Here is a 53,929-nt window from a genome sequence, read left to right as displayed (position 1 = left end):
CGCGCATCCCGACGGCGGTGGCGGCCACCAACCGCCTCAGCAAGGGGCTGGAGCCCATCGCCCCCGATGCCTCGCTGCCCTTCTGCGAGAACTTCTTCCACATGGTCTTCGGCAAGGTGCCGGCGAAGGAGGTCATCAAGGCCTTCGACGTCAGCATGATCCTCTACGCCGAGCACACCTTCAACGCCTCCACCTTCGCCGCCCGGGTGGTCACCTCCACCATGGCCGACATGCATGGCGCCATCACGGCGGGCATCGCGGCCCTCAAGGGCCCGCTGCATGGCGGCGCCAATGAGGCGGTGATGCACATGCTGAAGGAAATCCCCTCGCCCGAGGCCGCCGAGGCCTGGCTGCGCGAGCGCTTCGACCACAAGGCGCTGGTGATGGGCTTCGGCCACCGCGTCTACAAGAACGGCGACAGCCGCGTGCCCACCATGAAGAAATACGCCGAGATCATGGCGGAGGTGGTGGGCGACAAGCGCTGGATGAACACCTCGGCCGTGCTCGCGAAGGTGATGCTGGAGGAGAAGCGCATCCACCCCAACCTCGATTTCCCGGCCGGCCCCGCCTACTACCTGATGGGCTTCGACATCCCGATGTTCACGCCCATCTTCGTGTGCAGCCGCATCACCGGCTGGGCCGCGCATGTGCTGGAACAGGCGGCCGACAACCGCCTCATCCGCCCGCTGTCGCTCTACAACGGCCTGGAGCAGCGGGCGGTCGTGCCGCTCGCGCAGCGCGGTTAGCGCTGCGCGGACGCGGCGCGCCAGGGAAGTTTTGCCGATGGCGCAGCGCGGCTGACGGCATGGCGGCGCGATGGTCACGTCGCGCCGCGCATCATCCTCGCGCTGGGTTGCACGCGCGCGGCGAAGGATTTTGCGCGCGAAAAAGCAGATAGTGTTTGACACGCATCATGCGCGTTCCGATAGCGTTCCACACGCACGCATTGACGCGCGATTCGTCCCTTCCAACGCTCATCCGCGCGTGGCGCGAGAGCAAGGATCGGATGCCTGGAATCGCTGGACAGCGCGGGCGTCGTGCAGAGGAATCATTCGTGATTCGTGGTTCGGACTCCCCCGCGGGACATCTCCCGAAGGAAGAGGCGCAAGGGCAGGCGGCATGGTGCCGAGGCTCTCCGCGCGGCGCATCCGCAGCGCCGTCTCCGCACCGCCCTGCCTGCGTGCCGGGCCTGGCCTCTCGCGGCGTGCGCCGCGCGGGCCATGCCCATCCCGGTTGATTTGCCCTCAAAGGAAAACGCGCGCCCCGCGCGAAGGAGATGCCACAGTGACCGACAGCAACGAGACCAGCGACAGCAACCCACGCGCCATGGCGATGGCCGTGGCGCCCGGCGGCCGCCGCAGCGCCAAGCCCGCCAGCGCCCGCGCGCGCGTCGCCGCCAAGAAGCCGGCCGCGAAGAAGCCCGCCGCGAAGAAGGCGGCGCCCGCCAAGAAGGCCGCGCCCGCGAAGAAGCCCGCCGCCAAGAAGGCCGCGCCCGCGAAGAAGGCCGCCGCCAAGCCTGCCGCGAAGAAGGCCGCCCCCGTGAAGAAGGCCGCCGCGAAGAAGGCCGCGCCTGCGAAGAAGGCCGCGCCCGCGAAGAAGGCCGCGGCGAAGAAGGCGGCGCCCGCCAAGAAGGCCGCCGCCAAGCCCGCCGCGAAGAAGGCGGCGCCCGCGAAGAAGGCCGCGGCCAAGCCCGCCGCGAAGAAGGCGGCACCCGCGAAGAAGGTCGCCGCCAAGCCCGCCGCGAAGAAGGCCGCGGCCAAGCCTGCCGCGAAGAAGGCCGCCCCCGCGAAGAAGGCCGCCGCCAAGCCCGCGCCGAAGAAGGCCGCCAAGCCCGCCGCCGGGCCTGACCCGAAGCGCGTCGAGGCCGCCCGCAAGGCCGCCGCCACGCGCGCCGCGCGCAAGGCCGCCCAGACCGAGGCCCCCGCCGCACCCGCGCCGGAAGCGACCAGCGACACGCCGGCGAGCTGAGGCCGCGTGAAACCCTCCGCCCCGGTGCCACGCGCGCCGGGGCGGAACCTGCTGGAGCATGCTGCGTTCACGCACCCTGCTTCAGCCATTGTGGAGAGCGGGACTCAGCGTTTTCGGTGATTCCACCTCAACGCATCCCGCTCTACCGCCCGCGCGCCGCGCGCCACTCCATGATCTCGGACAGGATGCGTTCGGCGATCCGCCTTCGGTCCCCTTGCGCGCTGGCCTGGCGTTGCGCCGCCGCCGCCATCTCCCGCGCCGCCTCGGGCGCCTCCATCACCGCACGGATCGCCGCGGCCAGCGCCGCCGCATCGCCGCGCGGCACCAGCGTGCCCGTCGCGCCCGGCGTGATCTGCGCGCGGAACCCCGCCGCGTCGGACGCCACCACCGGCACGCCCAGCAGCATGGCCTGCGCCGCCACCAGGCCGAAGGGTTCGTCGCGCGAGGGGCAGGCGAAGATGTCCACGCCCGCGAAGAAGGCCGCGCGGTCCTCCACCCAGCCCAGGAACTCCACGCGGTCCATGATGCCGCGCCGCGCGGCCTCGGCCTCCATCGCCGCGCGCGCCTCGCCCGTGCCGCCGATGCGCAGGCGCAGCGGAACGCCCTCCGCGACCAGCGAGGCCGCCGCCTCCACCAGCAGGTCCAGCCCCTTCACCGCGCGCAGCTGGCCTAGGAAGCCCACCACCACCTCGCCCCGCGCCGCGGCACCCATCAGCCGCGCGGCGGGGGCGGGCAGGGGGTCCATGTCCGGCAGCACCGAGGGGTTGGGCAGCACCAGGATGCGCTTCTCCGCCGCGCGCGGGCCGAGGGCCGCGCGCACCCGCGCCTCCTGCTCCGCGTTCAGGCAGAGGATGATGTCCGCCCCCAGCCGCAGCCCGAAATTGGGCCCGTGGCAGACCGAGATCAGTGGCACGCCACGCGGTGCCGCGAGGCGCAGCAGCGGATAGGCCTTGCCGGTGTGGATGAGCACGCCCCGCACGCCCTCGCGCCGCATCCGCCAGGCCAGGCGCGCCACGAGAAAGGGGTTCGCGGCCGAGAGCGTGGTGTCGAGCATGCCGATGCGCAGGACCGTGGCGCCGCTGCCGCGATGCGCTTCCATGCGCGGCGCCGGCAGCTTGGCGAGCGTGGTGACGCGCGCGCCCACCTCGGTGAGGCCGCGCGCGTGGAACAGCGCCACCTCCTCGATCGCGTCACGGGTGCCGCCGCATGCGACGGCTTGCAGCACATGTGGGGCGGGGGGCTTCGTCACGAAAAACCTGCATGGCTGATGCCTTGTTTTCTACAGACTGTGGCGCCGCTTGCTAACCCGATCTTCATTGTGATCACGACACGAGGCGCGCCCGACCTTCCTTCAGGAGCCGCTCCCGCATGGCCTTGACCCCCACCGCACCTGCAGACGGTGCCGATGCCGCACGCCCGCGCGCCAGCATCGGCCGTCGCCTCATGCTGGGCTTCGGCGCCGTGCTGGCGCTGCTCGTGGCGCTGGCCGCCATCGCGGCGCATCAGGTGAATTCCATCAGCGAAAGCCTCGCGGTGGTGAACGACGTGAACGGGGTGAAGCAGCGCTTCGCCATCAATTTCCGCGGCAGCGTGCATGACCGGGCCATCAGCCTGCGCGACGTGGTGCTGGTCACGAGTGAGGCCGAGCGCGCGGAGGCGCTGCGCGAGATCACGCGGCTGGAGGAGTTCTACGCCCGCAGCGCCACCTCGCTGGACGCGATGATGGCGACGGGCGCCGGCGTGACGCCGGAGGAACGCCGCATCCTCGCTTCCATCCAGGAGACCGAGGCGCGCACCATGCCCATGGTCCGCGCCGTCATCGCCGCGCGCGCGGCGGGCGAGGCGGCGCAGGCGCATTCCCTGCTGATGGAGCAGGCCCGCCCCGCCTTCGTCGAGTGGCTGGCGCGCATCAACCAGTTCATTGACCTGCAGGAGGAGAAGAACCGCGTCGTGGCGCGCGAGACGCGGGCGGTGGCCGAGGGTTTCCAGACCCTCATGCTGGTCATGCTGGGGCTTGGGCTGGCGCTGGGCCTGGGCATCGCGCTCTGGGCCACCGCCGCGGCGCGGCCGCTGCGCGCGCTCTCCCGGACCATGCTGCGGATGGCCGGGGGTGACCTCTCGGTGGAGATCCCCGGCCAGGGCAGGCGCGACGAGGTGGGGCAGATGGCCGCCGCCGTCGCCGTCTTCCGCACCCAGGGCGAGGAGGCCCGCGCCGCCCGCGCCCGCCAGGAGGAGGAGCGCGCCGCCGCCCAGGCGGCGCAGGTCCAGGCGCTGCGCCACATGGCCGACCGCGTGGAGGGCGAGACCCTGGCGGCCATGACCCGCATCGCCGAGCAGGCGCAGACGCTCGCCACCGGCGCGGAGGAGATGGCCATGACCGCCGGCCGCGTCAGCGGCAATGCCGGCGCGGCGGGCGATGCGGCGCGCGAATCGCTCGCCATGTCCGAGACGGTGGCCACGGCGGCCGAGCAGCTCTCCGCCGCCATCCGCGCCATCACCCAGGAGGTGCGCGAGGCCGCCAATGTCAGCCGCGAGACCGCGACCGACAGCAGCCGGACGGAGGAGGCCATCGTCTCCCTCTCGGGCGCGGTGGGGCAGATCGGCGATGTGACGCGCCTCATCAGCGAGATCGCGGGCAAGACCAACCTGCTGGCGCTCAACGCGACCATCGAGGCCGCGCGCGCCGGCGATGCCGGCAAGGGCTTCGCCGTGGTGGCGGGCGAGGTGAAGGAGCTCGCCTCCCAGACCGCCCGCGCCACGCAGGAGATCAGCCAGCACATTGACGCCGTCAGCCGCCGCACCGAGGCCGCGGTGGAGACGGTGCGGCGCATCGCCCGCTCCGTCACGCGCATTGACCAGCTGGCGGCCAGCCTGGCGGAGGCGGTGGACCGGCAGGACAGTGCCACGCGCGAGATCGCGCGCAGCATCACCGAGGCCACCCAGGCCACCCGCGCCGGCGCGGCACGGATTTCGGACGTGCGCGACGACGCGGAGGAGAATGGCACCCGCACCGAGCGCATGCAGGCCGACACCGCCGACCTCGCCGCGCGCGCCGCGGAGCTGACGCACCAGGTGGTGAGCATCGTCCGCAGCTCGGTGCCCGAGGTGGATCGCCGGCGCGAGGCGCGCCAGCCCGCCCATGGCCAGGCCCGACTGACCCTGGGCGGGCAGTCCTTCGAGGTGCGGCTGCGGGATGTCTCGTCAGGCGGCGTGGGCGTGGCGGGCGTGCCGGAGGGGCTGCGGCCCGGGCAGCGCGGCACCCTGCACATGCCGCAGAAGGGCGCCGTCGAGGTCGAGCTGCGCCATGTGCGGGGAGACCATGCGGGCCTCGCCTATCTGGCGCAGGGCGTCCGCGCGGCGTGACGCGTCAGTAGGGCACCCGGTCGGGCTTGTCCGACCACAGGCGGAAGGCCTCGCGCGCCTCCGCCGCCATCAGGCGCCGCAGGGGCAGGGCGCGGTTCTCCAGGGGCCGCGCCACCTCCTGATAGAGCGCGTCATCGTCGAAGCCGATCGCCGCCGCATCCGCGCGGTCATTGCCATAGACGATGGCGCCGATGCGCGACCACCAGATGGCGCCGAGGCACATCGGGCAGGGCTCGCAGCTCGTGTAGATGGTGGCGCCGCTCAGGTCATGGCTGCCCACCGCCGCGCAGGCGGCGCGGATGGCCACCACCTCGGCATGCTGCGTCGGGTCGCGGCCGGGGACGACGTTGTTGCGCCCCTCGCCGATGATGCGGCCCTCCCGCACCACCACCGCGCCGAAGGGGCCGCCGCCCGCGGCCACGCCTTCGGCGGCCAGGTCCAGGGCGCGGCGCATGAAGCTCTCTTCCATGGGGGGTCCCGGGGTCTGTAGGATGCGCGGATGTTGCCCGCGCTCTCCATCCTCGACCAGTCCACCATCGTCTCGGGGCGCGACGCCGCGGATGCGATCCAGGAGACGCTGGCCATGGCCCGCCTCGCGGACCGGCTGGGCTATGCGCGCTACTGGCTGGCCGAGCACCACAACAGCCAGAGCCATGCCGGCAGCGCGCCCGAAATCCTCATCAGCGCCATCGCAGCCACCACGCGGCGCATCCGCGTGGGCAGCGCGGGCGTCATGCTGCCGCATTATTCCGCGCTGAAGGTGGCCGAGCAGTTCCGCGCGCTGGAGGCCATTGCCCCCGGCCGCATTGATCTCGGCCTCGGCCGCGCGCCAGGCAGCGACGGGCGCACCGCCTTCGCGCTCAACCCCAACGCCGCCCAGGCCGCCGACAACTTTCCGGCGCAAATCCGAGACCTGCTGGGCTGGCTGGGCGAGGGCCTGCCCGAGAACCACCCCTTCCGCATGGTCCGCGCCTCGCCGGAAGTGCCCACGCGCCCCGAACTCTGGGTGCTGGGCAGCAGCGACTATGGCGCGCAGGTCGCAGGCTTTTTCGGCCTGCCCTATTGCTTCGCGAGCTTCATCACGGACGGGCAGGGGGCCGAACAGGCGCTTTCCCTCTACCGCGAAACCTTCCAGCCCACGCGCGGCACCACGCCCAATGCGGCCGTCGCCGTCTATGCGCTGGCCGCCGACAGCCGGGCCGAGGCCGAGCGCCTCTTCGCGCCGCGCGCCCTGTGGCGCCTCTTCCGCGACCGCGGCAACTTCCCGCCCTTCCCGACGGCCGAGGAAGCCGAGGCCCACCCCTACACCGAGGCCGAGCGCGCGCGGGTGGAGCGCATGCGCGAACGCGCCATCATCGGCACCGGCGCCGAGGTGCGGGACCGGCTGGCCGCCATGGCCGCCGAACTGAACGTGCAGGAGGTGGCCGTGCTGACCCCCTGCCACGACAAGGCGGCCCGCGCCCGCAGCGTGACCCTGCTGGCCGAGGCCTTCGGCCTGCAACCCAGCCTCCCGCTCGCGGCGGAATAACGCCCCTCCGCCCGGGTTGACGCCCCCGCCGTGCGGGTGGACCGTGCCGCGCACCTCACGTTCCAGGCGAATACAGACTGATGGCAGCCCCCACCACCGCGTCCTCCACCGGGCAATCCTTCCCGGACAAGCTTCGCAGCCTCGCCCCCGGCCTCGCCCTCTGCTTCGGCATCGCCATCATCGCCATCACCTTGCGGAACATGACGGGGGTGGCGGCGCTCAACGCCGTGGTCGTGGCGTTGATCCTGGGTGTCGGGGTGGGCGCCGTCATCGGCCGGCCGGCCAGCCTCAAGCCCGGCATCGGCTACGCGGTCCGGCCCGTGCTGCGCGCGGCCATCGTGCTGCTGGGGCTGCAACTGACGCTGGGCATGCTCTGGGCGCTGGGGCCGGGGGCGCTGGTGCTGGCGCTGGTGGTGGTGGCCGCGACGCTGCCCTTCACCATCTGGCTCGGCCGCGTCATGGGCGTGGACCCGGGGCTGTCCATGCTGATCGGCACGGGCACCGCCATCTGCGGGGCCTCGGCCATCGTCGCCGCCAACCAGGTGGTGCGCGGGCGCGAGGAGGACGTGACCTATTCGCTCGCCGTCATCACCCTCTGCGGCACGGTGGCGCTGGTGGTGTTCCCCTATCTGGCGGAGCTGCTGGGGCTTTCGGCGCGCGTCTATGGCCTCTGGGCCGGGGCGGCCATCCATGAGGTGGTGCAGGCCGTGGGCGCGGCGGCGGCGGGCGGCGAGGAGGCCTCGCAAAGCGGCACCGTGATGAAGCTGGCCCGCGTCTTCCTGCTGGCGCCGGCCATCCTGGCACTCGGCTGGTGGGTGGCCCGCCGCCAGCACGCGGACGCCGCCAAGGTGAAGGCCCCCGTGCCCTGGTTCGCCTTCGGCTTCCTGGCGCTGGTGGCGCTGGGCAGCACGGGCCTTGTGCCGCAGTTCGCGGTGGATGCCAGCCGCTTCCTCGTTCCGCTGATGCTGGCCGCGAGCGTCGCGGCCCTCGGCCTGCAGACCGATCTGCGCGCGCTGCACGCCCGTGGCGCCGCCCCCCTGCTGCTGGGCATCGCCAGCACGCTCTTCATCACCACGCTGGCCCTGTTGGGGGTGTTGCTGATCGGGTAGGCCCGCTCCCGGTCCTCCCCATGCCCACAGCGGCGCCCAGGGCTTCGACGAATTCGGGTTGAAGCCGTGGCCCCGCGCGCGCATCTTGGCGGCTGGATTGGGATGCGTTTGGTCGGGACCAGGTATGGACAAGCAGCGCGGCGAGGCTCGCCGGATCACTCTACACGCCCCGCAGGATTTCGACGGCGCGCGTCGGGCGGGGCGGCTGGCGGCGGAGTGCCTCGACATGATCGGCCCGCATGTGCAGGCGGGCGTCACGACGGGCGAACTGGACCGGCTCTGCCATGACTTCCTGGTGGAGCGCGGCGCGGTGCCGGCGACGCTCGGCTATCGCGGCTATGCCCATTCCTCCTGCATCTCGATCAACCATGTGGTCTGCCACGGCATTCCGGGCGAACGGGTGCTGGCCGAGGGCGACATCCTCAACATTGACGTGACGGCGCTGCTGGACGGCTGGCATGGCGACAGCAGCCGCATGTATGCCGTGGGCCAGGTCAGCACCAAGGCGCGGCTGCTGATGGAGGTGACGCACGAGGCCATGATGCGCGGCATCGCGGCCGCGCGCCCCGGCAACACCTTCGGCGATATCGGCCACGCCATCCAATCCTATGCGGAGAAGCATCGTTTCTCGATCGTGCGGGATTTCTGCGGCCATGGCATCGGAAGGCAGTTCCATGAGCCGCCGAACGTGCTGCATTTCGGCCGCCCGGGCGAAGGCGCGCGGCTGGCGCCGGGCATGTTCTTCACCATCGAGCCCATGGTGAATGCCGGCCGGCCCGAGGTGAAGATCCTGGATGATGGCTGGACGGCCGTGACGCGCGACCGCAGCCTCTCCGCCCAGTTCGAGCACATGGTGGGCATCACCGAGACGGGCTGCGAGATCTTCACCCTCTCGCCCGGCGGCCTGCACAAGCCCGTCTTCCAGGCGGGCTGATGGCGCGGCGCCGGGGCATGGAGGAGGCGGGGGGCATGTTCCCATCGCTTCCGCCCGCCCCGGTCCAGTCCAGCGTGGCCGTGCCCGGCGCGGAGGGCCACCGGGCCCGCATGCGCCAGAAGCTGATCGAGGCCGGGCCGTCCGCGCTGCTGGACCATGAACTGATCGAGATGATCCTGTTCCTGGCCCTGCCGCGGCGGGACACCAAGCCCATCGCCCGCGCCCTGCTGGCGCGTTTCGGCAGCTTCGCCAATGCGGTGACCGCCCCGGTCGTGGAGCTGCGCCAGGTGGAGGGGCTGGGCGAGGCGGGCATCGCGGCGCTGCGCATCGTGCAGGCGGGCGCCACGCGCCTGGCCGCGGCCGAAGTGCGGGACATGCCCCTGCTGAACAACTGGTCGCGGCTGGAGGAATACCTCACCATCGTTTTGGCGCGCGAGCCGATCGAGCAGTTCCGCATCCTGTTCCTGGACAGCAAGAACCGCCTGATCGCGGACGAGGCCCAGGCGCGCGGCACGGTGAACCACACGCCCGTCTATCCGCGCGAGGTGGTGAAGCGCGCGCTGGAACTGCACGCCACCGCGCTGATCCTGGTGCACAACCACCCGAGCGGCGACCCCACCCCCTCGCGCGCCGATATCGAGATGACGGCGGAGGTGAAGCAGGCCGCCGCCGCGCTGGGCATCGCGGTGCATGACCATCTGATCGTGGGGCGCGGGGTGATCCTGTCCTTCCGGCGGGAGGGGCTGCTGTAGCCCTGGCTGCGCGGCCGCCGATGCACGAATTCCGCCGCTCCGCCGAGGCCGGGCGGAGATGGCCTTAGCGGCCGCTGGCGAATCTCTGGCGCTCCTGCGCCACCACCTCCCGCACCACAGCCATGATCTCCGCCGCGCCCTCGCCGGAAGGGGGCAGCCGCGCCCATTGCGCCAACTCGACCTCGGCCTGCGCGAGGAGGGCCTGGGGCGCATCGCTGCCGTTCAACCTTTGGTGCAACACGGCGCGCAGTGCGTGGGTCAATTCATCGCGGTCCATGAGGGGAGTCCGATGGGGCTTGGGGCAGGATGTCCGGAGTCTTCGGCATCCACACTAAAGCGAAAATGCCGCGTGGTTCACCAATATACAGCCATTTGACCATTTTTGGCATCACTTCGCGCATTCCGTCACGCTCTTGCCCAATGCTGAGGCATTAGCACGGAATTGGGCCGTCCCCATCCGCTGAAATACGTAAGAACCACCTTAAATGTAGAAATTTCAAATTTTACGCATATAGGATTATCTTTGGCGCAATTGGAGCAAGCTTTATGCGAAACCGAGGGCGGCCCACCACGAAGCCCTCCCGGCCCCCTGCCGTCGAGGAAGCCATGCCGGACTGGGCGCCTTTCGCCGTCCCGGATGACGAAAGCTGGCGTGTCCTGCAGCGCCGCCGGCACCTGATCAAGCTGACAGACGAGTTGGCGCTGCTTGCGCGTGACGAAGGCTTCGAGGCATGCCACCTGCTGCTGGCCGGCACGGCGGACAGGCTGCGGCAGCTTCTCCTGGCGAGCGGCCCGCCGGAACCCGCCCCGCCGGACAGCGCGCCGGGCCAGGCCGCCATCCCCGCCCGACGCCCCGCCGAGGGGAGCTGAGCTACACCGCCACGGGTGCGAGGTTGCCCATCAGCCACCGCGCCACCCCCACCGCATCGGCGTCGCGGTGCGGCGCGCCCATCACCTGCAAGCCCACGGGCAGCCCGCCCACGCCCATCAGCGGCAGCGTCACCGCCGGGCAGAAGATGGCGCTGGCCGGGGCGTTGAAGGCGATGTCGCCGGTCGGGCGGGGGTTGAGCGGCTGGCCCGGCACATCGCCCGTCCAGACCGGCGCGGGCCCGACGGAGGAAAGCGTCACCACCGCATCCGCCATGGTCATCACCGCGGCATAGGCGGCCTGGGCCTCGGCGCGTTCGCGCAGCGCGGCCTGGTAGTCGGCCACGCGCATGGCCTCGGCCGCCGCCAGCCCGTTCTTGGCGCGCTGGCTCACGCCATCGGGGTTCTTCTCCACCAGCGCCCGGTGCGCCATGCGGTTCTCCCATCGGGTGATGGCATTGCCATAGGCCGAGGCGCCGTCCACCCGCCGCTCCAGCGTCTCGATCCAGGCGTGGTCGCGCCGGCGCAGCAGGGTGATGCCGGCGGCCGCCATCTGTTCCAGCAGCATCTCGAAGGCGGTGCGGCTTGCGTCGTCCAGCCGCGCCCAGCCCTCCGTCTCCAGCACCACCAGGCGGCCGGGGCGGCGCGCCTCGGGGCAGGTGTCGGGGCCCATGAGGCCGGGCTGGCCCGGGTCGCCGCCCGCGCGCTTCGTGATCTCGATGGCGACCTGCCAGCAATCCTCCAGGGTCGCGGCGTGGGGGCCGCTGGTGCTCTGGCTGGTCGCCTGGCGCTCGCCGCGGGTGATGGCGCCCTGGGTCGGCTTCAGGGCGAAATTGCCGCAGAAGCTGGCCGGGCGGATGATGGAGCCCCCCACCTGCGTGCCGATCGCCGCCGGCACCATCCGCGCCCCCACCGCCGCCGCCGAACCGGAGGAGGACCCCCCCGGCGTCCGCCCCGCATCGAAGGGGTTGGTGGTGGGGCCGGGGTTGGCCCCGCCCAGCTCCGCCGTGACCGTCTTGCCCAGGATGACCGCCCCCGCCTCGCGCAGCGCCCAGACGGCGGCGTTGTCGCGGCCGGTGTGGTTTCCGCGATAGGCCTCGCAGCCCATCTCGGTCGGCATGTCGCGGGTTTCCAGCAGGTCCTTGATGCCGATGGGCATGCCATCGAGCGGCGAGAGCGCCTGGCCCGCTTTCCACCGCGCCGTGCTGGCATCGGCCGCCGCCCGCGCCCCCGCCTCGTTCACGGTGACGAAGGCGCGCACCACGGGCTCGCGCGCCGCCATCACCTCCAGGCAGCGTTCGAGATAGGCGCGGGGCGTGTCGCTGCCATTGGCGAAGCCGGGCAGGGCGTCCAGCCAGCTCAGGCCGCGGAAATGGGCGGGGTGGTAGGTGTGGGCCTGCTGGTCCATGGCGCGCTCTCCCTCTGTTGTCAGGGGGAGCGTAACGCCGCTTCATGGGGCAGGGGAACCTCACCCCCCTTGCGGGGGGCGCGCGGGTTCAGCCCGCGGGCAGGGACCGCGCCACCTCCAGCAGGAAGGCCCGCGCATCGGCCACGGGGCCGGCGTCGCGCATCATGGTCACGCGCAGGCGCAGCACATGCCCGCCCGCGGAACCCACGCAGAAGGTGCTCAGCACCGGCTGGCGGCCATAACTGCCCTCCAGCGCGGCGCAGCGCAGCCCGGGGCCGGCGGGTTCGGTGAATTCCTGCACCAGGTTCAGCCGCCGGCCCGGCCTTGCGCCGGTCGAGACCTCGTCCAGCCAGCGGGTGTATTCGCCGGTCGCCGCCGCCGGAGCATCGCCCTGCGCCGGGCGCACCACCTGCACGAAGGCGGCCCCGCGGCGGTTGGGGGTGGCGTAGTTCACCTCCAGCCCCTCGAGCGGCTGGCGCACGGGCACGGTGGCGCCACGGGTGAAGCTGTCGGCGCTGGCGGGCAGGGCGGCCGCCAGGGCCTCGGCCGTGACGGGGCCGGCGCGCACCGCCGCGGGGGCGGGGGCCTGGCTTGTCTGTCGCGGCGCCTCGCAGCCCGCCAGAAGGAGGAGAAGCCCCGCCCCCATGAGGGCGAGGCGAGGGGTGTCGTGGCGCTTCCCGTTCAACATGCGCGGTGGTCTAGAGCAGATCGCGCCGCAAGGGGAAGCGCCCCCGCCTCACTCGGCCGGCCCGTGCTGCCGGTCCGCGCGGCGCCGCGCCCGCAGCACCGCATCGGCCATCAGCACCACCACGGCGGTCAGCACCAGCACCTGCAACAGGGTCGCCCCCGCCCAGAGCCAGGCGGGAAACACCCCCGGCAGCGCCAGATAGCCCAGCGGCAGCATCAGGAAGGCGTAGGAGCCGGGGACCACCTCCGCCACCTCATTGGTGCCGGTGAAGATCATGTTGCCCGCCACATAGAGGATGATCAGCAGCCCCACCCAGGCGATCCAACGGTGCTTGTTCAGCAGGTTGGCGATGAAGGTGGCCGCCACACCCATCAGCACGACCGAGATGGCCAGTCCCACGATCAGCACATAGGGGTGGTCCTTCGCGGCACCCGCCACGGCCAGCACGTTGTCGAGGCTCATGGAGATGTCGGCGATCAGGATCTGGGTGATGGCCTGGCGCATCGTCTTGCGCGGCGCCTCCGTCACCGTGACGGAGCCATCCTCGTTCACCACCTCGTTGTGGCCGCCCTCGCGCAGCTCCCGGTACATCTTCCAGCAGACCCAGAGCAGCAGTACGCCGCCCGCCAGCGTCAGGCCCACGATGGCCAGCAGCTGCACCGTCACGCTCGCGAAGGCGATGCGCATCACGGTGGCGGCGACGATGCCCCAGAAGATGGCGGTGCGGCGCTGGTCGGCCGGCAGGCCCGCGGCCGCCATGCCGACGACGATCGCGTTGTCGCCCGCGAGGACGATGTCAATCGCGAGCACCTGGAGAAGTGGAACGACCCATTCCGGCATGGAAGCCTCAACCTTGCTTTTTTGTCATCGCGGAAGGGGGCTCCGCGGAAGATACTACTCCCGCCGCCGGGTGGCTTCCAAGCAGGAGAGGCCTACGGCGCCCTGACCCAGCGGTTACATCTGCGCCATCCCTGGCGGCGGCTTGCCCATCCGCCCCCGCTGCGCGAAACCCTTGGCCGACGCACGCTTGCAGGATGGTTGCCCATGGTCCCCCGCTATTCCCGCCCGCAGATGGCCGAGATCTGGTCGCCCGAGGCCCGCTACCGCATCTGGTTCGAGATCGAGGCGCTGGCCGCCGAGGCCATGGCCGCCCAGGGCACCATCCCCGAGAGCGCCGCCCGCACCATCCGCGAGAAAGGCGCGGCCCGCGTCGCCAACATCAGCGCCGCCGATGTGGAGCGCATTGACGAGATCGAGCGCGTGACGCGCCATGACGTCATCGCCTTCCTCACCTGGCTGGGCGAGGGCATGGGCGAGGATGCCCGCTTCATGCACCAGGGCATGACCAGCAGCGACGTGCTCGACACCACGCTGGCCGTGCAGATGACCCGCGCGGCCGACCTGCTCATCGCCGATGTGGACGCCGTGCTGGCCGCGCTGAAGGCCCGCGCGATCGAGCATAAGCACACGCCGAGCATCGGCCGCAGCCACGGCATCCATGCGGAGCCCACCACCTTCGGCCTCAAGCTCGCCGGCCACTACGCCGAGTTCGCCCGCAACCGCGCCCGCTTGGTGGCGGCGCGGGCGGAGGTCGCGACCTGCGCCATCTCCGGCCCCGTCGGCACCTTCGCCTCCGTGGACCCGGCCATCGAGACGCATGTGGCCAAGCATCTGGGCCTCGCGGTGGAGCCCGTCTCCACCCAGGTCATCCCGCGCGACCGCCACGCGGCCTTCTTCGCCGCACTCGCCGTGGTGGCGGGCGGCGTGGAGCGCCTGGCGACCGAGGTGCGGCACCTGCAACGCTCCGAGGTGCGCGAGGCGGAGGAATTCTTCCACGCCGGCCAGAAGGGCAGCAGCGCCATGCCCCACAAGCGCAACCCGGTGCTGAGCGAGAATTTGACGGGCCTCGCCCGCCTGGTGCGCGGCTATGCCATGCCGGCCTTGGAGAACATCACGCTGTGGCATGAGCGCGACATCAGCCATTCCAGCGTGGAGCGCGTCATCGCGCCCGACGCCACCATCGCGCTGGACTTCGCGCTGATGCGGCTGGCGGGGATGATGGAAAAGCTCACCATCTACCCCGAGCGCATGACCGAGAACCTGGAAAGCCTGGGCGGCGTCGTGCACTCGCAAAAGGTGCTGCTGGCGCTGACCCAGGCCGGCCTCTCGCGTGAGGGCGCCTATGCCGCCGTGCAGCGCGCGGCGATGGCCACCTGGACCAAGCTGGGCAAGGCGGATGCCCGCAACTTCCGCGACAACCTCCTGGCCGACCCCGAGGTGTCGCCCGTGATGGACGCGGCCGCGCTGGACGCCGCCATGGACCCCATGCGCGATTTCCGCCACGTCGAGACGATTTTCGCGCGGGTCTTTGGTTAGCGTCCGACCGGCTTCGGCGGCGCCGAAGCCGTGAGTCGGCCGCTGGGCAGGTTCCGACCGGCTTCGGCGGCGCCGAAGCCGTGAGTCGGCCGCTGGGCAGGTTCCGACCGGCTTCGGCGGCGCCGAAGCCGTGAGTCGGCCGCTGGGCAGGTTCCGACCGGCTTCGGCGGCGCCGAAGCCGTGAGTCGGCCGCGAAAATGCTGGCGTGTGAGCATAGATCACACGCCAAACTTGATCCTGCCGCCTTTGCGCCATGACGAAATGGTCACATCTCACCTCTGACAGCGGCGGCGGCGGCGGGGTCAACCACTCCGCCCCCCGCGCGTTGCGGGAGGATGATGATGCGCAAGATGACAAGGCTGGGGCTGGTGGCGGGGCTGGGATTGTTCCTGGCCGGCTGCGTGGATGACGGGTATCGCGGCGGTGGCGGCGGTTATTACCGTGGCGGTTATGCCTCGGGTCCGGTCTATCGCGCCCCCGCCTATCGCGGCCCCAGCTATTACGCACCCCCCTCGCGCGGATATTACCGGCCTGACGACCGGCGCTACGACCGGCGCGATGACCGCCGCGCGCGGCCATCCCCCCCGCCGCCGCAGCGCCAGGGCCCGCCGCCCCAGCAGCGGCGTGACAACACGGGTGATGCCTTTCGCGACCTGATCAACCCGCGCCGCTGATCGGGCGGCGGGGGCGCGGATTGTCCGGGCGGGGCGGCCTGGGCATCCTGGGTGGATTACGAAAAGGGAAGAAACTCCAATGCACCTTCGTCGCCGCGGCCTCCTGGCCGCGCCCGCCCTGCTGGCCTCCGTCCCGCTCGCCTCCACCCCACTGCGGGCGCAAAGCCCCGCCGAGGTCGCCCGCATCATGGCGCCCTCCGGCACGCTGCGCGTCGCCATCAATTTCGGCAACCCCGTCCTGGCCCAGCGCGACCCCGCGGGCGGCGCCCCGCGCGGCCTGTCGGTGGAACTGGCGCAGGAGATCGGCCGACGCCTCAACCTGCCCATCGAGATGATCACCTACCCCGCCGCCGGCCGCGTGACCGAGGCGCTGCGCGAGGGCGCCTGGGACCTCTGCTTCCTGGCCATTGATCCGGTGCGCGCCCAGGGCATCACCTTCACCGCGCCCTATGTGATCATCGAGGGCGCCTACCTCGTGCGGCAGGACAGCCCCATCCGCGACAATGCCGAGGTGGACCGCCCCGGCATCCGCGTGGCCGTCGGCCGCGGCAGCGCCTATGACCTGTTCCTGACGCGCGAGCTGCGCCACGCGACGCTGGTGCGCGCGCCGACCTCGCCCGCATCGCTGGAACAGTTCCGGGCCGAGAACCTGGAGGTCGCGGCCAACGTCAAGCAGCCGCTCATCGCCTATGCGGCGGCCAACCCGGATGTGCGGGTGCTGCCCGGCCGCTTCATGGTGATCGAGCAGGCGGTGGGCATTCCGCAGGAGCGTGAGGCCGCGATGCCCTGGCTGCGCGCCTTCGTGGAGGAGATGAAGGCCTCGGGCTTCGTGGCCCGTGGCCTGGCGGCAAGCGGACAGACGTCCGCCGAGGTGGCGCCCCCCGCCTCATGAGGGCGCGGGGCGCGTGAAAGGGAAGGGAGCACGATGCGTGCGCTGATGCTGGCCCTCACGGGCCTGTTCCTGGCGGGCTGCGTGGCCGAGGGCGGGGTCCATCACGGCCATTGGCATGGCCCCGTCCATGCCGTGCCGGTCTATCGCCCGCCGCCGCCCGTCTATGTGGCGCCCGCCTGGCGGCCGCCGCCGCGGACGGTCTATGTCGCGCCGCCCCCGCGGCCGCGCGTCTATCATCCGCCGCGGCACTACCATGGGCACCACCACCGGGGCTGGCACGGGCCGCGCCACCATCGCGCCGGACCGCCCCACCACCACCGCCGCCATCATGGCCATTGGCGGCACTGAAGGGGCGCAATCGCGCCACGCTTTGGCCATGGGGACCGCGTGGAATTAGGAACATCGAAAGGGAGTTCCGCGCGATGCGAAAGCTGATCTTCGGCGCCGTCCTGGGCCTGCTGGGCCTTGGCATCGCCGCCCCCGCGCCGGCCAGCGCCCAGCCTGTGGTCGAGCTGCGCGTGGGCTGGGACCGTCACGGCTGGCGCCCGCCGCCGCCCGTCTACTACGCGCCGCCCCCGCCGCCGCGCTATTACGTGCCGCCGCCGCGCTACTACTACCCGCCGCCGCCGCCCGTCTATTACGCGCCGCCGCCGCCACGCTACTACGGCCCGCCGCCGCGGCACTGGCACCATCCGCGCCACCGCCACTGGTAGGGGCCGCCTTGTTCGCGGCGCCGCATCAGGGCCAGATGGGCCCCGATGTGCACCGTGATCCTCTCGCGCCAGCCCGGCGCCCCCTGGCCGCTGCTGCTGGCCGCCAACCGCGATGAACGCCTGGACCGCCCCTGGGACCCGCCCGGGGCGCATTGGCCCGAGGCCCCGGGCCTGGTCGGCGGGCGGGACCGCACGGGCGGGGGCAGCTGGATGGCGGTGAACGCGGCGGGCGTCGTCGCCACCGTGCTGAACCGCCCGGGCAGCCTCGGCCCCGCCGAGGGCAAGCGTTCGCGGGGCGAATTGCCTCTTCTGGCGCTGGAAGCCCCCACCGCCGAGGCCGCCGCCGAGGCGCTGTGCCGCCTCGATGCCGGCGCCTGGCGCCCCTTCAACGCCGTGCTGGCCGATGCGGAATCGGCCTGGTTCGTGGCCGGGCTCGGTGAGGGCCATGCGACAGCCACAGCCCTGCCGCCCGGCCTGCACATGGTCACGGCCCATCCGCCCAATGACCCGTCGAGCCCCCGCACCGCGCGCCACCTGCCGCGCTTTCAGGCCACCCCCAGGCCCGCCTTGCCGGACTGGGGCGCCTGGCCAGCTTTGCTCGCGGATTCCGAGGGGGAAGCGGCGGAAATGCTGAACATTCCCCCGCTCGGTGGCTTCGGGACGCTGTGCAGCTCCCTCCTGGCGCTGGGGCCGGGGGGCGCGCGGGAATGGCTCTTCGCACCCGGCCCGCCCGACCGCACGCCCTTCGCGCCGGTCAAGCCCGCGGCGGCCCGTGTGGCACGATAATTCTTTGCTGCTATACGGGCGTTGATTCGCCAGAAGGACTGCATGCCATGGCTCGCCGCCGCCAGCTCTATGAAGGCAAGGCCAAAATCCTGTTCGAGGGGCCCGAGCCCGGCACCCTCGTCCAATACTTCAAGGATGACGCCACCGCCTTCAACGCCCAGAAGAAGGGCACCATCACCGGCAAGGGCGTGCTGAACAACCGCATCAGCGAATACCTGATGCAGCGCCTGGGCGAGATCGGCATCCCGACCCACTTCATCCGCCGCCTGAACATGCGCGAGCAGCTGGTGCGGGAGGTGGAGATCATCCCTCTCGAGATCGTGGTCCGCAACGTGGCCGCCGGCTCCCTCGCCTCGCGCCTGGGCATCCAGGAAGGCACGCGCCTGCCGCGCTCCATCATCGAATACTACTACAAGAACGACGCCCTGCAGGACCCGATGGTGAGCGAGGAGCACATCACCGCCTTCGGCTGGGCCTCCACGCATGACCTGGACGACATCGTCCAGCTGACGCTCCGCGTAAACGACTTCCTGACCGGCCTGCTGCTGGGCGTCGGCATCACGCTGGTGGATTTCAAGCTGGAATTCGGCCGTCTCTACGAGAATGACGAGATGCGCATCGTCCTGGCCGATGAGATCAGCCCCGACAATTGCCGCCTCTGGGACGCCAAGACGGGCGAGAAGATGGACAAGGACCGCTTCCGCCGCGACCTGGGCAAGGTCGAGGAGGGCTACCAGGAGGTCGCCCGCCGCCTTGGCATCCTGCCGGAAGCGGGTGTGCGGGACATGAAGGGTCCGGAAGTCATGCAATGACCCCCCATGAAATCGCCTTCGGCGCTTTCATGAGGACCCCGTTCGGGGCGCTGCATTCTGTTGGGACGGCTCCGCCTCGTCGGGCAAAGCCCGCCGAGGGCACCGGGGGGCCATTCGTATTGGGAAGGGTCGCTTGATGACCAAGTTGAAGGTGACGGTGTTCCCCAAGGCGGGCGTTCTCGACCCCCAGGGCAAGGCCATCGAGCGCGCCCTCTCGGGCCTCGGCTTCGAGGGCGTGGGCGAGGTGCGCGTGGGCAAGGTCATGATCGTGGAGGTCGCCGAGACCGACCCCGCACGCGCCCGCGCCCAGGGCGAGGACATGGCCCGCAAGCTGCTGGCCAACACCGTCATCGAAAGCTTCACGGTGGAGCCCGCATGAGTGGGACGACGGCCCTGACCGCGCGCGAACGCTCGCTGCGCGTCTTCGTGGCCGTCTCCTTCGGCTTCGCCGCCTGGCGCGTGCTGCTGGCCCTGGCCTACCTCGCCTTCGGCCCGCCGCTTCCCGGCGACCTGCCGCTGACCGAGGCCTTCTTCCTCCTCTCCAAGGCCTTCCTGGGCGGGCTGTTCTGGCCCATCTCCCTGGCCATCGAGGGCTGGCGCAACCCGCTGGGCTGGATCTTCTACCCGTGGTGAAGACCTCCATCCTGATCCTCATCGTGCTGACGGTGCTGATCACGATGCTGCTGGGCTGGCGGGAACAGCGCCTCTCGGCCGGGCATGCACAGCCCCGCCTGGGCTGGTTCGCCCGCAAGAAGAACTTCATCAACCGCGTCTTCGCCGCCGCGGCCATCGCGGCCATCGGCACCATGCTGATCCTGGGCGGCATCCATTGGCTGCGCGTGGCGCAGGGATAGGGCACATATGAACGCCGCCATCATCACCTTCCCCGGCACCAACCGCGAGCGCGACATGGCGCTGGCCCTGCGCGCCGCCACCGGCCGCCGGCCTACCATGCTCTGGCACCGCGAGACGTCGCTGCCCGCAGGCCTCGACCTCGTGGTGCTGCCCGGCGGCTTCTCCTATGGCGACTACCTGCGCTGCGGCGCCATGGCAGCGCAATCGCCCATCATGGCGGCCGTGCGGGACTTCGCGGCCAGGGGCGGCCATGTGCTGGGCGTCTGCAACGGCTTCCAGATGCTGACCGAGGCCGGGCTTCTCCCCGGCGCCCTGCTGCGCAACGCCAGCTTGCGCTTCCTCGCCATGGATTGCGTGATGCGGGTGGAGCGCGCGGACACGCCCTACACCGCCCATTTCCAGCGCGGCGCCACCTTCCGCGCCACCATGGCCCATGGCGACGGCAACTACTTCTGCGACGCCGAGACGCTCGCCACGCTGGAAGGGGAGGGGCGCGTCGTCCTCCGCTACGAGGGCGAGAACCGCAATGGCAGCATCAACGCCATCGCCGGCATCTGCTCGCCCAATGCGCGCGTGCTGGGGCTGATGCCGCACCCCGAGAATTGCGTGGACCCGCTGGTGGGCGGCACGGAAGGCCTGCCCCTCTTCACCTCCATCGCGGCGCATGTGGCGGCCTGATACGGCCGTCACCGACCGATACCGCGCGCCCCTTCCTCGCCATCTTCGCAACGCATCCCGGACGGTTTGTGAACGTTACATCTCCATCAAGCCCCGGAATTCCCGGGCCGATGCGAGAGAGGGAGGCGTAGTATGAACCGCCGCAAATTCCTGTTCCTGGGTGCCGCCGTCGCCATGGGTGGCGTGGCCGCCAGCGTCCCCGAGGCCGAGGCCGCGCTGCCCCGCCCCATCACCCCCACCCTGCCCGAGGGCCCCACCACGCCGCAGACGCTGGACCTGCCGGCCGATGACGCCGCCGAGTTCGACGCGCTGCTGGAAGAGGTGCAGTACCGCCCCGGCCCGCCGCCGCATCGCGGCCCGCCGCCCCGCCGCGGCCCCCCGCCGCGCCGCCGCCGCCAGCGCTGCTGGATGGAGAATGTGCGGGTCCGCTACACCGACCGCTTCGGCCGCCCGGCCTGGCGCATGGAACAGCGGCGGGTGTGCCGCTGATAGGGGAAGGGCGCGGTGAAAAGCCGCGCCCACCTTCTCAGAACAGGGACAGCAGGAAGCCCCATATCCCGGCGACCTTGCCGCCCCACCGTTCTTCCAGCGTTTCCTCGACCATGTCCCGACTTTCCTGAGTGCCAGGGTTTTCCTTGCCATCGCATCATGCGCGTGGCTATACAGGAAAAATGTCCTATGTGCCCCGCATCCCCATCCGCCCCCTGACCGATCTGGAGTGGCACGCCCTTCTTCCCTATGTGCTGCGCCGCTCGCCCCAGGGCCGTCAGATCGGGGATCTGCGCGCGCGGATGAACGCGCTCTTCCGCCTTACCGCCACGGATGCGCCCTGGAAGGACGCCGCCGCGCCGGGAATCGCGGCCGAGAGCCTGGCCCGCTACTACCGCCGCCTCACCCATGCGGGGCTGTGGGAACGCCTGCTCCAGGCCCTGCATGACGCGGCGCCGAACCACCCGCTGCGCGGCATCGAGGCCATGATCTGCCGCGCCGCCCGCCGCGCCCATCGGCTGCGGGGGTTGCGGCTGCTGGTCCTGGCCCGGCGTTTGGGCCTGCGCCGCGCCCTGAACGGCCCGCCCTGGCTGCTGCCCCACCCGGATTTGTCCGAAAACCTGCTGGAGGCCGGCCCGCCCCCGCCGCATTTGCGCAAACCCTGGCTGCGCGTGCTGAAGGCGCTGGTCGGGCGACGAAGCATCCCGCGCTCCGTGCGCCGGGCCTGGGTGTGAGGGGCCTGGGCGTGTCGCGTCTCAGCCCCGCGAAGCCCGGTCTGGACAAGCGCCACGCCCCGCCCGACAAACCGGGCATGAGCCACGTCACGCCCCTCGACCCCGCGCGCGCCCGCCAGCTCGGCGCCGAATTCGGCCTCAAGCCCGATGAGTATGAGAGGGCGCTGGCCATCCTCGGCCGCACCCCCAGCCTCACGGAGCTAGGCATATTTTCCGTGATGTGGAGCGAGCATTGCTCCTACAAATCCTCCCGCGTCTGGCTGAAGCAGCTGCCCACCAAGGCGCCCTGGGTGCTGGTCGGCCCCGGCGAGAATGCGGGCGTCATCGCCATCGGCCAGGGGCTCGCCGCCGTCTTCAAGATGGAAAGCCACAACCACCCGAGCTTCATCGAGCCCTACAACGGCGCGGCCACCGGCGTGGGCGGCATCCTGCGCGATGTCTTCACCATGGGCGCCAGGCCCATCGCGAACCTCAACGCGCTGCGCTTCGGCGAGCCCACGCACCCGCGCACCCGACGCATCCTGGACGGGGTGGTGCGCGGCATCGGCGGCTATGGCAATTGCGTGGGCGTGCCCACCGTGGGCGGCGAGGTGAATTTCCACCCCGCCTACAATGGCAACCCGCTGGTGAATGCCATGACGGTGGGCATCCTGAAGGAGGACCGCATCTTCACCGCGGCCGCCACGGGGGTGGGCAACCCGGTCGTCTATGTCGGCTCCAAGACCGGGCGCGACGGCATCCATGGCGCCACCATGTCCAGCGCCGAATTCAACGCCGATGCCGAGGAAAAGCGCCCCACGGTGCAGATCGGCGACCCCTTCGCGGAAAAGCTGCTGATCGAGGCCTGCCTCGAGCTCATGGAGACGGACGCCATCGTCGCCATCCAGGACATGGGCGCGGCGGGGCTGACCAGTTCCAGCGTCGAGATGGCCGGCAAGGGCGGCATGGGCATCGTGCTGGACATGGAGAAGGTCCCCCAGCGCGAGACGGGCATGACCGCCTATGAGATGATGCTGAGCGAAAGCCAGGAGCGGATGCTCATGGTCCTCAAGCCCGGCCGCGAGAAGGTGGCGGAGGACATCTTCCGCAAATGGGAACTGGACTTCGCGGTGATCGGCCACCTGACCGACACGGGCCGCATCGAGATCCGGCACAACGGCGTGCTGGAGGCGGACATCCCGCTGGCGCCGCTGGAGAGCGAGGCGCCGCTCTACCACCGCCCCACGGAGGAGACGCCGAAGCAGCCGGTGCTGGGCCCGGTGGCGGACCCGGTGGGGATCGCGGCCGCGCTGGAGAGGCTGGTGGCCAGCCCCGACCTCTGCAGCCGCCGCTGGATCTGGGAGCAGTATGACGCCCAGGTGGGCGGGCAGACCAGCAAGCGCCCCGGCCAGGCCGATGCGGCGGTGGTCCGCGTCGAGGACCACAAGCTGGCGCTGGCCATGACCACCGACTGCACCCCGCGCTATGTGCTGGCGGACCCCGAGGAGGGCGGCAAGCAGGCCGTGGCCGAGGCCTGGCGGAACCTGACGGCGGTGGGCGCGCTGCCCCGGGCCATCACGGACAACATGAATTTCGGCAACCCGGAAAAGCCCCGCATCATGGGGCAATTCGCCGGGGCGGTGCGCGGCATGGCGGCGGCCTGCACGGCGCTGGATTTCCCGGTGATCAGCGGGAATGTGTCGCTCTACAACGAGACCGAGGGCCGGGCGATCCTGCCCACCCCCGCCATTGGCGGCGTGGGCGTGCTGGAGGATGTGGCCCAGGCGGTGGGGCTCTCCATGCCCGCCGGCTGCGAGATCATCGTGGTGGGCGAGACGAAGGGCTGGCTCGGCCAGTCGCTCTGGCTGCGCGAGATCGCGGGCCGCGAGGAGGGGGCGCCGCCTCCGGTGGACCTGGCGGCCGAGCGCCGGAACGGGGATTTCGTGCGGGGCCAGATCCTGGCCGGGAAAGTCCGGGCTTGCCACGACGCCGCGGATGGCGGGCTGCTGGTGGCGCTGGCCGAGATGTGCATGGCCTCCGGGGTCGGCGCCGAGATCACCCGCCAGGGCGACCATGCCTTCTGGTTCGGCGAGGACCAGGGCCGCTACATCCTGGCGGTGGAGGATGGCGCGGCCCTGCTGGCGGCCGCCCGCGCGGCCGGTGTGCCCGCGGAACGATTGGGACATTCCTCAGGCCGCACCTTGGTTATGCCGGGGGCGGATGCCATAGATATATCAAGGCTGGTCGCGGCGCATGAGGCGACGCTGCCGGCGCTGATGCAGGGGGTCTGACCACATGCCGATGCAACCCGTCGAGATCGAGGCCCTGATCAAATCGGCCCTGCCCGACGCCCAGGTCACCATCGAGGATCTGGCGGGGGATGGGGACCACTACGCGGCCAAGGTCGTCTCGGAGAGTTTCCGGGGCCTGTCCCGCGTGAAGCAGCACCAGCTTGTCTACGCCGCCTTGCAGGGCCGCATGGGGGGTGTGCTGCACGCCCTGGCCCTGCAGACGAGCGCGCCCGAATGAACCGCCACCCCTTCCAAGGACATCTCACATGAGCGACGTGAACGCGCGTATCGAGGCCGAGCTGAAGGCCAACCCCGTGGTGCTCTACATGAAGGGCACGCCGGTCTTTCCGCAGTGCGGCTTCTCGGCCCGGGTGGTGCAGATTCTCAGCCACGTGGGCGTCCCCTTCAAGGGCGTGAACGTGCTGGAAGACATGGAGATCCGCGAGGGGATCAAGGCCTACACGAACTGGCCGACCATCCCGCAGCTCTACGTCCAGGGCGAGTTCGTGGGCGGCTGCGACATCGTGATGGAGATGTTCCAGTCCGGTGAGCTGCAGGCCATGCTGAAGGAAAAGGGCCTGCCGACCACGGAACAGGCGTGACGGCGGGGCGGCCTGCCTTGTCCCGCGAAGCCACCCACCTCCTCTTCCCGGCCCAGCTTGTGCCGGGGCGGAGGTGCGGTGTGCGGCGCCCGCCCTTGAACCCGGATGCGGGTTCCCTGGCCTGTTCCTCTCTGCTGAGTAGAGTTGATGTCTGACGCCTTCATTGACAGCGGCCGGCTTATTTTTCTTCATATTCCCAAGACAGCCGGCACTTCGCTGCATGATGTCCTGACGGGATATTTCCGGAACGAAGAAATCTGCCCGGAACGGAGGCGTGACCTGTCCCACAAGCCGCCGGAATACTTCAAGCCATATCGTTTCTTTTCCGGGCATTTCACCGCGGAATCGATCGCGAAGGTGCCGGGCAGGAAATTCGCCTTCACGGTCCTCCGCGACCCCTATGAGCGGATCATGTCGCTTTACTATTTCTGGCGGCGGCATAGGGATTCAGTTATTCAAGCGAATAACTTGGCTGGTCCGCGCTTGGCGCGCCAAGTCAGTCTGAAGGAATTCTTGTCTATTGATATGCCGATTCCGAGAAACTATATCAGAAATGAAATGGCTCGGGTGTTGGCTGGCGATGTATTCACCGAAAAAAATGATACATATTACGAATTGAAGGACGGGAAGCGGCTTCCCATTGAGAAATCCGAAATCATCAGGCGCGCGACGGCAACGCTAAACCAGATGGATTTCGTTTTCTTTGTCGAAACGCTGGACCGGGACTTTCCCATTCTATGTAAAATGCTCGGCATGGATCCGGTGCCGGAGTTTCCGCGGAAGAACACGCGCGATGAGGTGCGGCCTGACCTGGAAACGGTGCAGGAAGAGGCGCTGGATGATGAACACCTCGACTTGCTGAAGCAAAATACCGAGCTGGACCGCATCATCTACAGCCTGGCGCAGGCGCGTCATGCGGAGGTGTTGCGCCGCCAAGCGCCAGGCCCTGGATGATGAACGGCGCGGCCCGGCCCACCCAGGCCGCGGGTCGCGCCGATGATGCGGGCTACAGTGCGATGCTGCCGAGCGCACCGCGCAGCATCACGACCTCGTCCAGTGGATCCAGGAAGGCGATGCCCTGCGCGCCGGCCAGCGGGCGGCAGCGCAGCAGGCGATGGGGGCCGAAGCTTTCAGCGAGTTCCATTTCGGGGAAGGGGCCTTCGGGCGGACCTTCCACCAGGGCGATGGTGACCATGGTGACACCCCGCGCGGAACGGTCCAGGAACTCGGCTGTTTCGGCGAAGACGTCCCGGGTATTTTCGAACTCCTCCGTGACCTGCAGCAGCAGCTTGCCATGCAGGCCGCGCAGGGCCTCGCGCATGCGGATCACGCCGCGTTGAAGGGCCGCATATCCTTCCTTGGTGGTCGGGTCCTTCACGTGGAACATCGTGGACCCATACAGTTCCGAGAAGCGCGTGTGCCGACACAGATGCCCATTGGCGCCCGGGGGGCGCACCGAGGCGGGGATGTGCTCATGCTCGTCCGGGGAGAGGAGCAGGTTGAAATCATCCACCAGGCAATCGCGCACGGCCTCGGGAGGGATGGTCATCCAATCGAAGGGGTTGGCCCAGCGGCGCAGTCCGGCGCGACGCAGCATCCCGGCCACGGAGGGTTGGCAGCCCAGGCCGATGCAGGACAGCGCCACGGGGCGCGCCTCCATGGCGGGGGTCATCACATATTCGGTGGGCTTGCCGATACCGGAGGTGAGCTGCTTCTTCTGCGCTTCCTCGGTGTTCGCGATCATGCGGATGAAGTCGCTGCTGACATCCGTCAGGTTGCGGTCCCGCAGGCGCTTCTCCAATTCCTGCGAGAACTTGGTCAGCCAGGTCGGATCCACATCCCGCTTGAGGAGCGCGAGATGGGAGCCGCGGATGATGGCTTCCAGCACATCGCGGAGGGGAGTCGGGTCGGGGACGGGCATGGCCCCTGTGTCGCGCGCGGTGCGCCCGGCGTCAACGGAGGGCAAAGGGGTGGCCGCCCCGGCGCGAGGGCCGGGGCGGCGGTATCATCAGCGCGAGTAGAACTCGACCACCAGGTTCGGTTCCATCTGCACCGGGTAGGGAACATCCGCGAACTTCGGGGTGCGCAGGATGCGGCCCTTCATCGCGCGGTGGTCCACCTCGATGTATTCCGGCACGTCGCGGCCGGCCTCATGGGTGGCGTCCAGCACCATGGTCAGCTGCTTGGACTTTTCCTTCACCTCGATCACATCCGTGTCGCGGACGCTGTAGGAGGGAATGTTCAGCCGCTTGCCGTTCACCAGCACATGGCCATGGTTCACGAACTGGCGCGCCGCGAAGGGCGTCACCGCGAACTTCATGCGGTAGATGATGGTGTCCAGCCGGCGCTCCAGCAGGTCGATCAGGTTCTCGGAGGTGTCGCCCTTCCGGCGGACGGCTTCCTCGTAGTACTTGCGGAACTGCTTTTCGCCGATGTTGCCGTAGTAGCCCTTCAGCTTCTGCTTCGCCATGAGCTGCACGCCGAAGTCGGTCGGCTTCTGCTTGCGGCGCTGGCCGTGCTGGCCGGGACCATAGGTGCGGGCACCCTGCTCGCCCTTGCGGGGCTTGGAGACGGGCGACTTCGCGCGGCCCCAGAGGTTTTCACCCAGGCGGCGATTGATCTTGTACTTGCTGGCAAGGCGCTTCGTCATGCGCGGCACCCCATCGCCCTTGCGGGGATGGGCCTTCTTCTCGCGGCGACCCGTGCGGGGCATCATCCGCTGGATTGTCCCGGTAGGCTTCTGCCGGATGGCAGACGCGGGCGCACGCCCCGAAGGCGTGTCCTCGTTCCCAGGAATGGCGTGGGCTTAGGGGGTGGCGTGGGCCTTGTCAAACCGGGCGTGCCACCCTTACTCCCCACCCATGGTGACGCGCGCGGATATCCTGGTGCTTGGCCTCACGGCGGGCGTGGTCGGCTGCCTGGTGGGCGGCATGATGTTCGGCATCGGCATGGGCCTCGTGGTGCAGAGCGCGCATATCGGCTGGCTGCTGGTGCTGCCCTCCGCGCCCGTGGCCGGCATGCTGGGCTATGTGCTGGCGCGCAAGCTGGCCCGCAAGCTGGAACCCACCGCGGGCGGCAGCCACACCCCTTGACGAGGCGGGGGGGCGGCCCCCTTCTATTTCGCCATGGCAAAAGTCGAGATCTACACCCAGCCCTTCTGCCCCTACTGCGCGCGGGCCGTGGGCCTGCTGACGCGCAAGGGCGCGGATTTCACCGAGATAGACGCACCCAATGGCAGCCAGGCCCGGAAGGACGCCATCGCGCGTTCGGGCGGCCGGACCACGGTGCCGCAGATCTTCATCAATGGCGAAGCCATCGGCGGCTCCGATGACCTGGCGGCGCTGGACCGCGCGGGCAAGCTGGATGCGCTGCTGGCGGGCTGATCTTCGCAAGCGGGGCGAATGCCTTACATATGTCACACGGCCGGGCTCAACCGGCTTGGATAGACCGGGATGATCCGTTTTTCGCTCCGCTGCGCCGAGGCGCATGAATTCGAAAGCTGGTTCAAGGACAGCGCCGCCTTCGACCGCATGTCGGCCGCGGGGCTGGTGGAATGCCCGGTTTGTGGCGACACGCATGTGACCAAGGCGCTGATGGCGCCGGCCATCCGCAAGGTCCCGGGGGTGAAGGGCAGGGCGGAGGCGCCCGCGGCCCTGCCGGCCAAGCCGCAGCCCAGCGCACCCACGGGCCGCGTGGCCGCGGGCCCGCTGCCCGCCCAGATGCTGGCCCTGCTGCAGCGCATGCGCGCCGAGGTCGAGAAGAATTGCGACTATGTGGGCGCCGATTTCGCCGAGGAGGCCCGCCGCATCCACCAGGGCGAGGCCGAGGCCCGCGGCATCTATGGCGAGGCGACCGAGGAGGAGACCGAGGCGCTGCGCGAGGAAGGCATCGAGGTGGCGCGCCTTCCCTGGGTGCCGCCCAGCGATGGGTGAAGTTTCTTGCCCTCAGGCGCCGGGCGCCGCCTCCGGCGGCTGGGCTTCCGCGCCGCGACGGGTGCGCTGAACGCGCGGTAGCCCTGGGCGCGCCGGCCGCTGTGCGGCCGGATCAAGGCCGGCGGTCGGTTTAGACCCGCCGCCCCGCCATGATGTAGTTCACCCCCACATCCCGGCTGATGCGGAACCCCTGGCGCAGGCTGGGCGTCAGCCCCGCCACCTCCGTCACCGCCAGCCCCGCGCCGCGCATCAGGGCGCCCAGTTCCGCCGGGCGCAGGAACAGCTTCCAGTCATGCGTGCCCACCGGCAGCCAGCGCAGCAGGTATTCCGCACCGAGCTTGGCCACCGCATAGGCGCGCGGCGTGCGGTTCAGCGTGGACAGCACCACCCAGCCGCCCGGCTTCACGGCGCGGGTCAGCGCGGCGAGGAAGGCGGCGCGCTCCTCCGGTGGCACATGCTCGATCACTTCCAGCGCCAGGACAGCGTCGAAGTCGGTCTCGTCCAGGGTCTCGGGGGTGCCCGTGCGGTAATCCACCGCGACACCCTCGGCCGCCGCATGGGCGCGGGCGGCGTCCAGCGCGGCGCCGGCGGCGTCGAGCCCCACCACGCACGCCCCGCGCCGGGCCAGCCATTCCGAGGCGAGGCCCGCGCCGCAGCCCACATCCAGCACGCGCTGGCCGGCCACATCCCCCAGCAGCCCCGCGATCCAGCCCATGCGGGCCGGGTTCATGGCATGCAGCGGCGCCATGGGGCCGCGGGGGTTCCACCATTGCTCGGCCAGGGCGTCGAACTTCGCCACCTCGCGCGCATCCGCGCTGGACGGGGGCGCACTGGAGGGATTTGCAGGGCTGCCCCTGTTGCCGGTCGGGTCCATGCCCGGTATCTGACGCGCGCTTGAGGCCCCCGCAAGGCCTGGTTGTATGGATTGGGGCCGGGAATTCCCATGGCACGTATCGTGATGAAGTTCGGCGGAACCTCGGTCGGTGACCTCGATCGGATCCGCAATGTGGCCGCCCGCGTGAAGCGCGAGGTGGACGCCGGCCACCAGGTGGCCGTGGTGGTCTCCGCCATGGCGGGCACCACGAACCAGCTGGTGAAATGGTGCCAGGACCTCTCGCCGCTGCATGACGCGCGGGAATATGACGTGGTGGTGGCCACGGGTGAGCAGGTGACGATCGGTCTCGTCGCCATCGCCTTGCAGGCCATCGGCGTCGAGGCGCGCTCCTGGCAGGGCTGGCAGGTGCCCATCGTCACCGACAACGCGCATGGCAAGGCGCGCGTCGAATCCATCGAGGGCGCGGAGCTGATCCGCCGGATGGAAGAGGGCCAGGTGCCCGTCGTCGCCGGCTTCCAGGGCATCGAGACCGCGCGCAACCGTGTGACCACGCTGGGGCGCGGCGGGTCGGACCTGTCGGCGGTGGCGCTGGCGGCCGCGCTGAAGGCGGATCGCTGCGACATCTATACCGATGTGGACGGGGTCTATACGACCGACCCGCGCATCGTGCCGCGGGCGAAGAAGCTCGAACGCATTTCCTATGAGGAGATGCTGGAACTGGCGAGCGTGGGGGCCAAGGTTCTCCAGACCCGCTCGGTCGAGCTGGCGATGAAGGAAGGCGTGCGGGTGCAGGTGCTGTCCAGCTTCGAGGACAAGCCCGGCTCGCTGGTGGTGGATGAGGACGAGATCATGGAAAAGCCCATCGTGTCGGGCATCGCCTATTCGCGCGATGAGGCGAAGGTGACGCTGCGGCGCCTGCCGGACCGTCCGGGTGTGGCGGCCCGCGTCTTCGGGCCGCTGTCCGCGTCGAATGTGAACGTGGACATGATCGTGCAGAACATCGGCGCCGATGGCAGCACGGACATGACCTTCACGGTCGGCCGCGCCGACCTGCCGCGCGCGCAGGACATCCTCAACAAGGCCAAGGACGAGCTTGGGTTCGAGGCGATGGTCGCGGACCCGGAAGTGGCCAAGATCAGCGTGGTGGGCATCGGCATGCGGACGCATGCGGGCGTGGCCAGCACGATGTTCAAGGCGCTGGCGGAGAAGGGCATCAACATCCAGGTGATCTCGACCAGCGAGATCAAGGTGAGCGTGCTGGTGGCCTCCGACTACACCGAGTTGGCGGTGCGCGCCTTGCACACCGCCTATGGGCTCGACGCCTGACGCACGCCTCCGGCCTGGCGTCTGGATCGAAAATGCTTGGGGCCGCGCATGGGCGCGGCCAAACTCCCGTGATGGCAGCAGCAGGGGCCGACGCATGGACATGAACACCCCCGTCTCGCCCGCGGGTTTCGCGGCGGTGGACCGCCTGATGGCCCGGGGCGCCGCCTTCTTCGGCTCGCGCTACGCGCTGCTGGGCGGCGCGATGTCCTGGGTGAGCGAGCGCAACCTGGTCGCGGCACTCTCCAATGCGGGCGCCTTCGGGGTCATCGCCTGCGGGGCCATGGAGCCGCACCACCTCGATGCCGAGATCGCGGGCACGAAGGCGCTGACCGACAAGCCCTTCGGCGTGAACCTTATCACCATGCACCCGCGGCTGGAGCAGCTGGTGGACACCTGCCTGGCCCACAAGGTCACGCATATCGTCTTCGCGGGCGGCATTCCGCCCGGGTCCGCGCTGAAGCGGGCCAAGGAGGGCGGGGCCAAGGTGGTGTGCTTCGCGCCCGCCCTGGCGCTCGCCAAGAAGCTGGTGCGGTCGGGCGCCGATGCGCTGGTCATCGAGGGCAGCGAGGCGGGCGGGCATATCGGCCCCGTCAGCCTGAACGTGCTGGCGCAGGAAATCCTGCCCGTGATGGGGCCGGAGGTGCCGGTCTTCGTCGCCGGCGGCATCGGGCGGGGCGAGGCCATCCTCTCCTATCTGGAGATGGGCGCGGCGGGGGCGCAGCTTGGCACGCGCTTCGTCTGCGCCAGCGAATGCATCGCCCACCCCAATTTCAAGCGCGCCTTCATCCGCGGGGCGGCGCGCGACGCCCTGCCCACGGTGCAGCTGGACGAACGCTTCCCCGTGATCCCGGTGCGGGCCCTGCAGAACGAGGGCACCAAGCGCTTCATGGAGCATCAGGCCAAGGTGCTGGCGCGCTTCCAGTCGGGCGAGCTGACGAAGGAGGCGGCGCAGCTCGACATCGAGCATTTCTGGGCGGGTGCGCTGCGCCGCGCCGTCATTGATGGCGATGTGGAGAATGGCAGCCTGATGGCCGGGCAAAGCGTGGGCATGGTCTCGCGCGAACAGCCGGCCGCGGAGATCGTGGCCGAACTCATCGCGCAGGCGGCGGCGGCCCTGGCGGCGCGGACCGCGTGATGTTTTCCCCGTGTCACAGTTGCGCGCTGGGCGCGCGGCGCGGTTGGCGGTAACCATAGCCCCGTGTTCAACGACATGAAGCGCTTCCGGCCCTCCGAGGCCAATGCGGTGGACGCCACCCGGGTGGGCGAGGAGCTGCGCGACGCGCGGCTGGCGCTGGGCTGGGACATCCAGGACGTGGCGACGCAGCTGCGAATCCGCCGCGTCTATCTGGTGGCGCTGGAGGAGGGGCGGATCGGGGATCTGCCCTCGCCCGCCTATGCCATCGGCTTCATCCGCAACTACGCGGCGCTGCTGGGCCTCGATTCCAACGACATCGTCCGCCGTTTCCGCGACGCGGCGACCGGCGTGGTGGCTAGGCGCAGCGACCTCGTCTTCCCCGAGCCGGTGCCCGAGCGGGGCTTCCCCACCGGCGTCGTGCTGCTGCTGGGCGCCGTGATCGCGGTGGGCAGCTACGTCGCCTGGTACAATTGGAGCGGCTCGGGCGAGCGGGTGGTGGATGCGGTGCCGCCCGTGCCCGCGCGGCTGGACCCCGCCGTGCGCGATGGCGAGGCGCTGCGCCCGCCCCGCGTGGCGGAGGCGCCGGCCCCCGCACCCGCCCCCAGCCCCACCCCGGCGCCGACAGCCCAACCCGGGCCCGGCCTGCCGCCCTTGCCGGTGCCGACCCCGGTGCCGGTGCAGGTGCCACCTCCGCCGCCCGCCCCCGCCGCGCAACCCCCCGCCACGCCCGCGCCGCCCGCGGCCAACGCGCCCATCGTGCTGCGCTTCCGCGGCGATGCCTGGACGGAGGTGCGCGCGCCCGGCAACCGCGTGCTGCTCTCCCGCGTCATGCGCGCGGGCGAGAGCTGGGAGGTGCCGGCCGGCCAGACGGGGCTGACGCTTTCCACCGGCGCCGGGCAGAACATGGACATCGTGGTGGGCGGCCAAGTGGCGCCCTTCACGACCGATCTGCGCGGGGTGCGGCGCAACATACCGCTCGAACCCCGCGCGCTGATGGCGCTGCCCGCGCAGTAGCGCCTTGGCCCTCGCGGGGGCGGGGGCGCTGCCCTATATTCGCGGCACACGCGCCGCCCGAGGACAAGCATGAGCTACCGGCCCTACCAGCAGATCACCCGCCGCAAGTCCCGCCAGATCCGAGTGGGGAAGGTGCTGGTGGGCGGCGACGCGCCCATCAGCGTGCAGACCATGACCAACACCCTGACCTCGGACGCGGCGGCCACCATCGCGCAGATCCGCAAGTCGGAGGTGGCGGGGGTGGACATCGTCCGCGTCTCCTGCCCGGACGAGGAGAGCACGGCGGCCCTGGCCGAGATCGTGCGCGAGGTGAACGTGCCCATCGTGGCCGACATCCATTTCCACTACCGCCGCGCCATCGAGGCCGCACAGGCTGGGGCCGCCTGCCTGCGGATCAACCCTGGCAACATCGGCAGCCCGGAGCGGGTGAAGGAGGTGGTGAAGGCGGCGCGGGACCATGGCTGCGCCATCCGTATCGGCGTGAATGCCGGTTCGCTGGAAAAGCACCTGCTGGAGAAGTATGGCGAGCCCAACCCGGAGGCGCTGGTCGAATCCGCCCTCTGGCACGCCGACCACCTGCTGCAGAACGATTTTCATGAATTCAAGATCAGCGTGAAGGCGTCGGACGTCTTCATGGCCGTCGCGGCCTATACGCAGCTCGCGGAGGCCTGCGACCACCCGCTGCACATCGGCATCACCGAAGCGGGCGGCAAGCGTGCGGGCACGGTGAAGAGCGCGATCGGCCTCGGCAACCTGCTCTGGGCCGGGATTGGCGACACGATGCGCGTCTCCCTCAGCGCGGAGCCGGAGGAGGAGGTGGCCGTCGCCTGGGACATCCTGAAGTCCCTGCACCTGCGGCACCGGGGCGTGAAGATCATCTCCTGCCCCTCCTGCGCGCGGCAGGGCTTCGACGTGATCCGCACGGTGGAGAAGCTGGAGGAACGGCTGGCGCATGTGACGCAGCCCATCAGCCTTTCCATCATCGGCTGCGTGGTGAACGGGCCGGGCGAGGCGCTGATGACGGATATCGGCCTCACCGGCGGCGGCGCGGGGCGGCACATGGTCTATTCGGCCGGCAAGCAGGACCACACCACCGACACCGACGCCATGATCAACCACCTGGTGGGCCTGGTGGAGGCGCGGGCGGCGGCGCTGGACGCCGAGGCGCGCGCCAAGAAGGAGGCTGAGGCGAAGGTCGCGGCGGAATAGGCGCTTGCGCATCTTCTCCACGCTGGGCGTCGCTACGGTTTTGCGGCGCCTGGACCTGCCGGCCGAGATCCGTTTCGACCCGACCGCGCGGCTGCTGGCCGCCATTGCGGAGGGCGCGCGCGCGGACATCGCCATCCTGACCGATGCGGGGGTGGAGGCGCTGACGGCGCAGGGCATCCTCGCCGCCGGGACGCGGCGGGATCTGGCGCATTCCTATGTGGGCATCGCCGTGCCGCCCGGCGCGCCGCATCCGCGCTTCGGCACGGTGGAGGAGTTGCGGGCGACGCTGCTGGCCACACCCAGCCTGACCTATTCCCGCGCGGGGGCGAGCGGCATCTTCTTCGCGGAATTGCTGGAGCGCCTGGGCATCGCGGACGAGGTCAACGCCAAGGCCACCGTGATCCCGCACGGCTTCACGGCGGAGCTGGCGGCACGGGGCGAGGTGGCGCTGGCCATCCAGCAGGTCAGCGAACTCATGGCGGTCGAGGGCGTGGAGGTGCTGGGCAAGCTGCCTGAGGGCGCCAATACCTGCGCGGTGTTCTCGGCGGCGCTGTTCGCGGGTGCTGATCCGGGGGCGGCGGAACTGGTGGACGCCATCGCGACGGCCATGACGCCCGAAGCCCTGCGCGCGGGCGGGCTGGAATCCCCTTAGGGGGACTGCACGGCTTCAGAAAGGCACAAGGCCGGATCGAACTTCGGAAGACCGATGTACATGTCGGCGTGGCTTCCGCCGTGGTTTGGCATGCCGGGCTTCGTGAGACAGCCTTGGGGTTGGGTATAGCTGTCAATGCGACGCACCGGCTTCTCATGCCACTGTAGGTTGAATGCCCAAAACTTCGGGAAGAAGCACATAGACGCGTAGGGCAGATGGTCGTGGATCCACCACGCCAAGCGTTGCCAGTCACCAGGCTGGCTATAGCGGTCGGCGAACCAGGGCACGATGATGCAGGCGGTCGCTCCCATATGCCCGTTCGCGTCGCGCAAATCCCAGATATGGTCCGCTGCATTCTTTTCATTAGAGGCGCAGTTGAGGCCATGCTTGTTACCGAAATCATTGACCGCCGCCGCCCGGAAGGCTGACCGGATGGCCAGGCGCCCAAAGTGATTTTGCAGTGGCTCCAAAAGTTCTTGGCACAGGCGCCGCCCGGCCTGGATGGCGAGGTCCGGGTCGTCCGGGACGTTGGGAATGCCGTGGATTTGCGAGATGTCCGAGTGCAGGAAGTCGCGCATGAAGAACGTCCTGGAGAGGCGTTCGCGCCCGAACGCTTCAAGCGCCTTCACCGTCAGCGGCTTGGTCATGACGCTCTCGCCCTCTCGTTGTGTCTCATGCATGACGCTGGCATCCGCCCATTGCAAGATGTCCACTCAGGCTGCGTCGTGTCGGCGGGTGAGCCACCCCATACCTATGCCAGGGCGAGGGGCACCTTGCCGACACGCCCCCGTGGCGCTACCGCCGCAACATCATGGCCCACATCAAGCTGCAACCGCCCCGCGGAACCCGTGACCTCATTGGCGAGGAATTCCGCCGGCACCACCACGTCATCGAGACGGCGCGGCGCATCGCCGCCCTCTACGGCTTCGAGGAATGGGCCACCCCCATCTTCGAGGACACCCGCGTCTTCGCCCGCGGCCTGGGCGAGACCTCGGACGTGGTCAGCAAGGAGATGTATGTCTTCGAGGACCGCGGCGGCGAATCGGTCACGCTGCGGCCGGAGAACACGGCGGGCGTCTGCCGCGCCCTGGTCTCGGGCGGGCTGACGCAATCGCTCCCGCGCAAGGTCTTCTATGCCGGCCCCATGTTCCGCTACGAGCGGCCCCAGGCCGGGCGCTACAGGCAATTTCACCAGATCGGCGCCGAGATCCTGGGGGCGGCCGAACCGCTGGCCGATGCCGAGGTCATCGCCTGCGGTCACCACATCATCCGCGAGCTCGGCCTGGACGAGGGCGTGGTGCTGGAGGTGAACACGCTGGGCGACGCGCCGAGCCGTGACGCCTATCGCGCGGCCCTGATCGCGCATTTCAGCGCCAACCGCGACAAGCTGAGCGAGGACAGCCAGCGCCGGCTGGAGAAGAACCCGCTGCGCATCATCGACAGCAAGGAGGCGCAGGACCGGGCCCTGGTCGCCGACGCGCCCACCATCGAGGGTTTCCTGACCGACGCCGCCCGCGCCCATTGGGACGCGCTGCGCCGCCACCTGGACGCCTTCCGCCTGCCCTGGCGGGAGAACCCGCGCATCGTCCGTGGCCTCGACTACTACAGCCACACCGCCTTCGAATTCGTGACCGAGCGGCTGGGCGCCCAGGGCACGGTCATGGGCGGCGGACGCTATGACGGGCTGGTCGAGGAGATGGGCGGCCCGCCCACCCCCAGCGTCGGCTGGGCGGCGGGGGTGGAGCGCCTGTCCATGCTGCTGGAACGCGCCAGCCTGACGCCGGCTGCCCCGCGCCTGGTGGTTGTGATCCCGGTGGGCGAGGCGGAGGAGGGGGCGGCGCTGTCCCTGCTGCAATCCCTCCGCGCGGCGGGGGTGGCGGCGGAGATGGGCTATCGCGGCAACCTCAAGCGCCGGATGGAGCGCGCCAACAAGCAGGGTGCCCGCGCCGCGCTGATCCTGGGCGAGGCCGAGGTGGCGCGCGGCGTGGTGCAGTGGCGGGACCTGGATGCGGGCACCCAGGCCGAAATCCCGATGGCAGAGGCGGCCGCCCGGGTGGGTTAGCCTGCGCTCGGCTTCGGTGAAATCACCGAAGCCAATCAGGCGTCCTTACCACGCGACTGATTCACGGCTTCGGTGAAATCACCGAAGCCGATCAGGCGCTACCAGGGCCCTACAGCCCGTAGCCCACCCGCTTGGTGTTGCTGGCGCGCAAATTCCGCAGCCGCGCCAGCGCCCAGAGCGGGAAAATCCGCCGGTAGCCGTGGTAGCGCAGGTAGAAGACGCGCGGGAAACCGGTGCCCGTGTAGTCATCCTCCGGCCAGTCGCCATCCTCGGTCTGGTGTTCCATCAGCCATTCAGCGGCGCGCTGCACGGCGGGGTGCCCGGCCTCGCCGGCGGCCATCAGGGCCAGCATGCCCCAGGCCGTCTGGCTGGCGGAGGAGGGCGCGGCCTCGCGCGCATCGGGGCGGGTGCCGCCGCGCGCGGGGTAGGACATGCCGTCCTCGCCCCAGCCGCCATCCTCGTTCTGCCGCTCCAGCAGCCAGCCCACGGCGCGGCGCATGGCGGGGTGGTTGTGCGGCAGGCCGGCCGCGTTCAGCGCCGTCAGCGCCGACCAGGTGCCATAGACGTAGTTCACGCCCCAGCGGCCATACCAGCTGCCATCGGCCTCCTGCTCACGCAGCAGGTATTCGATGGCGGATTTGGCGGCGGCTTCGTCGCCTCGGCCGAGCTGCGCCATCATGGCGAGGCACCGGCCCGAGACATCCACCGTCGGCGGGTCCAGCAGGGCGCCATGGTCGGCGAAGGGGATGTGGTTCAGGTAGTGGAAGGTGTTGTCGGCGTCGAAGGCGCCCCAGCCGCCGCCGCGGGACTGCATGCCGACCGTCCAGTCCGTGGCGCGCTGGATGGCGCCGTCCATCTCGGCATCGGCCGTCCCCGTCACGCCGCGCCAGCGGTCCATGGCGAGCACGACCACGGCGGTGTCGTCCACGTCCGGGTAATGGGCGTTGGCATATTGGAAGGCCCAGCCGCCGGGCTGGAGGTGCGGGCGCTTCCAGGCCCAGTCGCCCCGCACGTCGCGGATTTCGCGGCCGACCAGCCAGCGCAGCCCCTGGCCGGCGGCCCGCACCTGCGCTTCGCCGCCCGCTTCGAGCAAAGCGTGGGAGACGAGGGCCGTGTCCCAGATGGGGGAAAGGCAGGGCTGGACGTAGGTCTCGTCCTCCCTGTCCTCGACCAGCTTCTCGACGGCCGACCAGGCGGTGACCACGCGCGGGTCATCCGCCGGCACGCCCAGGCAGTGATACATCAGGATGGCGTTGGCCATGGCGGGGTAGATGGCGCCCAGCCCGTCCTCGCCGTTCAGCCGTTCGGTGACGAAGCGTTCGCAGGCGGCCTCGGCGCGGCTGCGGTGGCTGCTGGGGAAGATTTTTCGCGCGCGATGGAGCGCGCCGTCCAGGGCCTTGAACAGGGACGACCAGGGCTCGGCCTGATGGGCGCCGCCGGGCCATTCGCGCACCTGCTCGGGCGGGGTGCGGAAGAGTTCGTTGATGGTGACGCCGCGCGGGTTGGCGGCCTGGGGGCGGCGTTCCATCACCACCGTCAGCGGCACCAGCACGGTGCGCGCCCAGTAGCTGATCTTGCTGATGTGGAAGGGGAACCAGCGCGGCAGCAGCATGATCTCGGGCGGCATGACCGGCACGGCCCGCCAGGGCACGATGCCATAGAGCGCCAGCGAGGAACGGGTGAAGACGTTGCTGCGCTCGGCGCCGCCCGCGGCCAGGATGGCGTCGCGCGCCTGGACCATGTGCGGCGCGTCCGGCGCGTCGCCGATCAGCCGCAGCGCCAGGTAGGCCTTGACCGAGCAGGAGATGTCGAGCGGCCCGCCATGGAACAGCGGCCAGCCGCCGCCGGTGTTGCCCGCCTGTTCGGCCTGGATGCGGCGGAGGTAGCGGCCGATGCGGGCTTCGCGCTCCGGTTCGATCTGGCCGAAGAAGTGCTTCAGCATCAGGTATTCGGCGGGGATGGTGGCGTCCGCCTCCAGCTCGAAGACCCAATGGCCGTCGGGGCGCTGGCGGGCGAGAAGATGCGCGGCCGCGCTCTCCACCGCGTGGTCGAGGGCGGAAGGATCGCTGTGCTGGGGAAGGGCCGCGCCGATGGGTTGCCGCAGGACGTTCAAACCAGGAATTCCTCGAAGGAAGCCGCACCTTGTGTCAGGGAAGGTGCATAAGACGGAAAGGGTTGATTCCGGAAGGGTGCGGCCGGGACGTTGCGAATTACTTGCGCGATAGGGATTCACCTTTCCACAACCCGCCACTTCCCTGCCACTCGGCCCGCGCCGAATCCAGGGTGAACAGCAGATAGGTGGCCGCCACCACCGGCAAGGCGAAGCCCCGCCACGCCGAAAGCCCATAGAAGCGCAGCATGGGCGCATAGGCCACCACCATCGCCGCCCAGGCGAAGGCGCCGAGCCAGCCCGCCACCCCCGGCGTCAGCAGCGCCAGCAGGGGCGGCGCCAGGAAGACCAGTGCCAGCGCCGCCACCATGCCCAGCAGCAGGACCGGGTTGTAGCGCAGCTGGGCATAGGCGGTGCGGGCCACCATGGCGCGGATGTCCGCCACACGGGGATAGGCGCGCAGCGACACCACGCGGTCCGTCAGCCCCACCCAGGTGGCCCGCCCCGGCCCCTTCACCAGCGCCGCCAGCGCGCAATCATCAATGATGCGGTCATGGATGGGGGCGAGGCCCCCCACCGCCTCGAAATCCCGCCGGCGCAGCAGCACGCAGCCGCCGGCCGCCGCCGCCGTGCGGGCGCGCGGGTCGTTCGACCAGGCGAAGGGGTAGAGCATCATGAAGAAGAAGACGAAGGCCGGGATCAGCCAGCGTTCCGCGGCGCTCTGGCAGCGCAGCCGCGCCATGAGCGAGACGAGCGCGTAATTCCCCGCCTCGGCCCGCTGCACCAGGCGGCGCAGGCTGTCGGGGGTGTGGGCGATGTCGGCGTCGGTCAGCAGGATATGGGTGTGGCTGCCGGGGGCGAGCGCCTCCAGCCCCTGGCGCAGGGCGTTCAGCTTGCCCGACCAGCCGGGCGGGCGGGTGCCGCCCGTGACCACCTGCGCCCCGGCCGCGCGGGCGATCTCGCCCGTGCCGTCGGTGCTGCGGTCATCCACCACCGTGATGGTGAAGCGGCCCGGATAGTCCTGGGCGCGCAGGGCCGTCACCACCTGGCCGATCGTCTCGGCCTCGTTGCGGGCGGGGATGAGGATGGCGACCTCGGGCCATTGGGTGGGGTCGGGCAGGGTGGCGGCGTCCTCGTCCGTCACATCGGCGCGCCAGAAGAAGCCGCGGCCCAGCAGCAGCACGAGCCAGGCGATGGCGGCCGCCGCCGCGATCCAGATCATCGGAGCATGCCCTCCGCGCGGAACCAGGCGATGGCGTCGCGCACGCCCTCCTGCCAGGGGCGGGCCTGGTGGCCCAGCACGCGGGCGGCCTTGTCCGAGGAGAAGAACATGGTCTGCGCCGCCATGCGCAGCCCGTCGCGCGTCAGCATCGGTTCCTTCTTCGTGATGCGCGCCAGGGCCTCGCTCATATGCGCGAGCGGGACCAAGGGCGCGCGGGGCAGGCGGAAGGGCGGGCGGTGGCCGCATTCGGCGGCGATGAAGCCCAGCATCTCGGCCAGGGTCACGTCCTGGCCGCCCAATATGTGCCGCTCGCCGGGGGTGCCGTGGTCCAGCGCGGCCACCACACCCGCCGCGCAATCCTCGACATGGACGAGGTTCAGCCCCGTCTCGACATAGGCGGGCATCTTGCCGCGGGCCGCTTCCAAGATGATGCGGCCGGTGGGTGTGGGCCGGCTGTCGCGGGGGCCGATGGGGGTGGAGGGGTTCACGATGACGGCGGGCAGGGCATGGGTGCGGACCATCTCCTCCACCAGCCGTTCCGCCGCCGTCTTGCTCTGCTTGTAGGGGCCGATGGCCTCATCGGGGGCGGCCGCATCGGCCTCGGTTGCCACGCCGCCGGGCCTAGGCTTGAGCGTCGCCACCGAGGAAACATGAACGATGCGCGGCACGCCCGCCTCGAGCGCGGCCGCCATCACATGCCCGGTGCCGGTGACGTTCACCTCGAACATGCGGGCGGGGTCGGGCACGAAGATGCGGTAATCGGCCGCGGCATGGATCACGGCGCCCACGCCCGCCATGGCGTAGCGCAGGCTTTGCGCGTCCGTCAGGTCGCCCAGCGCGACCTCGATGGGCAGCCCGTCGAGCGTGTGCCGGACGGAGTTCGGCCGCACGAAGGCCCGCACCGCATGGCCGCGCGCCAGCAGCACCCGCGCCAGCGAGGCGCCCAGAAAGCCGTTGGCGCCGGTCAGCAGGATGGTGGTGGGGGGCATGGCGCGGTTCTGCCGGGTTCGGGGGCCATGGTCCAGCGGGCATCTGACGCTATATTGCGGGCATGACACGTCGCCAGATACTCCTTGCCCTCCCGGTCACGCTCGCGCCCCTGCCGGCATTGGCCCAGTCCGATCCGGCCCAGGTCATCGAAGGCTTCCACGCCACGCTGATCAACCTGATGCGGCAGGCGCGGCAATTGGGCGTGCGCGGGCGCTACGCCCAGCTCGAACCCGTGATGGGCCGCGTCTTCGACCTGCCGGCCATGACGCGCATCGCGGTCGGCCCGCCCTGGACCGGCTTCTCGCCGGAGGACCAGGCCGCGCTGACCAATGCCTTCACCCGCTGGTCCATCGCCACCTACGCCAACCGCTTCGACGGCTATTCGGGCGAGACCTTCCAGACCCTGGGCAGCCAGGCGGTGAACAATGGCACCCTCGTCCGCACCCAACTCAACCGCACCGGGGGCGAGGGGCCTGTGCTGCTCTCCTACCTGCTCCGCGGCAATCCGCCGCGCGTGGTGGACATCTACCTGACCGGGACCATCAGCGAACTGGCCTCGCGCCGGGCGGAATTCACCAGCCTGATCCGCGAGGGCGGCGCCACGCGGGTCACCCGCGAACTGGAAGCGCGCACGGACCGGCTGCTCCGGGCGTAAGGCTTGGCCGCCAGGGAGGGCGTTGCCCCTCCCTGGCGCTTGCCTTTAGCCATCCACCCGCACATTGGCGGAGCGGATGACGTTCGCCCAGCGCGTGACCTCGGCGCGGAGGAAGGCATCCGTGTCCGCGGGGGAGCGGCCCTCGACCACGAAGCCCAGCTCCTGCAGGCGCCGCGCCATCTCGGGTTCGCGGACGATGCGGCCCACCTCGGCGGAGAGGCGGTCCACCAGGGGCTGCGGCGTGCGGGGAGGGGCCAGCAGCATGCACCACGAGCTCGCGGCGAAATCCTCGATGCCGTTTTCGACGATTGTGGGCAGTTCGGACGCGAAGCTGGGCCGGGTGGGCGTGGCGATGCCGAGCGGGCGGATGGTGCCGGCCTCGAAATGCGGCTTCAGCGTCGAATAGGTGTCGAACATCATGCCGATATGCCCGGCCATGAGGTCCGCCAGCGCGGGCTGGGTGCCGCGATAGGGCACATGCACCATCCGCACCCCGGTGCGGAGCTGCAGGTCTTCCATGGCGAGATGCGCGGTGGCGCCGATGCCGCTCGAACCGTAGTTCATCTGCCCCGGCCGCGCGCGGGCCACCTCCAGGTATTCGCGCAGATTCTGCGCCGAGACATGGCGGCTGCCCGCCAGCACGAGCGGCGCCTGGACCACGAGCGAGACGGGCGCGAAGCCCAGCGGGTCGAAGGGCATGCGCCCGGCCTGGAGCGTGGCATTGGCGGCATGGGCGGGGAGGACCATCACCATCGTATAGCCGTCCGGCGCGCTGGTCGCGGCGGCGCCGACGCCGATGATGCTGTTCGCGCCAGGGCGGTTCTCGACCACCACGGGCTGGCCCAGCACGCGGGAGAGCGGCTCCGCGACCAGGCGCGTCGCAATATCGGTCGTGCCACCCGGCGTGTACGGAACAATGATGCGCAGCGGCTTGTTGGGAAAATCGGAAGTCTGCGCGCCGGCCGCGGAAATCGTCAGCGCGGTACCGGCAAGCGCCAATGCCGCGCGGCGATGAATGAATTGCATGACTATGTTCCTCGAAACTTCATTCTTATGCGCCAGCATTCCCGGGCGCCGGATTTATTATGCGGCGCTGCTGGCGGAAGTGTCGAGGGGGTGGGCGTTCAGCCCCCGGGGTCGTCCAGCGTCATCAGCCCTTCGCCACCCTCGGTCGTGCGGCCGAGCTGGGCGTCGCGGCGCTGCTGCATGATGGAGCGCAGGCGGGCATAGTAGTCGAGGCTGTCGGCGCGCAGCGCGTCGAGGTTTTCGATGTTCTCGGCCCGCAGATCTATGCCCTGGATGACGCCGCGGCCGATGCCCACGCCGGTGGCGGCGGTGCGGGGCACGGCGTGGCCGATGGCGTAGCCCACCGGGTCAATGAACGAATCGACGCCGCCGCCGATGGCGTCCCGCACATTGGAGGGGCCGAGCAGGGGCAGCATCAGGAAGGGCCCGTCGCCGAAGCCGGCGGCGTAGAGGGTCTGCCCGAAATCGCCCAGGCGCTGGGGGTGGCCGGCCTGGGTGGCCACGTCCATCACGCCCAGCACGCCCACCGTGGTGTTCATCGAGAAGCGCAGCAGGGTGGTGCCGGCATCGGCCAGGCGGAATTGCAGCATGTTGTTGATGAAGACGACCGGTTCCTGAAGGTTGTTCAGGGCGTTGCGGATGCCACGCCGCGCGGGTTCCGGCACCGTGGCCCGCCAGGATTCGGCGGCGGGCCGGATGATGCCGGCATCCATCGCGTCGTTGAATTCGAAGATGTGGCGGTTGATGCGCTCGAAGGGGTCGCGATTGTCCGCGGTGGCGCAGGCGCCGAGCAGGAGGCATGTCGAAAGGGCAAGGGCGCGCATCACTTCCCCACTCTATCGCAGCCCGCGCGGCTGTGCGATGGGGCAAGGGCGATGAACCTTGCGGCGATCATCCTGGGGCTTCTGGCGGTGGCGGGCCTGGTGCAGGCGCTGGCCGCGCGACGGGCCTTGGGCCGCATGTTCGGCCGCGTGCCGCCCTCGGGCCCGGCCCTGCCGGCCAGCGTGCTGAAGCCGCTGCATGGGAACGAGCCGGGGCTGGAATTGCATCTTTCCCAGGCTTTGGCGCAGCAACATGCGGCGCCATACGAAGTGCTCTTCGCCGTGGCCAACCCCGCCGACCCGGCGCGGGCGGTGGCCGAGGCCGCCATGGCGCGCAGCCCCACGCCCTCGCGCATGCTGGCCGGGGGTGAGGTGCTGGGCGCCAACCGCAAGGTGAGCCAGCAGGTCCATATGGCCCGCGTGGCGCAATACCCCGTGCTGGTGGCGGCCGATTCCGACATGGCCTGCCCGCCCCATTGGCTGACGACGGTGACGGCGCCGCTGGCGGACCCTGAGGTGGGCCTCGTCACCTGCCTCTATGCCGGGCTGCCGGCCGATGACGGCCCGTGGTCGGAACTGGCCGCGCTTTCCATCAACTGGCACTTCCTGCCCAATGCCGCGCTGGGCGAGAGCCTGGGCGCGGCGGACGGCGCCTATGGCGCGACGCTGGCCCTGCGGGCCGACACGCTGGCGCGCATCGGCGGCTATGAGCGCCTGCTGCCCCTGCTGGCCGATGACCACGCCCTGGGCGAGGCGGTGCGCGAACTCGGGCTGAAGGTGGTGGTGCCGCCCATCCTGCCCGGCCATGTGATGCACGAGCCGAGCTTCCAGGCCCTCTGGGCGCATGAGCTGCGCTGGGCGCGGACCACGCGGCTGGTGCACCCCTGGGGGCATGTGGGGCTTGTCTTCACCCACCCGCTGCCCTTCGCGCTGGGGGCCCTGGCGCTGGCGCCGGGCGTCTGGACGCTGGCGCTGCTGGGCGCTGTGCTGGCCGCCCGCGGGGCGCTCGCGCGGCGCGCGGATGTGCTGACGGGGCGGCCCCGCTGGCGGCGCATGCTCTGGCTCCCTATTCGGGACTTGCTTTCCTTCGCCGTCTGGGCCACGGCTCTCCATAAGGGCCGCGTCACCTGGCAAGGGAGGCGCTTCACCCTCGGCGCCGGCGGACGCATGGCCGAGGCGCCCGAACCCACCCGAGAGGCCGTTTCCTGAGATGATGCGCACCCTGTTCCTCCAGGCTCCCTCCTTCGACGGGTTCGACGGCGGCGCCGGCGCCCGCTACCAGGCGCGGCGCGAGATCAAGAGCTACTGGTTCCCCACCTGGCTGGCGCAGCCGGCGGCCCTGGTGCCCGGCTCCAAGCTGGTGGACGCGCCGCCGCACAACCAGACCCTGGCCGATGTCACCAACATGGCCCGCGACTTCGACCTGTGCGTGATGCACACCTCCACCCCCTCCTTCGCGTCGGACGTGAAGGTGGCGGAGGCGCTGAAGGCCGCGAACCCCGCGATGAAGATCGGGCTGATCGGCGCCAAGGTGGCGGTTCAGGCGCATGAGAGCCTGCGCGACGCGCCGGTGGTCGACTGGGTGGCGCGCAACGAATTCGACTTCACGGTGAAGGAGGCCGCCGAGGGGCGGGACCTGTCCTCCATCAAGGGGCTGAGCTTCCGCAACGGCGAGGGCGTGATCGTCCACAATGACGACCGGCCCATGCTGGAGAACATGGACGACCTGCCCTTCGTGAGCGAGGTCTACAAGCGCGACCTCGACCACCGGAAGTACTTCATCGGCTATCTGAAGCACCCCTATATCAGCTTCTACACGGGCCGCGGCTGCAAGAGCCGCTGCACCTTCTGCCTCTGGCCGCAGACCGTGGGCGGGCACCGCTACCGCACGCGCAGCGTGGGCCATGTGCTGGAGGAGATCGCCTTCATCAAGCAGGCCTATCCTGACGTGAAGGAGATCTTCTTCGACGACGACACCTTCACCGACAACCTGCCGCGTGCCGAGGAAATCGCGCGCGGGCTGGGCCGGATGGGCGTGACCTGGTCGTGCAACGCCAAGGCCAATGTGCCGCGCGACAGCCTCAAGATCATGCGCGACAACGGGCTGCGTCTGCTGCTGGTGGGCTATGAGAGCGGCAACCAGCAGATCCTGCACAACATCAAGAAGGGCATGCGGATCGAGGTCGCGAAGCAGTTCACCAAGGACTGCCACGAGCTCGGCATCGCCATCCATGGCACCTTCATCCTGGGCCTGCCCGGCGAGACGAAGGAGACCATCGAGGAGACCATCCGCTTCGCCATCGAGACCAACCCGCACACCCTGCAGGTGAGCCTGGCCGCGCCCTATCCCGGCACCTTCCTCTATGAGCAGGCGGCGCGCGAGGGCTGGCTGGACACGGCGAACACCGACTACGTGGACGCGCATGGCGTGCAGATCGCGCCGCTGGCCTACCAGCATCTGAGCCACCAGGAGATCTTCGACAGCGTCGAGACCTTCTACAAGCGCTTCTACTTCCGCGCGCCCAAGATCGCCTCCATCTGCGGCGAGATGATCCGGGACCGACAGATGCTGGTGCGGCGCCTGCGCGAGGGTGTGGAGTTCTTCGGCTTCCTGCGGGAGCGGGCGAAGGCGCGGGCGGCGTGACGCGGCCGCGCGAACCATGATCCTAGCGGTCGTCACCTTCAAGCTGCCGGCGTCCACGTCGCGCGAGGACGCCGCCGCCATGTTCCGGCAGACGGCTTCCCTCTACGCCAAGCTGCCGGGGCTGGTCCGCAAGCAATATCTCTACCGCGCGCTGGACACCCATGTGGAGGCGGGCGGCGCCTACAGCTGGGATAGCCGCGCGGCGGCAGAGGCCGGGCATGGCGCCGAATGGCTGGCCCGCGTCACGGCGAAATATGGCGCCCCGCCGGAGGTGCGCTTCTTCGACACCCCCGTCTCGGTGGACAACACCGGGGCCTCGGCCGTGATTGCCGAACACGCCCCCGCCTGACACAAGCGGGCGCATGACGCGCCGCCTCATCTTCAACGCCGACGACCTCGGCCTGCATGCCGCCGTGAACGAGGGCATCGAGCGCGCCCATCGCGAGGGCGTGCTGACCGCCGCCAGCCTCATGGTGGGCGAACCGGGCTTCGAGGAAGGCGTGCGCATCGCCCGCGCCAATCCGGGCCTGGCGGTCGGGCTGCATGTCACGCTGACCGATGGCCGCCCCGTCCTGCCGCCTTCGCACATCCCCAGCCTGACCCAGCCCAACGGGCTGTTCCGCGATGACATGGAGAGGCTGGGCGCGCGCATCGCGACCTCCCGTGCCGCCCAGGCGGAGCTGGCGGCCGAGGTGGCGGCGCAGATGGCCCGCTTCCGCGAGACGGGCCTCCCCTGCGACCACGTCAACGCGCACAAGCATTTCCACAACCATCCCTGGATCGCGGGCGCCATGATCCGCATCGCGGCCGAGGCCGGGGTGCGCGCCATCCGCGTGCCGTGGGAGCCGCAGCGCCTGGTCCGCGCGGCCGAGGCCGCGAGCGGTGAGGGCCGAGGCGATGACGTGGGGGAATGGGCGCTGCGCCCCGCCGGCTGGGTGCTGCGCGCCCGGGCCGCGCGGCGTGGCCTCCGCGCGCCGGACATCATGGTGGGCCATGCCTGGTCCGGCCATTTCACCCCCGCCCGGCTGCGCGCCGTGCTGCCCCTGCTGCCCGAGGGGGTGACGGAACTCTACTTCCACCCCGCCGCGCGCGACGGCTTCGGCCGCGGCGGCCCGGGCTACCGCCACGAGGCCGAACTCGCCGCCCTGACCGACCCGGCCGTGATCGAGGCCGTGGCCGCCCTGCCGCGCGGCGGCTACACGCCCATGCTGTTCCCGTGAACCGTCTCGGGCTGGTCCTGGCCCTGCTGGGCCTGGTGGTGGGCGTCTGGCTCATCGCCATGCAGGATCTGGACGCGCTGGCGGGGCTGTTCGCCACGGCGGGCCTGGGGCTGCTGCTGCTGCTGCCGGCGCACCTGCCCTTCATGATGGCCAATGCCTGGGCCTGGGCCATGCTGATGCCGCGCTACCAGCGCCCGAATGCCGTGGCCATGATGGAACTCATCTGGATCCGCGAGAGCATCAACACCCTGCTGCCCGTGGGCCGGGTGGGCGGCGAACTGGCCTGCTACCGGCTGATGCGGCGGCAGGGGGTGGGCTCGGGCGCGGCGGCGGGGGGGCTGCTCATGGATATGGGCCTGTCCGTGCTGTCGCAGATGGCCTTCGCGCTGCTGGGCCTCGCCCTGCTGCTGGCCAGCGGGCAGGAGGTGGGGCTGGCCGTCATCCTGGGCGTGACCCTGGGCGGCATCGTGCTGGCGGCCCCCTTCATCGCCATCCAGAATGCGCGGGTGTTCGGGCGGGTCTCGGCCTGGCTGAACCGCATCACGGCCGGGAAGATCGAGGGGCTGGCCGAGGAGAGCCGCCGCATCGATGCCTTCCTGCGCCGCGCCTGGCGGCTGCCGAAGCTGCTGATCTGGTGCTTCGCCTGGCAGTTGTTCGCCAACATCATGGGCGCGCTGCAGATCTGGGTGGCGCTGTGGCTGATGGGCATGCCCATCACCTTCCTGGAGGCCGTCATCATCGAGGCGCTGGTCCAGGCCGTGGTCGCCTTCGGCTTCGCCGTGCCCGGCGGGCTGGGCGTGCTGGAGGCGGGGTTCATCGGTGTGGGCGCGCTGATGGGGCTGGACGCGACGACCAGCGTGGCCCTGGCCCTGATGCGGCGCTTCCGCGAGGTGGTGATGTATTTGCCCGGCCTCGCCGCCTGGGCCTGGGTGGAGCGAAGACCCCCGGTTGCGCGCCCGGCCTGAGGCCCCAATTGAGCGCGGCCATGACCGCCAAGGAGCTTCCGTGACCGGCTTTCCCATCGCCCCCGCCATTCCCCGCCATGCCCTCGTCACCGGGGGGCAAAGCGGCTGGGTGCCGCCATGGCGCGGGCGCTGGCGGCGGCGGGCTTCGACGTGACGCTGCATGTGAACCAGTCCCGCGCCGAGGCCGAGGCGCTGGCCGACGACATCCGGGCCATGGGCCGCCTCGCCCATGTGCTCCAGGCCGACCTGGCGCGCGAGGCGGAGGTGGCGCGGCTGGTGCCGGACGCCATGGCGGCACTCGGGCCGCTCGGCGTGCTGGTGAACAATGCCAGTGTCTTCGAGCGCGACGAGTGGGACGACGCCACCCGGGACAGCTGGGACGCGCATCTGGAGCCGAACCTGCGCGCGCCCTTCAAGCTGACCCAGGATTTCGCCCGCCAGCTTCCCGCCGGGGCGGAGGGCGTGGTGGTGAACATGCTGGACCAGCGCGTGCTGTCGCTGACGCCGCATTTCGTCTCCTACACCGTCTCCAAGGCCGGGCTCTGGGCGCTGACGCAGCAGATGGCACTCGCCCTGGCGCCACGAATCCGGGTGGCGGCCATCGGGCCGGGGCCGGCGCTGCCCAGCCCCCGCCAGAGCCAGGCGCAGTTCGACCGGCAATGCGCCTCCGTCCCCCTGCGCCGCGGCACCAGCCCGGAGGAGGTGGGGCACGCCTTGCTCGCCATCCTGGCCATGCCGAGCTTCACGGGGCAGGTGATGTGCCTCGATGGCGGCCAGCATCTGCAATGGGCGCCGGTGGCGATGGGCGCCGCCCCGGAGGAATGACCGCGGGCGCGCGGCGTGCTAAGCGCCGGTGATGACGGAAAACCCCTCGCCGCGTCTGCGCCGCGTCTTCATCCGCGGCCTGGAATTGCAGGCACGCCTGGGGGTCCATGCCCATGAGAAGGTGGGGCCGCAGCGCATCGTGGTGCATGTGGAGCTGGACGTGCGCGATGACGGGCCGGATGTGGGCGAAGATGACCTGGCGCGTGTCGTGGACTATGAGCAGGTGGTGATCGCCGCCCGCCAGGCGGTCACGGGCGGGCATGTGCTGCTGGTGGAGACGCTGGCCGAGCAGATGGCCGCGCTGGCGCTGCGCGATGCGCGGGTGCTGCGCGCCCGGGTCTCCATCGAGAAGCCGGACGCCTTCTCGGACGTGGCGGCGGTGGGTGTGACGGTGGAGCGCGCCCGCGCCGGTTGAGTCGCTACTTTCGCGTGCGCGGCCGGAGCGGGTTGACCTGTCCGGGAGGCCAGCGGAAGGGCCAAGTCAATCCCCAAAATGGATGGGCCGTGGATTTCATCCACCGCCCAGACATGCGCTCCATGGGGTTCGCAAAGCACCACATATGCGTAACCGCGCTGCCACAAGCCTTAATCTCTTTGTGTTAATTTCCATAAAAATCAATGGCTTATAATTTTGCCGAGTTTCTGGGCAATCTCTTGCAAATCCAGTCCAAAGGCCGAACACAGGAATGCGGCCCCAGTGTCGCCCACAGGGTTATCCACAGCTTCCGGGGATAGTTTGCGAAGCCCCGGCGGAGGGGGGAAAAACGGGCCGCGCGTCCATAGCCGGTGACCCGCAATGGGGCCGGCACAGCCACAGGTTGCCAAAGCGTTATGTCCACTGACGAAGTTTCCGGGGCCATTCCAGAGGCGCCGCCGCCCTCGGGCCTGGCGGTGCTGGAAGGCGCGCTGCCGAACCTGCCGCTGTCGCCGGGCGTCTATCGGATGCTCGATGGCAAGGGGGATGTGCTCTATGTCGGCAAGGCGCGGGCCATCCGCAAGCGCGTGGCGCAGTACACCCAGACCGCCCGCCTGCCGGAGCGGCTGCGGCGCATGGTCTTCGAGACGCGGCGGGTGGAGGTCATCACCACGGCCTCCGAGGCCGAGGCGCTGCTGCTCGAAGCCAACCTCATCAAGAAGCTGCGGCCGCGCTTCAACATCGTCCTGCGCGACGACAAATCCTATCCCTGGCTGATGGTCAGCGACGACCATTCCCACCCGCAGATCGCGAAGCACCGGGGGGAGCGACGGAAGGGCGCCAGCTATTACGGCCCCTTCGCCAGCGTCTGGGCGGTGAACCAGACCATCACGGCCTTGCAGCGGGTGTTCCTGCTGCGGACCTGCCGGGACACGGTGTTCGAGACGCGCGACCGGCCCTGCCTGCTTTACCAGATCAAGCGCTGCTCGGCCCCCTGCGTGGACCGGATCAGCCGCGAGGACTATGCGGGCCTGGTGGCCGAGGCCAAGCAGTTCCTGGCCGGCGAGGTGCCGACCATCCAGAAGCGCCTGGCCGCCGAGATGGAGGCCGCGGCCGAGGCCCTGGAATTCGAGCGCGCCGCCAGCCTGCGCGACCGCATCCGCGGCCTGACGCATGTCCAGGGCAGCAGCCGCATCAACCTGGACGGCGTGGGCGATGCCGATGTGGTGGCGCTGCACATGGCGGCCGGGCAGTCCTGCGTGCAGGTCTTCTTCTTCCGGGGCGGGCGGAACAACGGCAACCGTCCCTATTTCCTGACCCATTCCAAGGCCGACATCACGCCCGAGGAGGTGATGGGCAGCTTCCTGGCCCAGCTCTACGAGGATCTGCCCCCGCCGCCGCTCGTGCTGACCAGCCATGAGGTGCCCGAGGCCGCGCTGGTGGCCGAGGCGCTGGCGCTGAAGGCCGGGCGGCGCGTGGAGCTGCACCGCCCCCAGCGCGGCGACAAGCGCGCCGTGGTGGAGCACGCCGAGACCAATGCGCGCGAGGCGCTGGAGCGGCGCCTCGCGGAATCCACCGCCCAGGGGCAGCTTCTGGAGGGGGTGCAAAGGCTGCTCGACCTGCCCGACCGGCCGGAGCGGATCGAGGTCTATGACAACAGCCATATCATGGGCACCAACGCCTATGGCGCGATGATCGTGGGCGGGCCGCAGGGCTTCGTGAAGTCGGCCTATCGCAAGTTCGGCATCAAGGAAGCCAAGGGCGGCGACGATTTCGGCATGATGCGCGAGATGCTGGAACGCCGCTTCGGCCGTGCGCTGAAGGAGGACCCCTCCCGCACCGGCGAGGGCTGGCCCGATCTGGTGGTCATCGATGGCGGGCAGGGGCAGCTTTCGGCCGCGGCGGCGGTGATGGAGGAGCTGGGCCTGCACGACATCCCGCTGCTGGCCATGGCCAAGGGGCCCGACCGCGATGCTGGCCGCGAATGGTTCTTCATGGCCGGGCGCGAGCCCTTCCAGCTGCCGCCACGTGACCCCGTGCTGTATTATCTGCAACGTCTGCGCGACGAGGCGCACCGCTTCGTCATCGGCAGCCACCGCGCGGGGCGGGCCAAGGCGCTGACGAAATCCGAGCTGGACGACATTCCAGGCGTCGGACCCGCGGTGAAGCGCCGTTTGCTGAACCATTTCGGCTCGGCGCGGGGGGTGAAGCAGGCGGGGGAGGCGGACCTCGCCAACTGCCCGGGCGTGGGGCCGGGGCTGGCGAAACGCATTCATCAGCATTTCCACCCGGGCCTCGGGCAAGCTACATAACCCCTGTGCCCACCGATCTTCCCAACCTGCTCACCATCTCCCGCATCCTCGCCATTCCGGTGATGGTGCTCCTGGTCGCCATCCAGGCGCCCTGGGCGGACATGGCGGCCTGCGCCGTGTTCTCCGCCGCCGCCATCACCGACTATTTCGACGGCAAGCTGGCGCGGGACTGGCAGATCACCTCCGATTTCGGCCGCATGCTGGACCCCATCGCGGACAAGCTGCTGGTCGGCGCCGCGTTGATGCTGCTGGCCGGCTTCGACCGGCTGGGCGAATTCGGCCTGCTGCCCGCCATCGTCATCCTGCTGCGCGAGATCCTGGTCTCGGGCCTGCGCGAATATCTGGCGGGGCTGAAGGTGGGGCTGCCGGTGACGAAGCTCGCCAAGTGGAAGACGGGCTTCCAGATGGGCGCGCTGGGTGTGCTGCTGGCCGGCGATACGGGGGCGGCGGTGATCGGCCTCGGCTTCCTGCCCGTCTCCATCATCGGCGAGGCCATGCTCTGGACGGCGGCCGCGCTCACCCTCATGACAGGGTGGGACTACTGGGTGGCCGGGCTGCGCCACGCCGCCCGCCCCCCCGGCGCGGCCCCCGAGGCCGACCGCCGATGACCGAACACGCTCTTCCCGGCGCCGCGCGCGCCGCGATAGGAAAGGTGCCGCAAGTGGCCAAGCCTTTGATCCCTGCTGGAAATATCGCCGCCCTCGCCCTGGCCGGGCTGCTGCTCTCGGCCTGTGGCGGCATGGGCGGGATGCGCGTGCCGGGGCTGTCACCGTCCTACTCGGGCGGGGGCGTGGATTTCCCGACCGACAGCCTGACCATCCAGCGCCTCCGCAGCGGCCCCGTGGCCGATGCCCCGGTGCTGACGGTCGAGCCCGGCAATGTCTGGCCGGAGCAGGAAGGCCAGCGCGCCACCATGGCCGACCCCGACGCCGCCCTGCGCGGCCTGCCGCGCGCCACCTTCCCCGAGGCGCCCCGCCAGCCGCCCATGCAGCGCATCGCGCCCCGCGCCGATGGGCGCATCATCAACACGCCCGATGGCGCGGCCGTGACCACCGGCGGCAATGACCGGGTGCAGGGCACGCTCTCGCCGCGCGGCTCGGGCGTGGCGATCCGCGATGGCGGGACCGTCACCATCATCGAGCCCGGCACGCCGCCCCGACTCGTGCCCGCGCCCCGCTGAGCGGCATGAAGATCCTGTATTTCGCCTGGCTGCGCGAAAAGCTCGGCTTGGCCGAGGAGGAGATCACGCCGCCGGAAGGCGTCGTCACCGTCCGCGACCTCATCGCGCACATGGCCGCGCGCAGCCCCGCCCATGCCGAGGCCTTCGCCGCCGGCAAGGGGGTGCGCTGCGCGGTGAACCTCGACTTCGCGACCCCCGATGACCCGGTGAAGCCCGGCGATGAGGTGGCCTTCTTCCCCCCCGTCACGGGGGGCTGACCCCCCATGCCCCGCATCCTCGTCCAGGAAGCTCCCTTCGACGTGGCGGCCGAAATGGCGCGCCTCACCGCATCCCGCGACGACATTGGCGCGTTGGCCAGCTTCACGGGGATTTGCCGCGCCGATGACGGCCTGGCCGCCATGGTGCTGGAGCATTACCCCGCCATGACGGAACGGGCGCTGACGCGCATCGCGGAGGACGCCATGCAACGCTGGCCGCTGACGGGCTGCACCATCATCCATCGCGTGGGGCGCCTCACCCCCGGCGAGCCGATCGTGCTGGTCCTGGCCGCCAGCGCTCACCGGGCCGCGGCGCTGGAAGCCTGCGCCTTCCTGATGGACTGGCTCAAGACCAAGGCCCCCTTCTGGAAGCGCGAGGAACCGCGGGAGGGCGCGCCGCGCTGGGTCGAAGCGCGCGCCGAGGATGACGCGGCGGCCGCGCGTTGGTAGCCCCGCCGAAGCCTGTCCCCGCGCCCCCTCCCATCAAGAGGGCGGCGGCGCTGGTCGCCATACTGGGCGGGGCGCTGCTGCTGCTCTGGCCCGCGGTGCTGAACGGCTATCCGGTCATCTTCAGCGACACGGGGGCCTTCATCTCCCAGACCGTCGTGCCGCTGATGATCTGGG

The 53,929-nt window shown here is 70.3% G+C and carries 61 protein-coding genes and 2 pseudogenes (2 of these 63 only partly in view); 48 read left to right on the top strand and 15 right to left on the bottom strand.

Features of this window, described 5'->3' with window-relative positions:
- Together ICW72_RS05875 and ICW72_RS05870 are read left to right on the top strand one after the other, a co-directional pair.
- On the top strand, positions 1-746 hold the 3' portion of the coding sequence (locus tag ICW72_RS05875; protein ID WP_191085363.1) for a bifunctional 2-methylcitrate synthase/citrate synthase. 388 nt of this gene lie to the left of the window's left edge; only the last 746 of its 1,134 coding nucleotides appear in the window; its start codon lies beyond the left edge, outside the window; the stop codon is at positions 744-746.
- Positions 747-1,119: 373 nt separating this feature from the next.
- A complete protein-coding gene (locus ICW72_RS05870) occupies positions 1,120-1,968 on the top strand; it encodes a hypothetical protein (RefSeq protein ID WP_223880856.1) in 849 nt (282 codons plus the stop codon).
- A 142-nt stretch (positions 1,969-2,110) separates the two neighbouring features.
- Here the strand turns inward: ICW72_RS05870 and ICW72_RS05865 are convergent, their stop codons facing one another.
- Entirely contained in the window at positions 2,111-3,217 is a 1,107-nt protein-coding gene (locus ICW72_RS05865; protein WP_191085362.1) for a glycosyltransferase family 4 protein, read from the bottom strand.
- 119 nt (positions 3,218-3,336) lie between these two features.
- Here ICW72_RS05865 and ICW72_RS05860 point away from each other — a divergent pair, with 119 nt between their 5' ends.
- A complete protein-coding gene (locus ICW72_RS05860; protein WP_191085361.1) occupies positions 3,337-5,331 on the top strand; it encodes a methyl-accepting chemotaxis protein in 1,995 nt (664 codons plus the stop codon).
- Between the two features lie 4 nt (positions 5,332-5,335).
- On the opposite strand, the gene ICW72_RS05855 is transcribed toward ICW72_RS05860, so the two are convergent.
- Positions 5,336-5,800 (bottom strand): nucleoside deaminase, encoded by a 465-nt coding sequence (locus ICW72_RS05855; protein WP_223880855.1) that lies wholly within the window; start codon positions 5,798-5,800, stop codon positions 5,336-5,338.
- 30 nt (positions 5,801-5,830) lie between these two features.
- Here ICW72_RS05855 and ICW72_RS05850 point away from each other — a divergent pair, with 30 nt between their 5' ends.
- The 4 genes from ICW72_RS05850 (at position 5,831) to radC (ending at position 9,654) form a co-directional block, all read left to right on the top strand.
- A complete protein-coding gene (locus ICW72_RS05850; RefSeq protein WP_191085360.1) occupies positions 5,831-6,859 on the top strand; it encodes an LLM class flavin-dependent oxidoreductase in 1,029 nt (342 codons plus the stop codon).
- An 80-nt stretch (positions 6,860-6,939) separates the two neighbouring features.
- Positions 6,940-7,968: a YeiH family protein gene (locus ICW72_RS05845; protein WP_191085359.1), complete on the top strand. Its 1,029-nt coding sequence runs from the start codon at positions 6,940-6,942 to the stop codon at positions 7,966-7,968.
- A gap of 124 nt (positions 7,969-8,092) precedes the next feature.
- Entirely contained in the window at positions 8,093-8,902 is an 810-nt protein-coding gene (map, locus tag ICW72_RS05840; protein WP_191085358.1) for a type I methionyl aminopeptidase, read from the top strand.
- A gap of 35 nt (positions 8,903-8,937) precedes the next feature.
- Positions 8,938-9,654 (top strand): RadC family protein, encoded by a 717-nt coding sequence (radC, locus tag ICW72_RS05835; protein WP_223880854.1) that lies wholly within the window; start codon positions 8,938-8,940, stop codon positions 9,652-9,654.
- A gap of 64 nt (positions 9,655-9,718) precedes the next feature.
- On the opposite strand, the gene ICW72_RS05830 is transcribed toward radC, so the two are convergent.
- On the bottom strand, positions 9,719-9,931 hold the full coding sequence (locus ICW72_RS05830; RefSeq protein WP_191085356.1) for a hypothetical protein: 213 nt from the start codon (positions 9,929-9,931) through the stop codon (positions 9,719-9,721).
- Positions 9,932-10,260: 329 nt separating this feature from the next.
- Between ICW72_RS05830 and ICW72_RS05825 the strand changes: the two genes are divergently transcribed.
- Positions 10,261-10,524: a hypothetical protein gene (locus ICW72_RS05825; protein WP_191085355.1), complete on the top strand. Its 264-nt coding sequence runs from the start codon at positions 10,261-10,263 to the stop codon at positions 10,522-10,524.
- A gap of 1 nt (position 10,525) precedes the next feature.
- Here the strand turns inward: ICW72_RS05825 and ICW72_RS05820 are convergent, their stop codons facing one another.
- From ICW72_RS05820 to ICW72_RS05810, 3 genes and pseudogenes are all read right to left on the bottom strand, one after another.
- Complete coding sequence (locus ICW72_RS05820) at positions 10,526-11,929, bottom strand: amidase (RefSeq protein WP_191085354.1); 1,404 nt, start codon at positions 11,927-11,929, stop codon at positions 10,526-10,528.
- An 88-nt stretch (positions 11,930-12,017) separates the two neighbouring features.
- Positions 12,018-12,617 (bottom strand): hypothetical protein, encoded by a 600-nt coding sequence (locus ICW72_RS05815; protein WP_191085353.1) that lies wholly within the window; start codon positions 12,615-12,617, stop codon positions 12,018-12,020.
- Positions 12,618-12,866: 249 nt separating this feature from the next.
- Positions 12,867-13,457 (bottom strand): annotated as a pseudogene (locus ICW72_RS05810) (TerC family protein); the annotation flags it as partial.
- A gap of 204 nt (positions 13,458-13,661) precedes the next feature.
- On the opposite strand from ICW72_RS05810, the gene purB reads away from it, so the two are divergent.
- The 17 genes from purB to ICW72_RS05725 all read left to right on the top strand — a co-directional run bounded on the left by purB (position 13,662) and on the right by ICW72_RS05725 (position 25,452).
- Positions 13,662-14,993 carry an adenylosuccinate lyase gene (gene purB / locus ICW72_RS05805; RefSeq protein ID WP_191085351.1) on the top strand — a complete coding sequence of 444 codons (1,332 nt, stop codon included), beginning with the start codon at positions 13,662-13,664 and terminating at the stop codon, positions 14,991-14,993.
- Positions 14,994-15,328: 335 nt separating this feature from the next.
- Positions 15,329-15,667: a hypothetical protein gene (locus tag ICW72_RS05800; RefSeq protein WP_223880853.1), complete on the top strand. Its 339-nt coding sequence runs from the start codon at positions 15,329-15,331 to the stop codon at positions 15,665-15,667.
- A gap of 79 nt (positions 15,668-15,746) precedes the next feature.
- On the top strand, positions 15,747-16,559 hold the full coding sequence (locus ICW72_RS05795; protein ID WP_191085349.1) for an ABC transporter substrate-binding protein: 813 nt from the start codon (positions 15,747-15,749) through the stop codon (positions 16,557-16,559).
- A 33-nt stretch (positions 16,560-16,592) separates the two neighbouring features.
- On the top strand, positions 16,593-16,907 hold the full coding sequence (locus ICW72_RS05790; RefSeq protein ID WP_191085348.1) for a hypothetical protein: 315 nt from the start codon (positions 16,593-16,595) through the stop codon (positions 16,905-16,907).
- Between the two features lie 74 nt (positions 16,908-16,981).
- Complete coding sequence (locus ICW72_RS05785) at positions 16,982-17,272, top strand: hypothetical protein (protein ID WP_191085347.1); 291 nt, start codon at positions 16,982-16,984, stop codon at positions 17,270-17,272.
- A 45-nt stretch (positions 17,273-17,317) separates the two neighbouring features.
- Complete coding sequence (locus ICW72_RS05780; protein ID WP_191085346.1) at positions 17,318-18,058, top strand: NRDE family protein; 741 nt, start codon at positions 17,318-17,320, stop codon at positions 18,056-18,058.
- Between the two features lie 47 nt (positions 18,059-18,105).
- A complete protein-coding gene (purC, locus tag ICW72_RS05775; protein ID WP_191085345.1) occupies positions 18,106-18,870 on the top strand; it encodes a phosphoribosylaminoimidazolesuccinocarboxamide synthase in 765 nt (254 codons plus the stop codon).
- A gap of 136 nt (positions 18,871-19,006) precedes the next feature.
- Complete coding sequence (gene purS / locus ICW72_RS05770) at positions 19,007-19,249, top strand: phosphoribosylformylglycinamidine synthase subunit PurS (protein ID WP_191085344.1); 243 nt, start codon at positions 19,007-19,009, stop codon at positions 19,247-19,249.
- Complete coding sequence (locus ICW72_RS05765) at positions 19,246-19,503, top strand: hypothetical protein (RefSeq protein WP_191085343.1); 258 nt, start codon at positions 19,246-19,248, stop codon at positions 19,501-19,503. The genes purS and ICW72_RS05765 overlap by 4 nt, the downstream gene beginning before the upstream one ends.
- The gene (locus tag ICW72_RS05760; protein ID WP_191085342.1) at positions 19,497-19,724 is read left to right on the top strand and encodes a hypothetical protein; all 228 of its coding nucleotides are present in this window, start codon (positions 19,497-19,499) and stop codon (positions 19,722-19,724) included. The genes ICW72_RS05765 and ICW72_RS05760 overlap by 7 nt, the downstream gene beginning before the upstream one ends.
- A 7-nt stretch (positions 19,725-19,731) precedes the next feature.
- Positions 19,732-20,403, top strand: coding sequence for a phosphoribosylformylglycinamidine synthase subunit PurQ (gene purQ / locus ICW72_RS05755; protein ID WP_191085341.1), 672 nt, complete (start codon positions 19,732-19,734; stop codon positions 20,401-20,403).
- Between the two features lie 132 nt (positions 20,404-20,535).
- Complete coding sequence (locus ICW72_RS05750; protein ID WP_191085340.1) at positions 20,536-20,892, top strand: hypothetical protein; 357 nt, start codon at positions 20,536-20,538, stop codon at positions 20,890-20,892.
- 182 nt (positions 20,893-21,074) lie between these two features.
- Positions 21,075-21,626 carry a transposase gene (locus tag ICW72_RS05745; protein ID WP_191085339.1) on the top strand — a complete coding sequence of 184 codons (552 nt, stop codon included), beginning with the start codon at positions 21,075-21,077 and terminating at the stop codon, positions 21,624-21,626.
- A gap of 77 nt (positions 21,627-21,703) precedes the next feature.
- Positions 21,704-23,896, top strand: a complete 2,193-nt coding sequence (purL, locus tag ICW72_RS05740) for a phosphoribosylformylglycinamidine synthase subunit PurL (protein WP_191085338.1) — start codon at positions 21,704-21,706, stop codon at positions 23,894-23,896.
- Positions 23,897-23,900: 4 nt separating this feature from the next.
- Entirely contained in the window at positions 23,901-24,134 is a 234-nt protein-coding gene (locus ICW72_RS05735; RefSeq protein WP_191085337.1) for a BolA family protein, read from the top strand.
- Positions 24,135-24,162: 28 nt separating this feature from the next.
- Complete coding sequence (gene grxD, locus ICW72_RS05730; protein ID WP_184383481.1) at positions 24,163-24,498, top strand: Grx4 family monothiol glutaredoxin; 336 nt, start codon at positions 24,163-24,165, stop codon at positions 24,496-24,498.
- A 147-nt stretch (positions 24,499-24,645) separates the two neighbouring features.
- Positions 24,646-25,452, top strand: coding sequence for a sulfotransferase family 2 domain-containing protein (locus ICW72_RS05725; protein WP_191085336.1), 807 nt, complete (start codon positions 24,646-24,648; stop codon positions 25,450-25,452).
- Between the two features lie 52 nt (positions 25,453-25,504).
- On the opposite strand, the gene ICW72_RS05720 is transcribed toward ICW72_RS05725, so the two are convergent.
- The gene (locus ICW72_RS05720) at positions 25,505-26,419 is read right to left on the bottom strand and encodes a DUF1796 family putative cysteine peptidase (RefSeq protein WP_191085335.1); all 915 of its coding nucleotides are present in this window, start codon (positions 26,417-26,419) and stop codon (positions 25,505-25,507) included.
- An 87-nt stretch (positions 26,420-26,506) separates the two neighbouring features.
- The gene (rpsD, locus tag ICW72_RS05715; protein WP_191086142.1) at positions 26,507-27,148 is read right to left on the bottom strand and encodes a 30S ribosomal protein S4; all 642 of its coding nucleotides are present in this window, start codon (positions 27,146-27,148) and stop codon (positions 26,507-26,509) included.
- Between the two features lie 211 nt (positions 27,149-27,359).
- Between rpsD and ICW72_RS05710 the strand changes: the two genes are divergently transcribed.
- The 3 genes from ICW72_RS05710 (at position 27,360) to ICW72_RS05700 (ending at position 28,430) form a co-directional block, all read left to right on the top strand.
- Positions 27,360-27,590, top strand: a complete 231-nt coding sequence (locus ICW72_RS05710; protein WP_191085334.1) for a hypothetical protein — start codon at positions 27,360-27,362, stop codon at positions 27,588-27,590.
- Between the two features lie 33 nt (positions 27,591-27,623).
- Complete coding sequence (gene grxC / locus ICW72_RS05705) at positions 27,624-27,881, top strand: glutaredoxin 3 (RefSeq protein WP_191085333.1); 258 nt, start codon at positions 27,624-27,626, stop codon at positions 27,879-27,881.
- Positions 27,882-27,950: 69 nt separating this feature from the next.
- On the top strand, positions 27,951-28,430 hold the full coding sequence (locus ICW72_RS05700; protein WP_191085332.1) for a DUF1178 family protein: 480 nt from the start codon (positions 27,951-27,953) through the stop codon (positions 28,428-28,430).
- A gap of 130 nt (positions 28,431-28,560) precedes the next feature.
- Here ICW72_RS05700 and ubiG read toward each other — a convergent pair whose 3' ends face one another.
- The gene (gene ubiG, locus ICW72_RS05695) at positions 28,561-29,304 is read right to left on the bottom strand and encodes a bifunctional 2-polyprenyl-6-hydroxyphenol methylase/3-demethylubiquinol 3-O-methyltransferase UbiG (protein WP_191085331.1); all 744 of its coding nucleotides are present in this window, start codon (positions 29,302-29,304) and stop codon (positions 28,561-28,563) included.
- Between the two features lie 69 nt (positions 29,305-29,373).
- Between ubiG and ICW72_RS05690 the strand changes: the two genes are divergently transcribed.
- The 5 genes from ICW72_RS05690 (at position 29,374) to ICW72_RS05670 (ending at position 34,601) form a co-directional block, all read left to right on the top strand.
- On the top strand, positions 29,374-30,591 hold the full coding sequence (locus ICW72_RS05690; protein ID WP_191085330.1) for an aspartate kinase: 1,218 nt from the start codon (positions 29,374-29,376) through the stop codon (positions 30,589-30,591).
- A gap of 94 nt (positions 30,592-30,685) precedes the next feature.
- Positions 30,686-31,726 carry an NAD(P)H-dependent flavin oxidoreductase gene (locus ICW72_RS05685; protein WP_223880852.1) on the top strand — a complete coding sequence of 347 codons (1,041 nt, stop codon included), beginning with the start codon at positions 30,686-30,688 and terminating at the stop codon, positions 31,724-31,726.
- A gap of 63 nt (positions 31,727-31,789) precedes the next feature.
- Positions 31,790-32,740: a helix-turn-helix domain-containing protein gene (locus ICW72_RS05680; protein ID WP_191085329.1), complete on the top strand. Its 951-nt coding sequence runs from the start codon at positions 31,790-31,792 to the stop codon at positions 32,738-32,740.
- Positions 32,741-32,809: 69 nt separating this feature from the next.
- Positions 32,810-33,949, top strand: a complete 1,140-nt coding sequence (ispG, locus tag ICW72_RS05675; protein ID WP_191085328.1) for a flavodoxin-dependent (E)-4-hydroxy-3-methylbut-2-enyl-diphosphate synthase — start codon at positions 32,810-32,812, stop codon at positions 33,947-33,949.
- Between the two features lie 4 nt (positions 33,950-33,953).
- Positions 33,954-34,601, top strand: coding sequence for a molybdate ABC transporter substrate-binding protein (locus ICW72_RS05670; protein WP_191085327.1), 648 nt, complete (start codon positions 33,954-33,956; stop codon positions 34,599-34,601).
- On the opposite strand, the gene ICW72_RS05665 is transcribed toward ICW72_RS05670, so the two are convergent.
- Positions 34,598-35,248, bottom strand: coding sequence for a hypothetical protein (locus ICW72_RS05665; RefSeq protein WP_191085326.1), 651 nt, complete (start codon positions 35,246-35,248; stop codon positions 34,598-34,600). The genes ICW72_RS05670 and ICW72_RS05665 overlap by 4 nt on opposite strands.
- 164 nt (positions 35,249-35,412) lie before the next feature.
- Between ICW72_RS05665 and hisS the strand changes: the two genes are divergently transcribed.
- On the top strand, positions 35,413-36,663 hold the full coding sequence (gene hisS / locus ICW72_RS05660) for a histidine--tRNA ligase (protein ID WP_191085325.1): 1,251 nt from the start codon (positions 35,413-35,415) through the stop codon (positions 36,661-36,663).
- A 109-nt stretch (positions 36,664-36,772) separates the two neighbouring features.
- Here hisS and shc read toward each other — a convergent pair whose 3' ends face one another.
- The 3 genes from shc to hpnA form a co-directional block, all read right to left on the bottom strand.
- Positions 36,773-38,776: a squalene--hopene cyclase gene (gene shc / locus ICW72_RS05655; protein WP_223880851.1), complete on the bottom strand. Its 2,004-nt coding sequence runs from the start codon at positions 38,774-38,776 to the stop codon at positions 36,773-36,775.
- A gap of 97 nt (positions 38,777-38,873) precedes the next feature.
- Entirely contained in the window at positions 38,874-39,995 is a 1,122-nt protein-coding gene (locus tag ICW72_RS05650; protein WP_191085324.1) for a glycosyltransferase, read from the bottom strand.
- Positions 39,992-40,984 (bottom strand): hopanoid-associated sugar epimerase, encoded by a 993-nt coding sequence (gene hpnA, locus ICW72_RS05645; RefSeq protein WP_191085323.1) that lies wholly within the window; start codon positions 40,982-40,984, stop codon positions 39,992-39,994. Before hpnA ends, ICW72_RS05650 begins: the two co-directional genes overlap by 4 nt.
- 62 nt (positions 40,985-41,046) lie before the next feature.
- Between hpnA and ICW72_RS05640 the strand changes: the two genes are divergently transcribed.
- Positions 41,047-41,640 (top strand): ABC transporter substrate-binding protein, encoded by a 594-nt coding sequence (locus ICW72_RS05640; protein WP_191085322.1) that lies wholly within the window; start codon positions 41,047-41,049, stop codon positions 41,638-41,640.
- A gap of 45 nt (positions 41,641-41,685) precedes the next feature.
- Here ICW72_RS05640 and ICW72_RS05635 read toward each other — a convergent pair whose 3' ends face one another.
- Together ICW72_RS05635 and ICW72_RS05630 are read right to left on the bottom strand one after the other, a co-directional pair.
- The gene (locus tag ICW72_RS05635) at positions 41,686-42,666 is read right to left on the bottom strand and encodes a tripartite tricarboxylate transporter substrate binding protein (RefSeq protein WP_191085321.1); all 981 of its coding nucleotides are present in this window, start codon (positions 42,664-42,666) and stop codon (positions 41,686-41,688) included.
- 98 nt (positions 42,667-42,764) lie between these two features.
- On the bottom strand, positions 42,765-43,490 hold the full coding sequence (locus ICW72_RS05630) for an MlaA family lipoprotein (RefSeq protein WP_191085320.1): 726 nt from the start codon (positions 43,488-43,490) through the stop codon (positions 42,765-42,767).
- Between the two features lie 51 nt (positions 43,491-43,541).
- On the opposite strand from ICW72_RS05630, the gene hpnI reads away from it, so the two are divergent.
- The 13 genes and pseudogenes from hpnI to ICW72_RS05565 form a co-directional block, all read left to right on the top strand.
- Positions 43,542-44,696 carry a bacteriohopanetetrol glucosamine biosynthesis glycosyltransferase HpnI gene (gene hpnI, locus ICW72_RS05625; RefSeq protein WP_191085319.1) on the top strand — a complete coding sequence of 385 codons (1,155 nt, stop codon included), beginning with the start codon at positions 43,542-43,544 and terminating at the stop codon, positions 44,694-44,696.
- Position 44,697: 1 nt separating this feature from the next.
- Positions 44,698-46,131, top strand: coding sequence for a hopanoid biosynthesis associated radical SAM protein HpnJ (gene hpnJ, locus ICW72_RS05620; protein WP_223880850.1), 1,434 nt, complete (start codon positions 44,698-44,700; stop codon positions 46,129-46,131).
- Between the two features lie 16 nt (positions 46,132-46,147).
- Entirely contained in the window at positions 46,148-46,480 is a 333-nt protein-coding gene (locus ICW72_RS05615) for a monooxygenase (protein ID WP_191085318.1), read from the top strand.
- A gap of 13 nt (positions 46,481-46,493) precedes the next feature.
- Positions 46,494-47,351, top strand: coding sequence for a hopanoid biosynthesis-associated protein HpnK (gene hpnK / locus ICW72_RS05610; RefSeq protein WP_191085317.1), 858 nt, complete (start codon positions 46,494-46,496; stop codon positions 47,349-47,351).
- Positions 47,348-48,316 carry a lysylphosphatidylglycerol synthase domain-containing protein gene (locus ICW72_RS05605; protein WP_191085316.1) on the top strand — a complete coding sequence of 323 codons (969 nt, stop codon included), beginning with the start codon at positions 47,348-47,350 and terminating at the stop codon, positions 48,314-48,316. Before hpnK ends, ICW72_RS05605 begins: the two co-directional genes overlap by 4 nt.
- 40 nt (positions 48,317-48,356) lie before the next feature.
- Positions 48,357-49,141 (top strand): annotated as a pseudogene (locus ICW72_RS05600) (SDR family oxidoreductase).
- Positions 49,142-49,172: 31 nt separating this feature from the next.
- Complete coding sequence (folB, locus tag ICW72_RS05595; RefSeq protein ID WP_191085315.1) at positions 49,173-49,556, top strand: dihydroneopterin aldolase; 384 nt, start codon at positions 49,173-49,175, stop codon at positions 49,554-49,556.
- 416 nt (positions 49,557-49,972) lie between these two features.
- Positions 49,973-51,868 (top strand): excinuclease ABC subunit UvrC, encoded by a 1,896-nt coding sequence (gene uvrC / locus ICW72_RS05590; RefSeq protein WP_191085314.1) that lies wholly within the window; start codon positions 49,973-49,975, stop codon positions 51,866-51,868.
- A gap of 5 nt (positions 51,869-51,873) precedes the next feature.
- Complete coding sequence (pgsA, locus tag ICW72_RS05585; protein WP_191085313.1) at positions 51,874-52,476, top strand: CDP-diacylglycerol--glycerol-3-phosphate 3-phosphatidyltransferase; 603 nt, start codon at positions 51,874-51,876, stop codon at positions 52,474-52,476.
- A gap of 53 nt (positions 52,477-52,529) precedes the next feature.
- Positions 52,530-53,048 (top strand): hypothetical protein, encoded by a 519-nt coding sequence (locus tag ICW72_RS05580; protein ID WP_191085312.1) that lies wholly within the window; start codon positions 52,530-52,532, stop codon positions 53,046-53,048.
- 5 nt (positions 53,049-53,053) lie between these two features.
- Positions 53,054-53,305: a molybdopterin converting factor subunit 1 gene (moaD, locus tag ICW72_RS05575; protein ID WP_191085311.1), complete on the top strand. Its 252-nt coding sequence runs from the start codon at positions 53,054-53,056 to the stop codon at positions 53,303-53,305.
- Positions 53,306-53,311: 6 nt separating this feature from the next.
- Positions 53,312-53,755, top strand: coding sequence for a molybdenum cofactor biosynthesis protein MoaE (locus ICW72_RS05570; RefSeq protein WP_191085310.1), 444 nt, complete (start codon positions 53,312-53,314; stop codon positions 53,753-53,755).
- On the top strand, positions 53,749-53,929 hold the beginning of the coding sequence (locus ICW72_RS05565; RefSeq protein ID WP_223880849.1) for a hypothetical protein. It continues 1,238 nt past the right edge of the window; 181 of the gene's 1,419 nt are visible here — the first part of the coding sequence; it begins with the start codon at positions 53,749-53,751; the stop codon falls past the right edge of the window. Before ICW72_RS05570 ends, ICW72_RS05565 begins: the two co-directional genes overlap by 7 nt.

It is taken from the genome of Roseococcus microcysteis (assembly GCF_014764365.1).
Classification (GTDB): Bacteria; Pseudomonadota; Alphaproteobacteria; order Acetobacterales; family Acetobacteraceae; genus Roseococcus; species Roseococcus microcysteis.
Note: the sequence above shows the minus strand (reverse complement) of the source record. Positions and strands in the feature narration are given on the sequence as shown.

Bases quoted from the DNA above. Each gene is read 5' to 3' on its own strand.
- hpnJ (WP_223880850.1), top strand. From the start codon at position 44,698: ATGATGCGCACCCTGTTCCTCCAGGCTCCCTCCTTCGACGGGTTCGAC.
- ICW72_RS05725 (WP_191085336.1), top strand. From the start codon at position 24,646: ATGTCTGACGCCTTCATTGACAGCGGCCGGCTTATTTTTCTTCATATT.
- ICW72_RS05860 (WP_191085361.1), top strand. From the start codon at position 3,337: ATGGCCTTGACCCCCACCGCACCTGCAGACGGTGCCGATGCCGCACGC.
- ICW72_RS05735 (WP_191085337.1), top strand. From the start codon at position 23,901: ATGCCGATGCAACCCGTCGAGATCGAGGCCCTGATCAAATCGGCCCTG.
- grxC (WP_191085333.1), top strand. From the start codon at position 27,624: ATGGCAAAAGTCGAGATCTACACCCAGCCCTTCTGCCCCTACTGCGCG.
- ICW72_RS05690 (WP_191085330.1), top strand. From the start codon at position 29,374: ATGGCACGTATCGTGATGAAGTTCGGCGGAACCTCGGTCGGTGACCTC.
- ICW72_RS05870 (WP_223880856.1), top strand. From the start codon at position 1,120: ATGGTGCCGAGGCTCTCCGCGCGGCGCATCCGCAGCGCCGTCTCCGCA.
- ICW72_RS05820 (WP_191085354.1), bottom strand. From the start codon at position 11,929: ATGGACCAGCAGGCCCACACCTACCACCCCGCCCATTTCCGCGGCCTG.
- ispG (WP_191085328.1), top strand. From the start codon at position 32,810: ATGAGCTACCGGCCCTACCAGCAGATCACCCGCCGCAAGTCCCGCCAG.
- folB (WP_191085315.1), top strand. From the start codon at position 49,173: ATGACGGAAAACCCCTCGCCGCGTCTGCGCCGCGTCTTCATCCGCGGC.
- moaD (WP_191085311.1), top strand. From the start codon at position 53,054: ATGAAGATCCTGTATTTCGCCTGGCTGCGCGAAAAGCTCGGCTTGGCC.
- purQ (WP_191085341.1), top strand. From the start codon at position 19,732: ATGAACGCCGCCATCATCACCTTCCCCGGCACCAACCGCGAGCGCGAC.
- ICW72_RS05825 (WP_191085355.1), top strand. From the start codon at position 10,261: ATGCCGGACTGGGCGCCTTTCGCCGTCCCGGATGACGAAAGCTGGCGT.
- rpsD (WP_191086142.1), bottom strand. From the start codon at position 27,148: ATGACGAAGCGCCTTGCCAGCAAGTACAAGATCAATCGCCGCCTGGGT.
- ICW72_RS05765 (WP_191085343.1), top strand. From the start codon at position 19,246: ATGAGTGGGACGACGGCCCTGACCGCGCGCGAACGCTCGCTGCGCGTC.
- uvrC (WP_191085314.1), top strand. From the start codon at position 49,973: ATGTCCACTGACGAAGTTTCCGGGGCCATTCCAGAGGCGCCGCCGCCC.
- purS (WP_191085344.1), top strand. From the start codon at position 19,007: ATGACCAAGTTGAAGGTGACGGTGTTCCCCAAGGCGGGCGTTCTCGAC.
- hisS (WP_191085325.1), top strand. From the start codon at position 35,413: ATGGCCCACATCAAGCTGCAACCGCCCCGCGGAACCCGTGACCTCATT.
- ICW72_RS05650 (WP_191085324.1), bottom strand. From the start codon at position 39,995: ATGATCTGGATCGCGGCGGCGGCCGCCATCGCCTGGCTCGTGCTGCTG.
- ICW72_RS05845 (WP_191085359.1), top strand. From the start codon at position 6,940: ATGGCAGCCCCCACCACCGCGTCCTCCACCGGGCAATCCTTCCCGGAC.
- ICW72_RS05615 (WP_191085318.1), top strand. From the start codon at position 46,148: ATGATCCTAGCGGTCGTCACCTTCAAGCTGCCGGCGTCCACGTCGCGC.
- purL (WP_191085338.1), top strand. From the start codon at position 21,704: ATGAGCCACGTCACGCCCCTCGACCCCGCGCGCGCCCGCCAGCTCGGC.
- purB (WP_191085351.1), top strand. From the start codon at position 13,662: ATGGTCCCCCGCTATTCCCGCCCGCAGATGGCCGAGATCTGGTCGCCC.
- ICW72_RS05830 (WP_191085356.1), bottom strand. From the start codon at position 9,931: ATGGACCGCGATGAATTGACCCACGCACTGCGCGCCGTGTTGCACCAA.
- purC (WP_191085345.1), top strand. From the start codon at position 18,106: ATGGCTCGCCGCCGCCAGCTCTATGAAGGCAAGGCCAAAATCCTGTTC.
- ICW72_RS05800 (WP_223880853.1), top strand. From the start codon at position 15,329: ATGATGATGCGCAAGATGACAAGGCTGGGGCTGGTGGCGGGGCTGGGA.
- ICW72_RS05720 (WP_191085335.1), bottom strand. From the start codon at position 26,419: ATGCCCGTCCCCGACCCGACTCCCCTCCGCGATGTGCTGGAAGCCATC.
- ICW72_RS05635 (WP_191085321.1), bottom strand. From the start codon at position 42,666: ATGCAATTCATTCATCGCCGCGCGGCATTGGCGCTTGCCGGTACCGCG.
- ICW72_RS05850 (WP_191085360.1), top strand. From the start codon at position 5,831: ATGTTGCCCGCGCTCTCCATCCTCGACCAGTCCACCATCGTCTCGGGG.
- ICW72_RS05570 (WP_191085310.1), top strand. From the start codon at position 53,312: ATGCCCCGCATCCTCGTCCAGGAAGCTCCCTTCGACGTGGCGGCCGAA.
- ICW72_RS05790 (WP_191085348.1), top strand. From the start codon at position 16,593: ATGCGTGCGCTGATGCTGGCCCTCACGGGCCTGTTCCTGGCGGGCTGC.
- grxD (WP_184383481.1), top strand. From the start codon at position 24,163: ATGAGCGACGTGAACGCGCGTATCGAGGCCGAGCTGAAGGCCAACCCC.
- ICW72_RS05785 (WP_191085347.1), top strand. From the start codon at position 16,982: ATGCGAAAGCTGATCTTCGGCGCCGTCCTGGGCCTGCTGGGCCTTGGC.
- hpnI (WP_191085319.1), top strand. From the start codon at position 43,542: ATGAACCTTGCGGCGATCATCCTGGGGCTTCTGGCGGTGGCGGGCCTG.
- map (WP_191085358.1), top strand. From the start codon at position 8,093: ATGGACAAGCAGCGCGGCGAGGCTCGCCGGATCACTCTACACGCCCCG.
- ICW72_RS05700 (WP_191085332.1), top strand. From the start codon at position 27,951: ATGATCCGTTTTTCGCTCCGCTGCGCCGAGGCGCATGAATTCGAAAGC.
- hpnK (WP_191085317.1), top strand. From the start codon at position 46,494: ATGACGCGCCGCCTCATCTTCAACGCCGACGACCTCGGCCTGCATGCC.
- ICW72_RS05750 (WP_191085340.1), top strand. From the start codon at position 20,536: ATGAACCGCCGCAAATTCCTGTTCCTGGGTGCCGCCGTCGCCATGGGT.
- ICW72_RS05710 (WP_191085334.1), top strand. From the start codon at position 27,360: ATGGTGACGCGCGCGGATATCCTGGTGCTTGGCCTCACGGCGGGCGTG.
- ICW72_RS05745 (WP_191085339.1), top strand. From the start codon at position 21,075: ATGTCCTATGTGCCCCGCATCCCCATCCGCCCCCTGACCGATCTGGAG.
- ubiG (WP_191085331.1), bottom strand. From the start codon at position 29,304: ATGGACCCGACCGGCAACAGGGGCAGCCCTGCAAATCCCTCCAGTGCG.
- ICW72_RS05640 (WP_191085322.1), top strand. From the start codon at position 41,047: ATGACACGTCGCCAGATACTCCTTGCCCTCCCGGTCACGCTCGCGCCC.
- ICW72_RS05665 (WP_191085326.1), bottom strand. From the start codon at position 35,248: ATGACCAAGCCGCTGACGGTGAAGGCGCTTGAAGCGTTCGGGCGCGAA.
- ICW72_RS05795 (WP_191085349.1), top strand. From the start codon at position 15,747: ATGCACCTTCGTCGCCGCGGCCTCCTGGCCGCGCCCGCCCTGCTGGCC.
- ICW72_RS05815 (WP_191085353.1), bottom strand. From the start codon at position 12,617: ATGTTGAACGGGAAGCGCCACGACACCCCTCGCCTCGCCCTCATGGGG.
- radC (WP_223880854.1), top strand. From the start codon at position 8,938: ATGTTCCCATCGCTTCCGCCCGCCCCGGTCCAGTCCAGCGTGGCCGTG.
- ICW72_RS05685 (WP_223880852.1), top strand. From the start codon at position 30,686: ATGGACATGAACACCCCCGTCTCGCCCGCGGGTTTCGCGGCGGTGGAC.
- hpnA (WP_191085323.1), bottom strand. From the start codon at position 40,984: ATGCCCCCCACCACCATCCTGCTGACCGGCGCCAACGGCTTTCTGGGC.
- ICW72_RS05630 (WP_191085320.1), bottom strand. From the start codon at position 43,490: ATGCGCGCCCTTGCCCTTTCGACATGCCTCCTGCTCGGCGCCTGCGCC.
- ICW72_RS05855 (WP_223880855.1), bottom strand. From the start codon at position 5,800: ATGGAAGAGAGCTTCATGCGCCGCGCCCTGGACCTGGCCGCCGAAGGC.
- ICW72_RS05780 (WP_191085346.1), top strand. From the start codon at position 17,318: ATGTGCACCGTGATCCTCTCGCGCCAGCCCGGCGCCCCCTGGCCGCTG.